We start from the raw sequence: 55,807 nt of genomic DNA, 5'->3' as shown, positions 1-55,807 counted from the left end.
AACGTCTATGTGGGCGGCACGGGCAAGACGCCGATGGTGATCGCCACGGTCCAGGGCCTGCGCGCCCGCGGCTACACGCCCGGCGTGGTCAGCCGGGGCTATGGCGTCAAGATCGACGGACACGCCCGTGTCGGGACCGGCGCCCTGGAAGCCGCCCGCTTCGGCGACGAACCGGCCCTGATCGCCCGCGCCACCGGCGCCCCCGTCTCGGTGCATCCCAAACGCGCCCTGGCGGCCCAGGCCCTGCTGCAAGCGCATCCCGAGGTGAATGTGATCGTCTCGGACGACGGTCTGCAGCACCTGGCGCTGGCCCGCGACATCGAAATCGTCGTGCAGGACGAACGCGGCATCGGCAACGGCCGCCTGCTGCCCGCCGGCCCCTTGCGTGAACCCGCCAGCCGCTTGCAAGATGTGGATGTGGTGGTGACCAATATCGGCACCGCCGACGGCCGCCCGGCGGCAACGGGCAATGCCCGTCCACGCCAGGTGCGGATGTGGTTGGAGCCGGGCGAAACCCGCCAGATCGAAGGTGGCGCCACCCGGCCGTTGTCCGCCTATGCGGGGCAGCCGCGCATCGCGGCCGCGGCCGGTATCGGCAACCCCGAACGGTTTTTCGCGACGCTGCGCGCCGCCGGTATCGCGCTGGATGCGACGCTGCCCCTGCCGGATCACCACGACTATGCGGAATCGCCCTTCCAGGCGATCACGGCGGAGACCATCCTCGTCACGTCCAAGGACGCGATCAAGTGCGCCGCCTTGCACGATGCACGGTTGTGGGAAGTGCCGGTGCAGGCCGCCTTCTCGGACCCGCAACTGTTCGATTGGCTGGCGCAGGCCCTGCGCCAGCCTGCCCGCGCCCGCGCCTAAAAAAACGCGGGCTTGGCAGCGCTGCGCTGCTGCGCATATTCCTGCAAGGCGCGCTGGCGTGCAGAGGAGGCCCGCATGCGGATCAGCGCGAGGGGCGCGTGCACCAGCACCAGCAAAGCCGCCAGCGCCAGCCACGCCATGCGGGCCGCGGCCGGCCATGGATCATCCAGGCTGCGCGAGGCATCCACGGTGATTTCCGGCGCGCCCGACGCATCGGCGCCCGCTCCCACCACCATGCCGGCAAGCTTGAACGGCATTGCGCCTTCGGGTGACATCACCGTCTTCTGCTGGCCCCAGGCCGCCAACAGGTCCTCGTTGTGCAGGTCCTTCAAGTCGGGCAACGTGGCATAAGGGCCTGGCAGCACGTTCAGAATCACGCCGCCCTTCTGGGTCGCTATCGCGCTGCGGGACGCGCGGTCCAGCGCGGCCTTGATCGCCGGCTCCATGCTGGATTGGGCAAGCTCACGCAGACGGCGCACGTCGCGCGACATCAGCACGCCGTCATCCCTGCGCCCATTGGCGTTGAACGCCCCGGCCTCCACCAGCCGGAACAGCTCCAGCCAATTCCCGGGCTCTTCCCTGGCCAGCAGCAGGCCATCGACAAACGCTTTCTTCAATTGGTCGCACGCGGCAATCGCAGCGCCGGTGGCGGACTCGCACGCCGACTCGATGGTCAGCACGGTCTTGCTCAGTCCGACCACGGTCTCGGCCGACAGGGAGCGGGCACCGTAGAGCGCCATCGGGTTGTCGCCCATCTGGCGCATGGCCTGGCTCCGGATCATCATGTCCATCATCGGGTTGGGCCGAGTCTTCAGGAAGTCGCCCGAATACAGCTGCAGGATGGGCGCATCCACCTCCAGCGCAGCCGCCTGCGGCGTCGCCCCGTCCCACCGCAAGCGATGGCAATCGAAAGCCGCCCGGTCGAACTCGTCGATGCGGCGCAACTCGCAGCGCCCGTGGCCCTGCAGCGACACCACCGTGCCGAAGCCCGGCGGGTCCTGGGTCAGGGCAGCCGCCGATTCATAGCTGCGAGCTGGCGTGCCGCGCAGCCAGGCGCTCGTCAACGCCGCATCGCCCTTCAGGTTGTCTGCCGTTGCCCACACCGCGATTCCGGCCAGCACCCCGACAAGCGCAAGCGTGGCATGGCGGCCCCAGTAGACACGCGGAAACCGGCGCTGCTCCTCATCCACCGAATAGTTGCTACCCAAGCGCAGGACGGCGTAGTCGTCCACCCGCACGTCCACGTCAACCCGACCGTCGTCAGGCAAGGTCAGCGTGCTGCGCCAATGGTCAGGCAACTTGATCGGCAGCTTGTCGCCCAGGAACAGCTGGGTGGACACGGCCTGCGTGTTCTCCGGATTGGTCAGCACGACGGCATTGAGCTCGCCGCGCGCCCGGTTCACCTTCTGCGGCGCATCCGGCGCCCGGCGTCGCCAGGTCAGCCACAGCGCCAGCACTGCCAGCGCCGCCGCTGCGCCCGCAAAGGCGACACCGCCGCCAGCCACGGTCGCGGCCAGGCCGGCAAAGACCAGCAGCCACACCATCGCAATCCAGAATCCGATCCCGGGGCGTTGGCGCTCGGCGATTTCAGCGGGCGTCTCATCGCGCTGGTTCAGGATCTCCACACGCAGGGCGTCTGCCAGCTCGCGCTCGTCTTCCCCGCTTTCCGCCGACGCGTCCACCGGCACCACGTCTTGCAGCGCCCCCACCTTGCCGCCTGACCACTGCTGGCCTTGCTTCTGCCGGCGCAGATCGCGGTCGCGGCCGCCGGCGATGTCGAATTGGCCGTTCAGCGCCACAACAATGGCGAATTTTTCCGTCATCGCCACTTCGGCCTGATTGTCCTCAAGCAGGTAATCGCGGGCGTCATAGGGCAACACCACGTCGACCCCGCCCAAGGTGTCATGCATGGTGGACCCGCCCTGGCCGGTCTGAAGCCCATGGCGCACGAAAGGCCCCTTTAGCGCGACGATGCCCTCATTGACGAGGCTGGCGGCCTTCTTGGGATTGGCGGGAGACACCAGGAAGGGTTGCACCAGCGCGCGTTCTTCGCTGGTCATGGGGCGCAGCGCCTCGCCCTGCTGCTTTAACTCGCGCAACGCCCCCTTGTTGTCGCTGCGCCGCACCATATAGGTGATCCAGCTGATGATTGACCAGACCAGAATGATCAGCATCAATCCGATCTTGAGGGTATTCGCATCCATTGCGTTGCTTTCCTTTACCGAGAAACGCGGCGGATGATAGCGACGAACCGTCCCCGAATTTGCAGCATTCAATGCAAAACATGACATGAATTAACAAATGAACGGAAACCAGTATTCCTTTGGTCTGCAAATGGGTGTCGCCCCGAGGAAAGCTACCCGCTGTCCACCCGCAAAACTGTTTTAGAATCGCGGTCATGGAATCCCGACTTCTCGACATCCTCGTCTGCCCCTTGTGCAAGGGCCGCCTCGAACACGACCGGCAGCAAGCCGAACTGGTTTGCCGCGCCGACCGCCTGGCCTTCCCGCTGCGTGACGGCATCCCCGTCATGCTGGAGTCGGAAGCCCGCGCGTTGGACGAAACGCCCGCCGCCAACTGAACGCCCCCATCGTGAGTTTCATTGCCCTGATCCCGGCGCGGACCGCCTCGACCCGCCTGCCTGATAAACCGCTTGCCGACATCGCCGGCAAGCCGATGGTCGTGCGCACGGCCGAACGGGCCGCCCTGTCGGGCGCATCGCAGTTGTACATCGCGACGGATGACGTCCGCGTCCAGGCTGCCGCCGACGCCCATGGCCTGACCGCGCTGATGACGCGCGGCGACCACCCCACGGGCACTGATCGCCTGGCCGAAGCCGTGGAGCAGCTGGGCCTGCCCGACGATGCTATCGTGGTGAACGTCCAGGGCGACGAACCGCTGATCGAACCCGAACTCATCGACGCCGTCGCAGCCAAGCTCCAGGCCCATCCGGAAGCCGATATCGCCACCTGCGCCTGCCCGCTGGCCGACGCGGACGCGCTCTTCAACCCGAATGTCGTCAAGCTGGTCTGTGCCGTCGACGGCCGCGCGCTGTATTTCTCGCGCGCCCCCATTCCCTGGGCGCGTGACGCATTGGCCGCTGGTGAACGCGTGCTGGCCGACGGGTTGCCCGCCTGGCATCACATCGGGCTGTACGCCTACCGCGTGTCCTTCCTGCGCCGCTTCCCGACCCTGCCGCAAGGCTTGCTGGAACGGTTCGAGTCGCTGGAACAGCTGCGCGCCATGGAACATGGCCACCACATCGTCGTCCACCGGGCCTCCAGCCCTCCTGCGGCAGGGGTAGATACCCCGGCGGATCTGGAGCGCGTCCGGTTGATCTACAGCAAACAGATATAAGGGTTATTTCCCATAGCGCGGCTCCGCATTGGCTGCTGCGTTGCGGCATAATCCCCCGGATCACAAAAAATAAACCCCATCAGGAGCACTCATGCGTCTTATCTTGCTCGGACCTCCCGGCGCCGGCAAAGGCACCCAGGCCGCGTTTCTCACCCAGCACTTCGGCATCCCTCAGATCTCCACCGGCGACATGCTGCGAGCCGCCGTGAAGGCAGGCACGCCGCTGGGTATTGAAGCCAAAAAGGTCATGGATGCCGGCGGTCTGGTTTCCGACGAGATCATCATCGGCCTGGTCCAGGACCGCCTGACGCAGCCCGACTGCGCGAACGGCTACCTGTTCGACGGCTTCCCCCGCACGATCCCGCAAGCCGACGCGCTGAAAAGCGCCGGCGTCAAGCTGGACTACGTCGTGGAAATCGAAGTCCCCGAAGAGGACATCATCGAACGCATGAGCGGACGCCGCGTGCACCAGCCCAGCGGCCGCAGCTACCACGTGCGCTTCAACCCGCCCAAAGTGGAAGGCCGCGACGACGTCACCGGCGAAGAACTGATCCAGCGCGACGATGATCGCGAAGAGACCGTTCGCCACCGCCTGTCCGTGTACCGCGAACAAACGCGCCCCCTCGTCGACTACTACTCGACCTGGGCACAGCAGAACGCCGCTGAAGCCCCCAAGTACCGCAAGATCTCGGGCGTGGGTGCCGTCGACGAAATCAAGTCGCGCCTCTTCGAGGCCGTCAACAGCTGATTGGCGCATTGATGGCCCACAGGCCTTCGGCGCCGGCCGAACGCGATGCGTTCCTGCCCCGGCCCGAAGGCCTTGTCACATTCGGCGCCCGCCGCGCCGCATTCATCCCCTTGAACTGATCTGGTGGTAGAGACATGGAAATCGCGAACAAGGTATTCATCGTTACGGGCGGCGCGTCCGGCCTGGGTGCAGGCACCGTGCGCATGCTGGTGGAAAACGGCGCCAAGGTCGTCATCGCCGACGTGCAGGACGAGCCCGGCCAGGCCCTGGCGAAGGAACTCGGCCAGCGCTACGTGCATTGCGACGTGACGCAGGAAGCCGACGGCAAGAGCGCCGTCGCCGCGGCGCTCGAACTGGGCGCCCTATTCGGCCTGGTGAACTGCGCGGGCGTCGCGCCCGCCGCCAAGATCGTGGGCAAGAACGGCGCGCATCCGCTGGACCTGTTCCAGAAGGTCGTGTCGATCAACCTGATCGGCAGCTTCAACATGATGCGCCTGGCCGCCGAGGCCATGAGCGCCAATACGCCCGAGCCCACCGGTGAACGCGGCGTGATGATCAACACGGCCTCGGTCGCCGCGTTCGACGGCCAGATCGGCCAGGCGGCCTATGCCGCATCGAAGGCCGGCGTGGCTGGCATGACCCTGCCGATCGCGCGCGATCTGGCCAAGACGGGCATCCGCTGCATGACCATCGCCCCGGGCATCTTCGGCACGCCGATGATTTTCGGCATGCCCCAGGAAGTGCAGGATTCGCTGGCCGCCAGCATCCCCTTCCCCGCGCGCCTGGGTCGTCCGGAAGACTATGCCAAGCTGGTCTACAGCATCGTCACGAACGATATGCTGAACGGCGAGACCATCCGCCTGGACGGCGCCATCCGCATGCCCCCGAAATAATGCCCCCACGCCGCGCATGCTTCGCACGCTTGCTGCCCCCGAGGGGGCGCTTTTTCCCTTGGGGCGGCCCGGCGGGAAAAAGGCATTCTTGTGTGAAGCAGCGTGTGGCGGAGCAGGGCCCCTTTCAACGGGCATTGTGTTTACGGGGCCAATCGGCCCCATTTTTACGTAGTCCCCATCCATGAGCCTGTTCCGTTCGGCGGCCACCGTCAGCAGCTTCACCCTGCTGTCCCGCATTTCCGGCCTGATCCGAGACATCCTGGTCGCCCGCGCCTTTGGTGCCGGCCCTATCACCGACGCCTTCTGGGTCGCCTTCCGTATTCCCAACCTGTTGCGGCGCCTGTTCGCCGAGGGCGCTTTCGCCCAGGCCTTCGTGCCCATCCTGGGCTCCGCGCGCAACAACCGGTCCGAAGAAGAGGTCCGCACCCTGCTTGACCGCGTGGCCCTGCTGTTGACGGCCGCGCTGATGCTGATCACGCTGATTGGCATCGTGGCCGCCCCGTGGGTAGTGTCCGCCATGGCCAGCGGCTTGCGCGGCGCGGCCCGCGATACCGAATTCGGCGCCGCCGTCTGGATGACGCGGATGATGTTCCCCTACATCTTCTGCATGTCGCTCATCGCCTTCGCCTCAGGCGTCTTGAACACCTGGCGCCGTTTCGCCGTCCCCGCGTTCACGCCGGTACTGCTGAACCTTTCCATGATCGCCGCCTGCATCTGGCTCGCACCCCGCATGGACATCCCCGTCTACGCGCTGGCCATCGGCGTCATGATCGGCGGGGTGGCCCAGTTGGCGGTGCAGTGGATCGCCCTGTCGCGGCTGGGCCTCACGCCGCGCTTCTCCCTGCGTTTCCGCGAAGCGTGGGCCGACCCCACCGTGCAGCGCATCCTCAAGCAGATGGCCCCCGCCACGCTGGGCGTCTCGGTGGCGCAGATCTCCCTGCTGATCAACACCAACATCGCCACCTGGCTGACGCCGGGCAGCGTGACGTGGCTGTCGTTTGCCGACCGCCTGATGGAATTTCCCACCGCGCTATTGGGCGTCGCCCTGGGCACGGTGCTGCTGCCCAGCCTGTCCGCCGCGCACGCTCGCGACGACCACGGCGGCTACAGCGCCCTGCTGGACTGGGGCCTGCGCCTGGTGCTGCTGCTGGGCCTGCCTGCCGCGGTGGGCATGGCGCTGCTGTCGGACGGCCTGGTCGCCACCCTGTTCCACTATGGGGCCTTCGCCGCCCAAGACGTGCTGCAGACCCGCCTGGCCGTCATTTCCTATTCGGTCGGCCTGATCGGCCTGCTGTCGGTGAAGATCCTGGCGCCGGGCTTCTACGCCAAGCAGGACATCCGCACACCGGTCAAGATCGCCATCGGCGTGCTGATCCTGACACAGCTGATGAACGTGGCGCTGGTGCCGCTGATGGCCCACGCCGGCCTGGCCTTGGCCATCGGATTGGGTGCGTGCCTGAATGCACTGGCGCTGCTGATCGGCCTGCGCCGCCGTGGCGTGTATCAGCCGGGCCCCGGCTGGGCGGTGTTCGCACTGCGCCTGATCCCCGCGCTGGCCGCGCTGTCTGCCCTGCTTTGGTATGCCGACGGGCGGATCGATTGGATGGGCCTGCAGGCCCATTCCGGCCTGCGCGCGGCTTGGCTGGGCGGCGTATTGGCCGCCAGCGGCCTGGTCTACTTCGGAATGTTGTTACTCTTTGGCTTCCGTCCTAGAGATTTTGGACGACGTCCCAGCCGGTAATTTCGGCCGTTAGGGTACCTTCCCCATCAAAAAGCCGGCTTCAGCCGGCTTTTTTGCTTTAGATTCGTCAAGAATTGACAATCGGGCCGTAATCTTTGGTAAAAAACCTTTATTATTTACAAATTGCCATCGAAAGGATCCCCGCCAGCACCGCATGCGGGAAGATGAAGTGAAGTACGCCCAAGGACAACCCATGGCGGACCAGGTGATCAATTGGTTGCTGCTGCTGCGCTCCGGCAAAGCGACCGCGCAGGACTACAACGACTTCCTGGCGTGGCGTGCGGCTGACCCTGTCCATGAGAATGCCTGGCAACAGCTGACAGGCTCGCTCTCAGGATCGACATTCGGCCGGCTCGGCGACGCTTACCCTGCCGGGTACGCCGCCGGATCGCCCGCGCAGCCGCTGATCCCTCCGCCTCCGGCCATCATGCCGGCCCGACGCCGCTTTCTGACCGGTGCGTTGGCGCTCGCCAGTACGGGCGCTTGCGCCGCCTATGTCGGCAACGCCTATTACCCGCTGAACAACATGGCCGCGGACGCTGCCACGGCCACCGGCGAACGGCGCCGGTACGTGCTGTCGGACGGCAGCCAATTGCTGCTGGACGCACGCAGCCGCGTCAATCTGGATTTCACGCCCGCCTACCGCCAGGTCCGCCTGCTGGATGGCGCCGTGACCGTATCCGTCGCCCCCGATGCGCGCCGCCCCTTCCTGGTGCAGACCGCCGAGGGCACCGTGCGCGCCCTGGGCACCCGTTACATGGTCCGCCAGCAGGCGCAACGCACCGTCGTCGTGGTGCACGAACATGAAGTGGAAGTGGAAACCATGTCGGGCGCCCACGGTTCCGTGCGCGCCGGCACCGGCGCCCGTTTCGACGCGTCCCGCATGGATACCCCCCGCGCCGAGCTCATGGCCGAGGCGGCCTGGGAATCCGGCTGGGTCGACGCCCGCGGCCGCCCGCTGGCCGAAGTGATTGCCGCGCTGCGGCCCTATCGCACCGGCACGCTGCGCCTGTCCATGGCGGCTGGCGGCTTGCCGGTGTCGGGCCATTTCCCGCTGGACGATACCAATGCCGCGCTGGCCACCCTTGAAGACATGATGCCGATCAGCGTCCGGCGCTTCACGCCCTGGTTCGTGTCGATCAACGTCGCCGCCTGACAACGCTGTGCCTCGGGCCTGTGCCTGCGGCCCGCTTCGTTGTATACTCAGTACCGTGTTTTTATCCAGTAGGCGCCGCGGGTTTTTCCTCAAGGCTTTTTGAGGACCATCCGCCAGGGTTGTCCAGCTAAGAGTGCTCAAGTTTGGGAATTGTCTTTCCAGCTACGGGTTCTCCAGCCCAGGAACCTTTCCCTTAGCGCCCCCCGCCCGGTTGACGGGCGCTCCATCGGTAGATCAAACATTAAAAGCTTGCAATCCCGCAGGGACTTGCTACAATGTTCGACTTTGCCGAATTCAACTTATATAGCAACATGGCCAATACCGCCCAAGCCCGCAAGCGCGCTCGCCAATCCGTTGAGCGCAACAAGCACAATTCCAGCCTGCGCTCGATGCTGCGCACCGCCATCAAGCGCGTTCGCCAATCCATCGCCGCTGGCGACAAGGCTTCGGCTGGCGAAGTGTTCCAGAAGGCCTCGAGCGTGATCGATCGCGTGGCTGACAAGAACATCATCCACAAGAACAAGGCCGCTCGCCACAAGAGCCGCCTGGCTGCCGCTATCAAGGCGCTGGCCTAAGATTCTGCCGCCCCTGCTTTTTGGGGCGTCATGAATACGGCAAATGAAGAAGGATGCCCCAGGGCATCCTTTTTTGTTGCCTGCTCGAAACGCCACGCGCGCCGCTATTCCTACTACGCCCCGCCCTGCGCCATGCGTGACGCCAACTGGCGCTTGATGGCGTCGGCCGCGGCGGCTAGCGACGCCATGAACGCGTCCACCAGCGGATTTGCCGGACGATGTTCGGGAAACACCACGTTGACGCGAAACGGGAACGAGCGGCGCATCGGACGGATGTGCAGTCCGCGCCCCGCGAAATCCAGCGCCGTCAGCGGGTTCACGATGGCCAGGCCCAGCCCCTGGCGCACGAACGTGCACACGGACACCGCCGTGGGCGTCTCCACGATGGACCGCCGCAGCACCCCCGCCTCGGCGAAGGCTTCGTCGATCTGGATCCGGTAAGGGTCGCTGGACGACAGACTGACGAAGGCGTGCCCTTCGAAATCAGGCAGATCGATCGCCGGCTTTGCCAGCAACGCGTGCCCGTCGGGCAGCACACACACCTCGTCCACTTGCAATAACAGCTGCACACGCGTGCCGGCGGGCGCCGCGTCGTGTTCTGTCAGCCCCAAGTCGTACCGCTGCGCCGTCAGCCATTCTTCCAGGAACGGCGACTCCTGCGCCTCGAGCGCCAGGCTGACGCCGGGATGCAGATCATGAAAGCGCCGGAACGCGTCGGGCAGGATCGAATGCGAGAACGCCGGCAAGGCGATCACCGACAACTGGCCGCCCCGGAAGGCGCGCAAGCGGGCAGCGGCGGACGCCACGCGCTCCAACCCTGCGTAGGACTGCCGGATCTCGTCGTAGAGCGCCAGCGCCGGCATGGTAGGCCGCAGACGCCCGTGCACGCGCTCGAACAGCGCGAAACCGATGCTGTGCTCCATGCGCGCCAGTTCGCGGCTGACCGTGGGTTGCGACGAGCTAAGCAGCTCGGCCGCCCGCGTAACGCTGCCGGCAATCATCACCGCCCGGAACACTTCGATATGCCGATGGGTCAGCATGGGCCACCCCATATCAAGAATGAATGGATCTTTGAAATATAAGCATTTTACTGGATGCCTTTGAACAGGCATCATGCCGCCTGGTTTCAATTCCCAATCAAGGTCCGCCCGCCATGGCATTCGATCCGCGCCAACTCACCCAACTCGCCACCCAGCACGGCACGCCGCTGTGGGTGTACGACGCCGCCGTCATCCGCGAGCGCATCGCGCAACTGCGCCGCTTCGACACCATCCGCTACGCGCAGAAAGCCTGCTCCAACCTGCACATCCTGCGCCTGATGCGTGAGGAAGGCGCGGTCGTCGACGCCGTATCGCTGGGCGAGATCGAACGTAGCCTGGCCGCGGGCTTCGACCCCAAGGGTGAACCGGAAGGCATGGTCTTCACCGCCGACCTGATCGACCACGCCACGCTGGCCACCGTGCTCCGCCACGGCATCACCGTCAACGCGGGTTCGCTGGACATGCTGGAGCGCGTGGGCCAGGCTTCGCGCGGTCACCGCGTCTGGCTGCGTATCAACCCCGGCTTCGGCCATGGCCACAGCAACAAGACCAATACCGGCGGCCCGCAAAGCAAGCACGGTATCTGGATCGATGACGTCGCCGAAGCCGTGTCGATCGTGCGCCGCTACGGCTTGAAGCTGGTCGGCGTCCACATGCACATCGGCTCGGGCGTCGACTACGGCCACCTGTCCAGCGTCTGCGACGCCATGGTCGACGTGGTGCGCTCGCTGGACCACGACCTGGAAGCCATCTCGGCGGGCGGCGGCCTGTCCATCCCCTATCGCGACGGCGAACCGCGCATCGATTGCGACCACTATTTCGAGCAGTGGGACGCGGCCCGCAAGCGCATCGAACAATTCCTGGGCCACCCGGTCCGGCTGGAAATCGAACCCGGCCGCTTCCTGGTTGCCGAAGCCGGCGTGCTGGTGTCGGAAGTGCATTCGGTCAACCGCCGGCCCGAGCGCGATTTCGCGCTGGTGGACGCGGGTTTCAATGATCTGATGCGCCCGGCCATGTACGGCAGCTATCACCGCATCTCGGTGCATGCGCCCGACGGCTCGGCCCCGCAGGGCGTGGCCGAAACGCGCATCGCGGTTGCCGGCCCCCTGTGCGAATCAGGCGACGTGTTCACGCAGGATGAAGGCGGCGTCATGTCCGACCAGTTGCTGCCGCAGCCGCGCATCGGCGACTTCATGGTCTTCCACAACGCGGGCGCCTACGGCTCGTCGATGTCGTCCAACTACAACAGCCGGCCGCTCGCGCCGGAAGTGCTGCTCGACAACGGCAACGCCCGCCTGATCCGGCGCCGCCAGACCGTCAGCGAATTGCTGGCGCTGGAGGAATAAACGGAAAGCCCAATCTGCAGAAGAACAGCCGCCCCACCGCCGGGCCGCCCCAAGGCGGGGCAGCCCTGCCCTTTTCAGGTCGGGAAGGCGTCGCGCAGCGCGAACGTCGCCTGCTTGAACACTCCCAGGTCCGTGCCCACCGCGACGAAGTGCATGCCCATGTCCAGGTAGCGGCGCGCGTCTGCATGGACCGGCGCCAGGATGCCCACGGCCTTGCCCTGCGCGGTGACGCGCTGATGCAGGTGGCGAATCGCCTCTTGCACTTCGGGATGGCCTGGGTTGCCGATATGACCCAGTGCCGCGGCCAGGTCCGACGGGCCGATGAACACGCCATCCACCCCTTCCACCGACGCGATCTCGTCGACGGCATCGATGCCCGGACGGCTTTCGATCTGCAGCAGCACGCAGATGTTGTCGTTGATGGTCTGCAGATAGTCGGGGACCGTGCCATAACGGTTGCTGCGCTGCGCGCCAGCAACGCCGCGGATGCCTTGCGGCGGATAGCGCGTGGCGGCCACGGCCAGCCGCGCGTCGGCCTCGGATTCGATGAACGGAATCAGCAGGTTGTAGAACCCGATATCCAGCAGGCGCTTGATCTGCACCGGATCGTTCCACGACGGCCGCCCTACCGCGGCGCTGGCGCTGCCCTGCAGGGCTTGCAGCTGCTGCAGGAACATCGGCACTTCATTGGGCGAATGCTCGCCGTCCAGAAGTAGCCAATCGAAGTCCGCCAGCCCGACAAGTTCGGCCGTGATGTGGCTGGACATGCACATCCAGAATCCGATGAGTCGTTCGCGGGCCAGGATGCGTTGCCGGAAACGATTGGGTAAGGGTGAGTTCATTGCCGCCTTCGTTTTTTGCAGAAAAGAGAATACGGAGTGTGCCGGGCCGCAGCCCGGCGGTACAACAGTCAGGGCCTGTTAACGCTACATGAAGCCTTGCAGAGGCCCTAGTCCATGCGGGCGCCGGAGGCCTTCGCGGCCTTGCCCCACTTCGTGATTTCGTTGTCGACGAACGCCGAGAACGACTTCGGATCGTCGCCCACCACCACAAAGCCCACGCTCTCGAGCTTCTGCCGGATCTCAGGCGAAGCCAGCGCCTTGACGGTGGCCTGATTCAAACGCTGGATCACGGCGGGCGGCGTCTTGGCCGGCGCCGACAACCCGAACCAGGATTCCGCCGAAAAGCCCGGATAACCCGATTCCGCCACAGTCGGCGTATCGGGATAAGCGGGATTGCGCTTCGCGCTGGCCACCGCCAGCGCGCGCAGCTTGCCGGAGGTGACTTGCGGCAGCAGCGTGTCCTGGTTCAGGAACATCACCGAGACCCGTCCGCCGATCATGTCGGTAATGGCGGCCGCGCCGCCTTTGTACGGCACATGCACCAGGTCGATCTTGGCATCCTGCTTCAGCATTTCCATGGCGAGGTGGCCCGACGAGCCGCTGCCCGAACTGGCGTGCGTGTACTTGCCCGGGTTCTCGCGCGCCAGCCGGATGAAGTCCGCAAACGTCTTGCCGGGGAACTCCATGTTGGCGACCAGGACGTTGGGGCCCGTCGCCAGCAGCGAGATATGCGCGAAGTCGCTGTTGCGGTAGGGCATGTTCTGGTAGACGGCGTAGCTGATAGCGTTCGATCCCACGCCGGACAGCAGCAAGGTGTAGCCGTCCGGCTCGGCCTTGGCCACCACGTCGGAGCCGATGTTGCCATTGGCGCCACCCTTGTTTTCGACGATGACGCTTTGGCCCAACTCCTTGGAAAGTTCGGCCGCCAGCAAGCGGCCCACGGAGTCCGTGCTGCCGCCGGCCGGGAACGGCACGACCAGCTTGACGGGCTTGGCAGGCCAGGCGCCGGTCTGCGCCATCGCTGCCGCCGGCAGCAGGGTCAGCAAGCCGGCCGACGCCGCGGCCAGGATGGCAAGGCGTCTGTGCGCCACGGGTTTGTTCTGTTGCATGGTTGTCTCCTCATGGTTGTTGTAGGTATATCGCCCGGTGTCCGGGTCTGTTCCTATCGTCTGTGCCTAGCGTTTGATGCGTTACGGCCGCATCAGCCGATGCAAATGTCCTCCAGCAGATACGTCGTGCCGGCGCGCTCGCAGATGCCGCGCAACCGATCGGCCAGCGCGGCCGATATCGGAATGCCCTGGCGCAGCCTGCGCTCGCGTTCCGCCGCCTCGGGCTCGCCGGCCACCAGCACGGGCTCGTCCGGCTGGGCGGGCGGCGTGTCGTGCAACGCGTCGATCATGTCATCCATATCGGATTCAAACGACCCAGCGGCGCGGAACGCGTCGGGATTCAAGGCCAGGAAGAAATGCCCCACGTCGTCCGGTTCGCCCGGACGGCGGGTGGGCGCACGCCGAGCGGCAAAGGCGCTGCCGCTGAGCGTGCCGCCCAGGATCTGCGCCATCATCGCCAGGCCGTAGCCCTTGTGGCTGCTCATGGCCGACGTGCCGCCCAGCGGCGTCAGGCCGCCCTCGGGGCGCTTGAAGATGAACTGCATTGCGGCGTCGGCGTCGGTGACCGCCCCACCCTGCCCGTCGACCGCCCAGCCCGGCGGCAGCGGCTTGTCCAGAAAGTCGTAGACCTTGACCTTGTTGGCGGCGACTGTGGTGGTCGCCATGTCCAACAAGAAGGGTTCGTTGTGGGCCGCAGGCGCGCCGAACGCGATGGGGTTGGTGCCCAGCATGGGCATGGCGCCCCGCGTGGGTACCATGATGATGCCGTTGGCGCTGCTGGTGACCAGGCCGACCACGCCGCGCTGCACCGCGATGCGCGCATACACGCCGGCCGCGCCGAAGTGATGCGAATTGCAGACCGACACCGCGCCCACACCATGCGTAAGCGCCTTGTCGACCGCCAGGTGCATGGCCTGTGAGGCCACGGGGTAACCCAGGCCGCCCATGCCGTCGATCAAGGCGCTGGCCCCGCCATCGCGCACGATCCGTGCACGGGCATCCAGCTTCAAGGAACCCGCGCGCCACTTTTCCTCGTAAGCGGGCAACATCGAAATGCCATGCGAATCGATGCCTAGCAGATCCGTCTGCGCCATGAGGCCGGCCGTGGTGTGCGCCAGATCTTCGTCCATGCCCCAGGCTTGCAGCACCTGCAGGATCTGTTCGCGGACCTGCTCGACCGGCACGTTCTTCGCTATTGCTCCATTGCCTTGCACTCGTTGTCTCCGTTGGTCGTTGATGTCAGTCGCGCTCGCGGTCAACCAGTCGGTGTCGCGCCTGCCCCAGATGGAACTGCATGGCCACGCGGGCGCGCTCGCTGTCCTGTTCGCGGATGGCGTCCAGGATGGTCGCGTGTTCGTCCACGACGCGTTGCGCGCGTTGCCGGGAACCGGTGCGCGTCAGGCTCAAGGTCAGCCGCATGAAGCCGTTGATGGATTCGTGGATGCTTTCCAGCACCCCCAGATAAAAGTCGTTGCCGCTGGCTTCGGCGATGCTGGCGTGAAACGCCAGATCGGCCTCGGGCGACACCTGGCCGTGCGTCAGGCTGTCGGCGAACGCCGCGTGGGCGTCGGCAATCTTCTTCAACTGTTCGTCCGTGCGGCGCAATGCGGCCAGGCGGGCCGCGTCGCCTTCCAACGCCACGCGCACCTCTTGCGCGCGCAGGTAGGCGCTGACGTTCTGCACGTCGTTGAAGGTCTTCAGGCGCGGCGCGGGCTGATGGCTGACAAACGTGCCCAAGCCCTGATGCGCCGTGATCAGGCCATCCGCGCGCAAGCGCAACAGGGCCTCGCGCACGACCGGGCGCGATACGCCGAAGCGTTCCGAGATCTCGTTTTCGGAGGGCAGCTTGTCGCCCACGTTCAGTCCGCCGGACACGATCTGCTCGAAAATCTGCCCGTAGACCTGATCCGCCAGCCGCACCCGGTGCCCGCGTTCGAGCAGGGGCGAACCCGACGCGTCGGACTCGACGGGCGCCTGCGGCTCGGATGAAGTTGATGCTTTGGATCGGGCCACGAAACCTCCTGGATACTTAGACCTGTTCACCTTTGCGGGAACAGCGCCCATCGTACCGCCAACAGGCGGTGCGACGGGAGGTGCGGAGCCGCCGCGTTCACGGTCAGGCCGCCACGGCTTCCTTGTCCCAGGCGGCCAGCGCGCGCGCGACAGGCGCCACGCGTTCGCGCTCGGCGTCGGAGATGCCGGTCAACAGCGGCAGCATCGGCCCCATGTCCGCCACGCCCGACAAGGTCACGGCGTCGTGCAGCACGCGGATCGGGCTGATGCCGTCGCGGCAGTCTTCCAGGCCCAGGTAATGTTCGCGCACCGCTTCGGCCTCGTCGTAGCGGCCTTCCTGCAGCAAGTGCAGCAAGCGCATCGAGCCGCGCGGGGCCACGCAGACCGAACCCGACGTGAAGCTCTTCAGGCCGAAGTCGCGGTAGTGGACGATGGCCGGGCGTTCGCCGATGCCGCTGACGATCCAGCGCGCATCCACGGCTTGCAGCAAGGACGACAGGTACGGATCCTTTGCCGGGTTGTCGCGCACCACGGCGTACTTGAACGCGACGATGCGGCCTTCCTCGATCAGGCGCGCAGCGGTGGCCGGGGCCAGGTAGTCAGCCGACTTGATGTAGACCACGGCAGGTTTTCCCAGCGCATCGGTAAAGCGCCGCACGCCATCGGCCAGCCCGGCGTCCGTGTACGGAAACGACATGGGCAGCAGCATCGCCGTCGGGAACGGACGCGAACGCAGGATTGCCGCCTGGTCCATCATCTTGCCGTAGTCGGGCCCGACCGACGGCAGGATCCACGTATCGGACCCCGCCAGCCCGGCCAGCATGTCCACGATGCGCGCGTATTCGCTGACGGCCACGTTGTAGAAGTTGGCGTTGCCGCCGTACATCACGTTGCGCACGCCACCGGCTTCCAGGTGACCCAGCAGCGCCTTGTTGGCGGCTTCGTTCAGGGAAAGATCGTCGTGGCGGGCCAACGGCGGCACGGCAATGACCGAACGCTGCAAGTCCTGGGCGGACACCGGGGAAGTTTTCATGGACGGGGCTCCTGGCTGATCCAGTTGTCAGATAAGTAAGGTGAAAAAAGTATACTTGGTTGACAAGCATAACCTCAATACCTATATTTGTTTGACAAGTAGAACGGCAACAAAACGCAGGGTGCCGCATGCGCCTTGCGGCTTGCCGCCTCGGGCCATGCCAGGGGCGGAATTTCCCACAAACGATGCGCGGCCACGCGCACACCAAGGAGACACGTTCCATGCAAGCAGCCCCCCTGCGCCGCCGGTTGCTCACCGCCGCCCTGTTGACGGCTACCGCCTTCCTGCTGCCTGCGGCACCCGCCCTGGCCGACTACCCGGAACGCGATGTCAGGATCATCGTCCCCTTCCCCGCAGGCGGCACGGCGGACATCGCCGCGCGCGTCGTGGCGGCCGAACTGGGCAAGAGCTGGAACAAGTCGGTCGTGGTGGACAACAAGGCGGGCGCGGGCGGCAACGTCGGTTCGGCCGAAGCCGCGCGCGCCGCCGCGGACGGCTACACGCTGCTGATGGGCACCGTCAGCACGCATGCGATCAACCAGTCCGTCTACGCCAAGCTGCCTTACGACCCGGTCAAGGATTTCGTGCCCGTCACGCTGGTGATTCCGGTGCCGAACATACTTGAACTGAATCCCAAGTTCGCCGACAAGCACGGCATCCGCACCGTGGCCGACCTGATCAAATACCTGAAGGCCAATCCGGACACCGTCAACATGGCGTCCACCGGCAACGGCACCTCCACGCACCTGTCGGGCGAACTGTTCCAGAGCATGACGGGCACCCGCATGACGCACGTACCCTACAAAGGCAGCAGCCCCGCGCTGACCGATGTGATGGGCGGCTCCGCCGACCTGATCTTCGACAACCTGCCCTCTTCCATGGGCTACATCAAGGGCGGCAAGCTGCGGCCGCTGGCAGTCACCACGGCCGCGCGCTCGCCCGCCTTGCCGGACGTGCCGACGCTGGCCGAAGCGGGCGTGAAGGGATACGAGGCATCCAGCTGGTTCGGGCTGCTGGCCCCCGCCGGCACGCCGCCCGCCATCGTCGACAAGATCCAGCGCGACGTGGCGGCCGCGTTGCAGCAAGAGCCCGTGCGCGCGCAATTGCAGGCCCAGGGCGCCACGCCCTCGGGCAACACGCCGGCGCAGTTCAAGCAGTTCATGGCGCAAGAGACCGTGAAGTGGGCAGAAGTCGTGAAAACATCCGGCGCCAAGGTCGACTGACCTGACGCAGATCCAGGCCCGCACGCAACGCGTGAGCGGCGGGCTTCTCATCATCACGCGAACCAGGAGACAACATGAATAAACTGATCTGCGCTTTCGCGGCGGGCGCCGTCATGCTTGGCGGGCCGGCGGTCCAGGCCGCCGGCTACCCCGAAAAACCCGTCACCATGATCGTGCCCTTCGTGCCGGGCGGCTCGTCCGACATCACCGCGCGCTCGGTTACGCCAGCGCTATCGAAGCTGCTGGGACAGACCTTCGTGGTCGAGAACAAGCCCGGCGCCAACAGCGCCATCGGCGCGCAGGCCCTGGCACGCAGCACGCCCGACGGCTACACCATGATGGTCGGCTCGATCGGCACCTTCGCCATCAACGAAGCGCTCTACAAAAACCTCTCGTACAACCCCAGCAAGGACTTCGAATACCTGACCCAGGCCGTGCGCAATCCCAACGTGCTGGTCGCCGCCACCTCCTTTCCCGCCGGCAGCGTCGCCGAACTGGTCGACTATGCGAAGAAGCACCCCGGCAGCGTCTCCTACGCGTCGTCGGGCACGGGCTCTTCGGACCACCTGTCCGCCGTGCTGTTTCGCCAGCGTACGGACAGCACGGGCGTGGACGTGCCCTACAAGGGCGGCGGGGCCGCGATCGCGGACCTGATCGGCGGTCAGGTCAATGTGTCGTTCCAGAACCTGGGCGCCGTGCAGAACCATATCAAGGCAGGCAAGCTGAAGGCCCTGGCCATCACGGGCGATGCGCGCACGCCCGAACTGCCCGACGTGCCCACGCTGACCGAGGCCGGCATCAAGGACATGGTGGTGTATTCGTGGCAAGGCTTCGCCGTGCCCAAGGGGACCCCGCCCGCGGTGGTGCAGCAATTGTCCAAGGCCCTGCAGACCGCATTGCGCGACCCGAAGACGGAACAGACGCTGCAAGGCCTGGGCTTTGAAGTCGTGGCTAATACGCCGCAGCAGTTCACCGCGTTCCAGCAAGGCGAGGTCAAGCGGTGGAAGGACGTCATCCAGAAGGCCAACATCCACCTGGAATAGCCGGCGGGGCACGCACCAGGGGATGCCCGCGGGCATCCCCTCAGCCGATTTCAAGGCCGAATCAAGTAGCATGACCGTTTTCGCCACCCACCCGTACGACAACATGACCACTAAGCATCGCATCATCCAGGTCGGCTCGCTGGCCGGCTCCCCCTCCGCCAACAAGAACCTAGCCGACCGGTACGACGTGGTAGAGCTGTGGAAATTCCCCGACCGCAAGGCCGCACTGGCCGAACACGGCAAGGGCATCACCGCGGTCGTCACGTCCGCCAACTTCGGCGCCAATGCCGAACTCATCAACGCGCTGCCCGACCTGAAGGCGATCTGCAGCTGGGGCGTGGGCTACGAGACCATCGACGTCGAGGCGGCGCACAAGCGTGGCGTGCAGGTCAGCAATACGCCCGACGTGTTGACGGACTGCGTGGCGGACCTGGCCTGGGGCCTCTTGATCGCCGGCGCCCGCCGCATGGGCCAGGGTGAACGGTTCGTGCGCGCCGGCCAATGGGGCCAGGTGCACGGCAGCATCCCGCTGGGCCTGCGCGTCAGCGGCAAGAAGCTGGGCATCGTGGGCCTGGGCCGGATCGGCGAGGCCATCGCCAAGCGCGGCACCGGGTTCGACATGGAGGTGCGCTATCACAACCGCCGCAAACGCGATGACATCGACTACGGCTACGAGGTCTCACTGGTAGACCTGGCCAAATGGGCCGATTTCCTGATCGTGGCCACCGTGGGCGGCCCCAGCACGCGCCATCTGGTCAACCAGCCGGTCCTGGAAGCGCTGGGCCCCAAGGGCATCATCGTCAACATCGCGCGCGGTCCGGTCATTGATGAAACCGCGCTGGTCGCCGCGTTGGAAGCCGGCAAGCTGGGCTGCGCCGCGCTGGACGTGTTCGAACACGAACCCAAGGTGCCGGAAGCCCTGACCAAGAGCGACAACGCCGTCGTCCTGCCGCACATCGGCAGCGCCACGCTGGAGACGCGCCTGGCCATGGAGAACCTGATGCTGGAGAACCTGCAGGCCTACTTCGACACAGGCCGCGTGATCACGCCGGTGGAATAAGCGCACCCTGCGCCGCGTCGGCGCAGAAATCGGAGAGGTCAGATAACCTGACCGCCCGAGACTTCGATGCGCTGACCGGTGATCCAGCGGTTGTCCGGTCCCAGCAGGCTGGCGATCATCGGACCGATGTCATCGGGCACACCCACCCGTCCCAGCGCGGTCATGTCGGCGAACTGCTTGTTGAGTTCGGGCATATCGCGCACCGCACCGCCCAGGAAATCGGTTTCGATCGCGCCAGGGGCCACGGTATTAACGGTGATGCCGCGGCTGCCAAGTTCCTTGGCCATGCACACGCTGAGAATCTCGACTGCACCTTTGGCCGTGGCATAGGCCGAGAAACCGGGGTAGGTCACGCGGGTCAGTCCCGTGGACAGGTTGACGATGCGGCCACCATCCGCGAGCAAGGGCAGCAGCGCTTGGGTGAGGAAGAAGACGCCTTTGACGTGAACGTTGATCAGCGCATCGAACTGCGCCACGGTCGTCTCGGCAAAGGCCGCCATCTCGCCGTGGCCGGCGTTGTTGACCAAGTGGTCGAACGTATCGCACCCCCAGACGTCTTTCAGCGCAGCGGCGACGTTTTGGGTGAAGCGTGCGAACGTCGATACGTCGTTGGCGTCCAACTGCAGGGCGACGGCCTTGCGTCCCAAGGCTTCGATCTGGCTGACGACCTTGCGGGCATCGGCTTCGCCGCTGCGGTAGGTCAGAATGACGTCGCCGCCGTGGCTGGCGATGCTCAATGCGGTATTGCGACCGAGGCCACGGCTGGCGCCGGTGACTAACGAAATAGTGGACATATAGTGCTCCGGTAAGGTGGTGTCGATATGACAGGAACAGTATCTGGCCGAGTCCTCCTCGGTGGTTGCTGGTTCCTCCGGCCTTGTTGCCTATTCCTCTGGACCAAATAAGGCCCAATTTGCGCCCGAAACAATCACCACCACGCTCGGCGGAATGGCGCGCTCAATGCCGAAAGCCCTGATACCCCGAGCGGTCTATCTGGATAGGTACCGAGAGTTGCCGAAACCTCGGAGATTATTGCCTGATCCTCTGTCATCCGATTGCGCATCCGCCCGACCAGGGCTACGCTCCATGAATGGCTGAAACTCTGCTCACCGCCGTCCGCCGCTATGCGGACTTCCACACCAACGCGCAAGGCATCGCGAGCACTCCAATCACGGGGTTAACGACGATTCGCGCCGATACGCCCAGCGAACTGCAATACGCCATCTCACGCCCGCTGATCGCGCTCGTAGTGCAAGGCAGCAAGCGCGTGATGATGGGCAACCGCACGTTTGATTTCGGCGCAGGCGACTCCCTGCTCATCACCGCGGATGTGCCCACGGTCAGCCAGATCACACGGGGCAACGCGAGCGAGCCGTACTACTCGCTGGTTTTTGATTTAGACCCTGCCGTGATCGAGGAACTTGCGCTTGAGATGGATATTGCACAGGAGGAAACTGGCGCTCCGGTACGGGTCGAACCCACCGAAGCTGAGGTTGCCGACGCCGCACTACGCTTGATGCGCCTGCTCGACCGCCCGGTGGCGATGCCGCTCCTGAAGGCGCAAGTGATCCGGGAAATGCACTTCTGGCTTCTTGCCGGCCGCCATGGCCCAGCGATCCGCAATCTGGGCATCGTTGAAGGCAGCGCCCAGCGTGTCGCTCGTGCCGTAGCTATCATTCGGTCCGAGTACGCGCAGCAGCTGCGCGTCGAGCGCCTGGCCGAGGCGGCGGGCATGAGTCCATCTACGTTTCACCAGCACTTCCGCGCCGTCACCACGCTGTCGCCCCTACAGTTCCAGAAGCAACTGCGGCTGATCGAAGCACGACGGATGATGTCGTCAGAGGGCGCGTCGGCCAGCATGGCTGCTTATGCCGTGGGCTACCAGAGCGTGCCGCAGTTCACACGCGAGTATGGTCGTATGTTCGGAGCTTCGCCGGTGCGCGATATCAAGGTCTCCAAGACAAAGGTCTACGCTTCGGCATGAACTTGAGCATGAGGCGGTAAGTGCCGCGGCGGCGCGCGTTCAAGCAGTGCGCGCGGCGATGAGCGACCGGATGCGCTCGGCGTCCGCCTCCGTTGTGGGGTTATAGACAACCATACCGAGCTCCGGACGGCCATCGACAGCAAAGGCGGAGAATTCCAGTTCCAGCAGGCCGAGGTCCGGGTGTCGCAGGCGCTTCAGTCCTTCGCCATGCGCCACCACGTCATTGTCCCGCCACATCCTCTCGAAATCTGGGCTGATCTGCGACAGCTCATCGACAAGGCGCGTGATCTCTTCACTGGCGCCCGCCCGTGCCGCGTCGGCTCTGAAGGCGCCGACAACAAAACGCGCGACGCTCTCCCAATCGTCCTGAACTGATCGCACGTGTGCGCTTCCGAACATGAGCCGAAGGATGTTGCGTTGTTCGCGCGGCAGCTCGGAATAGTCCTTCAGCACCGCCGCCGCAGCGCGGTTCCAGGCGATGACATCCCACGTGGCGGTCTTGATGAACGCAGGACTGACTTCGAGCGCATCGAGGACCCGCTGGAGCCTGGGCGTTACACCGTCGACCACCTTATAGCGGACCTCGGGTGGGTGGCCAAGCCCGAGCATAAACAGATGCTCGCGCTCAGGCTCGGTCAACATCATGCCGGTGGCAATCCGATCCAGCACGGCTGCCGAGGGAGCGCCGCCGCGGCCCTGCTCGAGCCACGTGTACCAGGTCGTACTGATATTGGCTCGCTGCGCGACCTCCTCCCGGCGCAATCCCGGGGTACGCCGGCGACCGGCGGGGATCCCAAAGCTAGCCGGATCAAGCCGGGTGCGGCGATCGCGAAGATACGTTCCCAGCGAATTCGCAGAAGCGACTGGCATGGTTATTCTGTTGATATTTATACTACGATAAGATCACTACTTTAACAGTTTAATTTTGCGCGCAAGACTACGGGCTGAACCACTCGGAGGTATTTCATGCGCGTATTTCTGACCGGTGCAACCGGCTTCATCGGCTCCCGAATCGTTGGAGAACTCATCGGGGCTGGCCATCAGGTGCTCGGCCTCACCCGTTCGGATGCGGGCGCGCACTGGCTGAAGAAGGCCGGCGCGGATGTCCATTACGGCGATCTGGAGCATCCCGACAGTATCGCGACGGGCGCCTCCCAGGCCGACGCCGTGATCCACACCGCCTTCGACCACGACTTCTCCCGCTTCGTCGCAAACGTCGAGAAAGATCGCCGGGTCATCCAGGCGATAGGCGCTGTGCTCATTGGCTCTGACCGGCCCTTTCTCATCACATCGGGCACCGGCATGGGCAACCGCGGCCCCGGCCTGCCCGCGCTCGAGAACAGCTTCGACCGCGACAACCCGAACCCGCGCAAGATGTCCGAACTGACTGGGGAGGAATGGGCGAAGCAAGGCGTCAGCGTGGCGGCAGTCCGGCTCCCCCAAGTGCATGACACGGAAAAGCAGGGCCTCGTCTCGCCACTCATCCAGATCGCCAAGGCCAAGGGCATCTCGGCCTACGTCGGCGACGGCGCCAATCGCTGGCCGGCCGGCCACGTGACTGACGTGGCGCGGCTTTATCGCCTGGCGCTGGAGCAGCACCGGTCGGGAGCGCGATGGCATGCCGTCGCCGAGGAAGGCATCACGATGCGGAAGATCGCAGAAATGATCGGCGCCGGACTCGGCGTCCCCGTCGTGTCGATCACGTCGGCAGAGGCTGCTGGACATTTCGGTCCGTTTGGCCACTTCGTCGGGATCGACATGCCTGCCTCAAGCACTCTTACGCGCGAACAACTCGGCTGGGAGCCAACCGGGCCCGGGTTGATCGAAGACCTGCAGAATATGGGTCCAATTTCGGTACTAACGTCAGGGTGAAACAAAAAAGCCTCTCGGTGCCCATACCGAGAGGCTTTCGACTTTCCGGTCCCGCGGGATCGGCAGTCTTCCTGCAAAGGAACTACTTTCGGGCTTTACAGCCCCCTGCTTACTTCGCCGGCGTCGTGGCGCCGGAATGGTCCATCTTCGATGCTGTGCCCGATTTGGCGGCCGCCGGTTTGGCGGACGTCTTGTCAGACTTGTGATGCTTGTGCTGCGCCTGGGTCTTGGTTTCGCCCGCCTTGGCAGAAGCGTCGGCGCCTGCCGCGAACGCCGAAGGCGCAGCAGCAAGACCGAGGCATAACGCCGAGGTGGACAAGAACGCAGCGATACGGGAGTGAGTCGTCATTTCATGAACTCCTGAATGTAAGGGCCGAAGCCCTTTCCGACACGGGGCGGCAACATCGCCGCTTACCCCGTACTCCGTTTGAAGGCCGGCCCTGCAGAAGGTTCACCGCGGAACCACAAAATTTCGGACGCTAACGTTTGCTAATACGCACCGTAAGCGCCGCACTCACGCCTCGAATGCCAGCAGCCCGACCGTGGCGAACAGCATCAGTGCAAAGCAGATTCTCAGCTTGCGTTCAGGAAGCCGGTACGCAAGCTTCACGCCGACAGGCACGAAGAGCAGGCTGCCGACGGCTAGCGGCAAACCGACCATCCAATCCGCCTGGCCCGCCCACGCGTACGTGATCAGTGCGATGGTTGAACCGGGGATCACCATGCTCAACGCCAAGGCCTGTGCGGTGGTTTGCGGCAAACGGAAAACCGATGTGATGATCGGCACGGCCAACACCGCGCCGCCCACGCCGAAGAAGCCGCCCAACGTCCCGCACAGGATACCCAGCGCAATGGCGCGGCGCGGGGTAAAGGTGGGCGCCGGGCCCTTGTCGGCCCGCTGACGCCGGGTCGCGGGGCGTGCGGCGCGCCAAGTCTGCCAGACGTAGAACAAGGCGATGAAAAACAGGAACACCGCAAAGCTCTGGCGCAGGATGCTGGAGTCGATGCCCAGCGCCAGCCGCGCACCCACCCAGGTGAAGACCACGGCGCCTGCGGCCCCTGCGGCGGCCACGCGCTTGTCGATGCGGGTTTGCTGGTTGTACTTGCGCACGGCCATCGTGATGGCGGGCAACACCATGATCAGCGCCGTGCCTTGGGCCAGTTGCTGCGACATTCCCATCAGCAGCACCAGCGCGGGAATGGCGATGAGTCCGCCCCCGATGCCCAGCACGCCGCCCATGAAACCGATCAGGCCACCCGCGGCCAGGCACGCGGCGATAACAAACAGACTCACGTCTTGCTCCAGCAGACCCGGCCTTGTCCAGGATGGGCGATTCAATAAAAGGAAGTTCAACAGGCCCCGGTCCGGCACCCGCCGGCCCAAGGCATCAACGCAACTTGTCCAGCGCGGCGTCCAACCGGTCCACCGCCCAGATCTCCAGTCCTTCGATGGGCTGGCGGGGCGCGTTAGCCTTGGGGATCAACGCAATGGAAAAGCCCAGCTTGGCCGCTTCGCGCAAACGCTCCTGGCCACGCGGCGCAGGCCGGATTTCGCCCGCCAGGCCCACTTCACCGAACGCGATGAGGCCGCGCGGCAGCGGCTTGTCGCGAAGTGACGACATGATGGCCAGCAGCACGGGCAAGTCGGCCGCCGGCTCGGTAATGCGCACGCCGCCCACCGCATTGACGAACACGTCCTGGTCGAAGGTCGTGACGCCGGCATGCCGGTGCAGTACCGCCAGCAGCATGGCCAGGCGGTTGCCCTCCAGGCCGACCGTCAGCCGGCGCGGGTTGGGCGCGTGGGAACTGTCGACCAGTGCCTGGATCTCGACCAGCAGCGGCCGCGTGCCCTCTTGCGTGGCCATCACGCAAGAACCCGCGACCTGCTGCTCGTGCTGCGACAGGAACAGCGCCGATGGATTGGCCACGCCGCGCAAGCCGCGATCGGTCATCGCGAACACGCCCAGTTCGTTGACCGCGCCGAAGCGGTTCTTGAACGCCCGCACCAGCCGGAACGACGAATGCGTGTCGCCCTCGAAATACAGCACCGTGTCCACGATGTGCTCCAGCACGCGCGGGCCCGCCAGCGCGCCGTCCTTCGTGACGTGGCCGATCATGACGATGGCGATGCCCGTCTGTTTGGCCAGCCGCGTCAATTGGGCCGCGCATTCGCGCACCTGCGACACCGAGCCCGGCGCCGCGCTGAGTTCGCCGCTATACAGGGTCTGGATCGAATCGATCACGGCGACCGTCGGCTTCTGCTCGGATACGGCAGCCTGGATGGCCTCCAGCCGGATCTCGGCCAGGAGGTTGACGTTGCCCGTCTGCAAGTCCAGCCGGCGGGCGCGCAGCGCGACCTGTTCGGCGGACTCCTCGCCGGTAACGTACAGCACGCTCGTGGTCTGCGACATCGACGCCAACGCCTGCAGCAGCAGCGTGGACTTGCCGATGCCCGGATCGCCGCCGATCAGCACCACGGCGCCAGCCACCAGGCCGCCGCCCAGCACACGATCGAATTCGTCCAGCCCGGTGGGCTGGCGCGGTGTTTCGCGGGCTTCGATTTCAGACAGGCTGCGCACGGGGCTGGCCGAGGCCAGCGGCGCGTAGCGGTGCGCCGACGCGGCGGGCGACGACGATTCCACTGTTTCTTCCAGCGTGTTCCAGGCGTTGCAATGCGGGCATTTGCCCTGCCACTTCGGGGTGGTGCCGCCGCAGTCGGCGCACACGTATACGGTTCGGGATTTGGCCATGCGCGAAAGTGTACCGGCAACCTGTCGTTCCAGCGCGCGGGCCGCACATCAAAACGCCCCTCTTGCCGAGCCCTTTGCGCCGTCCCGGTGCGTGAATCTGTCATTTCGCTTTCACTAACAGGGACAGTCTCAAGTTACATCATGCAAATAGAAGAAATTCCCTGCCGGAATTCCACAAATCGCGCATAATCAACGGGTGCAGCGCATTGTCGAACCGTCCCGTCAGGACGGCATACCCGGCGCCAAACGCCCTACACGGGCGCAGCAACGGGAATCGCGGCGCAATCGCCCTGCGGTCTTTGCCTAGGCCGCATAAACCGGAACAAGACCCTAGCCACGACGAGACCGCCGGACCACCGGCGCGGCGCCCAGCAAAGGTCAAACGCGGATACGTCCAGCCACCGGGCGTAGGCGCGAGGAGTACGCGCATGAGCATTACCTATCGCCCCCCTTTCGATGAAGACGATGAACGGGATCTGCGCGCCCTGTACCGTAAGCCCAGACCCGGGACCAGTCCCGAACTTGACGCGGCGGTGCGCCGTACCTGGCATCCTGGCCACAGCTGGCATCCCGGCTGGGCCGCGGCCGCTTGCGCCGCCATGGTGGCCGGGCTATTCGCCTGGACCGACATGCGCGAAAGCGCCGACATGCAGGAAGTGACCGCGCAACTGGCGGCTCCCCACGAAGTCGGCACCAGCGCCGAACGCTCGCCGGCACCGGCCCCTGCTGCGCTGGCCGAAGCCCTGACCGGCAAGCAAGCTGCACCCGTCACCACCCAGCGCGTGGTGGCATCCCCGACCGACACGGCCGCAAGCCAACCTCAGGCGGCCCCCGCGGCCCCGGAAACCGCTGCTGCCGAAACGGCGCAGCAAGGCGACGCCACGGCCACGGAAGTCGTGGCGTTCAGCGAACAGGACGTCGAGGCCCGCGTGGCTCACATTCGCGCATTGGTCCAGGACGACCAGCAGGACGAAGCCGTCGCGGCGCTGCGTGAATTGCAGCAAGGCGCGCCTGACCTGACCCTGCCGGACGACCTGCAAGAACTGGCGCAGCAAAACCCGGCCTGACCCCCAGCCCTGTCCCCGACATCGGCCCCGCCCCACGCGGCGCCGATGGCGGTGTGGCGCGCACGACGCACGCAAATATTTGGTCAAAAAATGGATGGCTTCTTGCTAACATAGCCGCCATGAGTCCGAGCTTCCACCACCGCAATCTCCCCCATCTGCTGCTTTACGCGCGCGAAACCCTGATGGCGCATTTCCGTCCCGTGCTGCATGCGGCGGGCGTCACCGAACAACAATGGCGGGTGCTGCGTACCTTGAGTGAAGTCGGCTCGATGGAACCCAATCAGATCGCCCGCAGTTGCCAGATCCTCAGCCCCAGCCTGACCCGCATGCTGGCCGGCATGGAAGAACAAGGCCTGATCAAGCGCGTGCGCTCCAGCGCCGACCAGCGGCGCCAGGAAATATCTCTGACCCCCAAAAGCAACAAGCTGATCGACCGCATGCGCCCGCAGGTGGATGCGAAGTACCAAGAGATCGAAAGCAAGATCGGCAAGGAACTGCTGGACCGCCTGTACCGCGACGTCGACGCCATGGTCGACCTGATCAAGCGTGACGCGCCGGCATCGCGCGACGCCGACGAAGCGTGACTCAGGCCGGCACCGGGAAGATCGCGTTGATCTGCCCCGTGCCGGAACTGGTGAAGTAATCGGTGACGATCTCCACCGGCTTGTCGTAACTGTCCCACCCCAATAGTCCCAGCAGCATGGCCGTGTCGTGCATGCCGCCTTCGCCGACGCAGTGCTCGGCGTAGTCGGGCAGCATCGCGCAGAACGTTTTCCAATCCCCTTGGCGCCATAGCTCGACCACCCGCAAGTCCACCTGGCGGTGGAACTCGCGGCTGATCTGGTGCATGGCGGCCTCAGGGCTGCCGTTGTCGTTGAAGCGATGCGACAGCGATCCGCTGGCCAGCACGGCGACGCGGCTGTCGCTGGCCTCGATGGCCTGGCGCAGCGCCGCGCCGAATCGACGGCTTTCGTCCAGCGCATGCCATGCGCACCAGGCGGCCACCGACACTACGTTGAAGCGGCCGTCGCCATTCATGTACCGCATCGGCACCAATGTGCCGTATTCCAGCTCCAGGCTGTCGATCTCGTGCGAACGCGTGCCCACGCCCGCCGCATTGGCGCATTCGGCGATGCGCCGCCCCAGTTCGGGATTGCCGCGGTAGGCGTAATCCATGTCCTTGATGAAATGCGGCAGCTCGTTGCTGGTATAGCGCCCCTTGAAACGCCCGTTGGCGTTCACGTGATAACCCGCATTGACCAGCCAATGCACGTCCAGCACCACGATCGTGTCCACATCCAGGTCGCGGCACCGCTTGCCGATGATGCGATGCCCTTCAATGGCGGCCTCGCGGCAACCGTGGTGCTTGCCGGGAAGTTCCGACAGATACATCGACGGCACATGCGTCACCTTGGCCGCCAGCGCGAGCTTACCCATGATGGTTGTCTCCTGATTCCCGAGGCTTAAACGCCCCATTTGGGGATGTGGTGGCCGCCCAGCGACACGCACACGTTCTTGATTTCGGCGAATACCTCGTAGCTGTATTCGCCGCCTTCCCGCCCCGTGCCCGATTCCTTCGTGCCCCCGAACGGCTGGCGCAAGTCGCGTACGTTCTGGCTGTTGATGAACACCATGCCTGCTTCGATACCGCGCGCCAAACGGTGCGCGCGGCCGATGTCGCTCGTCCAGATATAGGACGCCAGCCCGTATTTCACGTCGTTCGCCAGCGCCAGGCCCTCCGCCTCGTCCTTGAACGGGATCAGGCAGGCGACCGGGCCGAAGATCTCTTCCTGCGCGCAACGCATGCGGTTGTCGACGTCGGCCAGCACGGTCGGACGCACGAAATTTCCCTGTGCCAGGTGCGCGGGCAAACCGGCGGGCTTGCCTGCGCCGCCCGCCAGGATGCGGGCGCCTTCCCGTTCGGCCAGATCAATGTAGCCTGTCACCTTTTCCCAGTGCTGTCGCGTGATCATCGCACCCACATGCGTAGCGTCGTCGCCCGGGTCGCCAACCACCAGCCGTTCGGCGCGCGCCGCGAACTTGCGCACGAAATCGTCGTAGATGCTTTGCTGCACGAAGATGCGAGAGCCCGCGGTGCATCGTTCGCCATTCAACGAAAAAATGGTGAACAGTGCGGCATCCAGTGCACGCTCCACGTCGGCATCGTCGAAGATCAGGACGGGCGACTTGCCGCCCAGTTCCATCGAGTATTTCTTGATGCCGCCGGCGCCAGCCAGGATCTTTTTGCCCGTGACGGTGCCGCCCGTGAACGAGATCGCGCGCACGCCGGGGTGCCGCACCAGCGCGTCGCCCGCCGTGGCGCCGTAACCCTGCACCACGTTCAGCACGCCCGCCGGGATGCCAGCCTCCAGGGCCAGCCTGCCCAACTGGTCGGCCGTCAATGGCGACAGTTCCGACATCTTCAGCACGGCGGTATTGCCCAGCGCCAGGCACGGCGCTGTCTTCCAGGTGGCGGTCATGAACGGCACGTTCCAGGGCGACACCAGTGCGCACACGCCGACCGGCTGGTACAGCGTGTAGTTCAGCATCTGATCGTCCACCGGGTACGTGTGGCCATTCATCCGCGTGCAGACTTCCGCGAAGAACGTGAAGTTCTCGGAAGCGCGCGGAATCAGTTGCTTGCGCGTCTGCGAGATCGGCAGACCGGTATCGCGCGTCTCCAGGTCGGCCAGCATCGGCACGTTCTGGTCGATCAGTTCGCCCAGGCGGCGCATCAGGCGGGCACGTTCCTTGGCAGGCGTGTTCGCCCATTTGGGGAAAGCATCGGCCGCGGCGGACACGGCGGCATCGATCTCGGCCTGGCCGCCCGCGGCGACCTCGTCTATCGCATCGCCAGTGGCCGGGTTATAGGTGACGAAGCGGTCTGCGCTGTCGACCTGCCCGCCATTGATCCAATGTTTGATGCTCACGTGCGCTCCTCCTGCATGGGGGCGGCTCAATCTCGCCCGCGTTTTTAATTAACACGTTAACATTATGCCGGCCGCCGGGCGCTGTCAACGCCGGGAAATCCCGATCCGACCTGTCTGGCCAGACACGTTCCGGGCGTTGCCGGCCCTGACCTTTTTTACTATGATACTTAACATGATAACGATATGGTGAGCGAGACAACATGCCCCACATCTGGATTGAGTACTCCGGCAACCTGGACCTGGACACGCGCACGCTGATGCGCACCGTGCAGGACGCCGCCGTTGGCGACGGCACTCTGTTCCCGCTGGCGGGCGCCCGGACGCGAGCGCTGCGCGTGGACGACTGCCTGATCGTCGATGGCCATCCGGACAACGCCTTTGTCCACGTGGTGCTTCGCATCGGGCACGGACGTAGTGACGTGCAGAAGGCCGCGCTGGGTGAGCGGGTGTTCCAGGTCCTGTCCGCCGCGTTGGCGCCGCTCATGGCCGCCCGCCCGCTGGGCATCTCGATGCAGATCGAAGAGGCCGACCCCGTGCTGAACTACAAGGTGAACAACTACCGCGATTACCTGGCCGCACGCGCCGCCGAAGCCGCCGCCGCATTGGCGGCCCCGCCCCGCACGGTAGTGGGCGCCGCGCTGAACACGCGCCAGGCGTTGCAGGCGTTGGGGGACACCATGGACTCCCCGCCGTACAAGGCCGCGCCCAAGGCGCCGGTGCTCTACATCAAGCCCGCCAACACGTATGCGCAAGACGGCGACGTCATCACGCTGCCGGCCGACGTCGACGAGGTCGAAGTGGGCGCCTGCCTGGGCGTGGTGTTCTCGCGCCGCGCCACCCAGGTAAGCGAGGCGGAAGCGTTGGCCTACGTGGCGGGCTATCGCGTCGTGGCCGACCTTTCCGTCCCGCACGCCAGCTACTTCCGGCCTGCCCTCAAGCAGAAATGCCGCGACGGCTTCTGCCCCATCGGCCGCGATCTTGCGCCCGCGGCATCCGTGCCCGACCCCGACGCGCTGGAAATCGAAGTCCATGTGGACGGCGTCCTGGCGCAGCGCGCCAGCACCGCAGATCTGGTCCGCCCGGTGGCGCGGCTAATCGCCGACGTCACGCAATTCATGAGCTTTGACGCCGGCGACATGCTGCTGGTCGGCGCCCCTTACGAAGCCCCGCGCGTCAGGGCCGGGCAGCGCTACGACATCCGCATCTTGCACGTCGGCACGCTGGGCAACCGGCTGGCCGCCGCCACCGCCTGAGGATTCACCATGAAACACGCACGCATTGTTTACGAAGGTGCCATCCACGCGGCGACCGAGGCGGGTCCGGGCCAGGTCCGTCTGGCCGACGGCCGCGTCCTGGCCGAAGAAGCCGTGTCCTGGCTACCCCCCATCGAACCCCGCACCACGTTCACGCTGGCCATCAACTATGCGGACCATGCCAAGGAACTGGCGTTCAAGGCGCCGGAGGAACCGCTGGGCTTCCTGAAGGCCGCCAACACCTTCGTCGGGCACCGTGCGCGAACCCTGCGCCCCGCTGACGTCGCCTACATGCACTATGAATGCGAGTTGGCGGTGGTCATCGGCAAGACGGCCCGCGGCGTCACGCGGGGCGAGGCCTACGACTATGTGGCCGGCTATACGGTGGCCAACGACTACGCGCTGCGCGACTACCTGGAGAATTGGTACCGCCCCAACCTGCGCGTCAAAAGCCGCGACACCTGCACGCCACTGGGCCCTTGGCTGGTCGACCGTGACGACGTCCCCAACCCCATGAACCTGAACCTGCGCACCACCGTCAACGGCGTCGAGACCCAGCGCGGCAACACGCGCGACATGGTGTTCGACGTGCCCGCGTTGATCGAATACTTCAGCGGCTTCATGACCCTGTCGCCCGGCGACCTGATCCTGACGGGCACCCCCGACGGCATCGTCAATGTCATGCCCGGCGACGAGGTCGTGACCGAAATCGACGGCGTTGGACGACTCGTCAACACGCTGGCTCCCTTCCCTTCCTGATCCCTTCGGACACCCGATGCTAGACACCCAAACCGTGCGCGCCATTGCCGCTCGCCTGCACGACGCTGAACGCACCCGTACGCAGATCCGCCAGATCTCCCTGGAACATCCCGGCATCGGCATTGCCGACGCCTACGCCATCCAGCGCGCGTGGATGGACATCAAGCTGGCTGAAGGCCGCGTCAAACGCGGCCACAAGATCGGCCTGACCTCACGCGCTATGCAGCAGGCGTCTCAGATCGACGAGCCCGATTTCGGCATGCTGCTGGACGACATGTTCTTCGAGGACGGCAGCAATATCCCGGCCGACCGATTCATCCTGCCCCGCCTGGAAGTCGAACTGGCCTTCGTGCTGGGCAAGCGCCTCGAAGGGCCGAACGTGACGCTGTTCCAGGTGTATGACGCCGTCGACTACGTGATTCCCGCGCTGGAGATCATCGACGCGCGTTCGCACGGCATCGACCCCGACACCAAGCGCCCGCGCAAGGTGTTCGACACCATCGCCGACAACGCCGCCAACGCAGGCGTCGTCATGGGCGGACGGCCCGTGAAGATCGGCGACATGGACCTGCGCTGGATCGGCGCCATCCTCTCGCGCAACGCCGTCATCGAGGAAACCGGCGTGGCCGCCGGCGTCTTGAATCACCCCGCCAATGGCGTAGTATGGCTGGCTAACAAACTGGCCGCCCACGACGTCGCGCTTGCGGCCGGAGAGATCATCCTGTCGGGGTCGTTTACCCGGCCGGTAGCCGCCCGGCCCGGCGACACGTTCAGTGTCGATTACGGCGTGCTGGGTTCCGTCAACTGTCATTTCATCTAACACGGCATGCAGTCCATGGACATCCTCACCAACACCTTCAAGCAAGCCTTGCGCGACCGTAAACCCCAGATCGGCCTGTGGGCCGGCCTGGCCAGCGCCTATACCTCCGAGATCGTCGCCGGCGCCGGTTTCGACTGGCTGTTGATCGACGGCGAACACGCCCCCAACACCTTGCAGACGACGCTGTCGCAGCTGCAATCGGTGGCCGCGTACCCGGTGGCGCCGGTCGTGCGCCCGGCCTGGAACGACTCGGTGCAGATCAAGCAGATCCTGGACACGGGCGCACAGACCTTGCTTGTTCCGATGATCCAGTCCGCCGAGGAAGCCGCGGCGGCTGTGGCTGCGGTGCGCTACCCGCCCGCCGGCATCCGCGGCGTGGGCAGCGCGCTGGCGCGTTCCTCGCGCTGGAACCGTATCCCCAACTACCTGGAACGCGCCAACGACCAGATGTGCGTGCTGGTGCAGATCGAAACGCCGGCCGGCATTGACGCGCTGGACGAGATCCTGGCGGTAGACGGCGTGGACGGCGCCTTCATCGGCCCGGCCGACCTCTCGGCTGGCATGGGTTATCTGGGCCAGCCGGAACACCCCGAGGTCCTGAAGACGATCGACGAGGCCATCACCCGCATCGTGCGCTCCGGCAAAGCCGCCGGCATCCTGCACAGCGGCGTGGCGCAGGCCAAGCACTACCTGGCCCTGGGCGCGACCTTCGTGGCCGTGGGCGTGGACGCCGTGCTGCTGGCCCGCGCGGCCGAAAAGCTGGCGGGTGAATTCAAGGACGCAAAACCGGTGCAAACCGGCACGGGCCCCTACTAAGCCCGCGTGTCGACCTGGCGCCTGAGCCCCCCCTCAGGCGCCTTCCCCATCCCCCAGAAGCGCATTGCGCTTCGCGAAATCGGCAAGCTCCAGCACCGACGTCATGCCCAGCTTTTGCTGCAAACGCGTCTTGTAGGTGCTGACCGTCTTGTTGCTCAGCAGCAGCAAATCGCCGATCTCCTTGTTCGACCGCCCCTGCGCAAGATATTGCAGCACGGTCATCTCGCGGTCCGACAAGCTCTTGATCATCGCCCCTTCGGACAGTTGCCCATGTTCGGGGGCTACCGCCGTTGACGGGAACACGCTGTACCCCGCCATCACGGCCTTGATCGCGCTGACCAGTTTGTTCAGATCTTCGTCTTTGCAGACGAACCCCTTGGCGCCCGCCTGCATGCACCGATGGCAAAACGCTTCGGACGACAGCGAGGTGAGCACCAGGATATGGCTACGCGGATCGATGCCACGCATCCGGGCGATCACGCTCAGGCCATCCAGCTTCGGAATGCCGATGTCCAGGATCACCACATCAGGCGACTGGTCCCGAAACATCTGTACGGCATCAATACCATTGCCGACCTCGCCAACTACCCGAAAGCCATTCGTCTCCAACAGCATGCGCACGGCAAGGCGTAGCACCGGATGGTCGTCAACGATTAAGACTGTGTTCATGTCGGGATGGGCCTATCTCAAGAAGAAACCTCCGGCAATCGGCAAAACCGAACGCGTCGCACGCAGCGGTGCATCTGAGGACGAGGAATTTTAGTGCAAAGAAGACGGCGCAAGCCGCAGGGCCGGCCGCAAAAGGGGGCGGATTATTTCAATGTTTGCGTTTCCGCGCATGACTCGACATGCCAACGGCCGCTTAGGAAATTTCCTACATAACGCTGCTACGCATCCTATTTCTCACGAACGTCCCAATTCCTACACTGCTTTCAGCTTCAACACGAGGTGATTCCAACAAACGCTCGCCGCCCTTTGTGGCTCCCCGGGGCGGCGAACTCGGAACACCCGGCTCGAAAGCTGCAACCACTATCCAAGGACATTGTGATGAAAAAAAATCAGTTGGCTCGCCTGATCGCATCGATTGCATTCGGCACGGCTTGCACCGCCGCCTTCGCCGCAGACAAACCTAACGGTGAAATTCGTTTTGAAGGCTCGATCGTCGAAGCGCCTTGCTCGATCGCCAGCGACTCCGTCAATCAAACCGTCCGTATGGACCAAATCGCCAGTGCCGAACTCAAGGGTGGCAAAAAGTCCACGCCCAAGTCGTTCAAGATCAACCTGCTTGGTTGCGACCTGACAGACGTCAAGAACAGCGTCACCGCAACGTTCCAGACCAGCACACCGTCCGACGCCTATGACGGTCTGGTCGCCATCCAGGGCGCAGCCCGGGGCGCCAGCCTGGGCATCGCTGACGGCCGCGGCGAACTGATCAAATTGGGCCACGAATCGTCCGCCACGAAGATCTCCACCGCCACGCCTTCGATGGAATTCCAGGCGTTCCTGCAAGGCGAGCAGGAAGATGACGGCCAGCAAGGCAAGAAGGACGCCACCCTCGTTCCGGGCGAATTCTACGCCGCGGTGAACTTCACGCTGACCTACAAGTAACCCGCAAGCAGCAGAACCTGGAGCTGTGCCGAAGGCCGGCTCCAGCCTTCATTAGGAGGCGGCGAGAGCATCGTCCGAAAGGCCTTCCGGATCTACATCGAGGACTGCGCCCGCACCCAGACCGCTGGCAGTGGTGCGAAAGGCTCCCCGTCATTCGCCATCACTTTCGAAGGAGACAGCGAGAGCCATCTCTTTCTGGCAAAAGGCACAGCGAGGCATCGCCATGCGTCTGCATGACAGCAACGGCACTGTGATTTTGCCGGGCGCGTCACGCCGCGAATACCTGTCGCCGTCCGGTGACACGACGTTGAGCTATTTGCTCAGCCTGCAAGGCACCGGTCAAGCACTGAAGGCCGGCAACTATCAAATAACCGTCCGGCTGAGGATGCACTATTTCTGAGCCATTTGGATCGGATTCTTCAAGATACCTCCAGAGGCCAAAGAAGTGATTTATCGCAAGGGTTTGATGAGCACCGCCCTATGCCTGGCGGCCACCCTCTCGCAGGCCTCCGACGAGGTCCAGTTCAACATGGATGTGCTGGATCTGAAAGACCGGCAGAACATCGACCTGAGCCTGTTCTCCCGCGCGAACTACATCATGCCTGGCGCCTACAACCTGACGTTGCATCTAAACCAGCAGCGGCTATCCGACACCCTCATCCATTTCCTCGCCCCGCCCGATGATCCGCGCGGCAGCTTTGCATGCCTGGCGCCCGAACACGTCGCCGAACTCGGCTTGCGCCAGGGCACGATCGACAAGCTGGCGTGGTGGAACGACGGCGCCTGCCTGGATACCGGCAGCATACCCGGCATGCAGGTCAACACCAGCCTGGGCCAGGCGGCGATCTATGTGACCCTGCCGCAAGCCGATCTGGAATACACCGCGCCTAACTGGGACCCGCCTTCCCGATGGGACGACGGCATTGCGGGCGCCGTGCTGGACTACAACCTGAACGCGCAAACCACTCGGCGCTCCCGTGAAGGCGACCGCAGCACCTATCTCAGCGGCAACGGCACGACAGGCTTGAACATCGGAGCCTGGCGTCTGCGCGCGGATTGGCAGGCCGAGGCCGAACGCGGCTCGGGCCGGCCATCAAAGCAGCGGTTCGACTGGAGCCGCTTTTATGCCATGCGCGCCATTCCCGGGTGGAAATCCAGCCTGATCGTCGGGGAAGACTATCTGAACTCCAACCTGTTCGGGGGCTTTCGCTATACGGGCGCCAGCCTCTCCACCAACGACAGCATGCTGCCGCCGAACCTGCGCGGCTACGCGCCTGAAATCACGGGCGTGGCGCGCAGCAACGCCCGCGTGGTGGTACGGCAACAAGGCCGTGTCCTGTACGAGACCCAGGTGCCTCCGGGTCCGTTCCGCATCCAGGACCTCAATGACGCCGTCAGCGGCAACCTGGATGTCAGCGTTGAAGAGCAAGATGGCAGCCATCAGAATTTCCGGGTCGCAACTGCCAGCATCCCTTACCTGTCGCGGCCAGGAAGCGTGCGCTTCAATCTGGCGACCGGCAAGCCTTCCGAATGGAACCACCGCTTGCAAGGCCCCGTATTCGGAACGGGGGAGTTCTCCTGGGGCATAAGCAACGGCTGGTCGCTCTTTGGCGGTGCCCTCGGCGCGAAGGATTATGGCGCCGTCGCCCTTGGCGTGGGCCGCGACCTGCTGGCATTCGGCGCCGTGTCATTTGACGTCACGCAATCGCGCGCCGTGGTCGGCGGCGAACGCCGGGTACTGATGGGGAAGTCCTATCGGGTCAGTTACTCGAAGCGGTTTGACGAATACGACAGCCAGGTCACCTTTGCGGGCTACCGGTTTTCGCAGAAGAACTTCACCAGCCTGAATGACGTGCTCAATGCCCGATACGAGGGCAACCCGCTCAACCGCAGCAAAGAGATGTACACGATCTCGTTCAGCAAGCAATTCCGCGACCTGGGCACCAACGTGTACCTCAACTACAGCCATCAAAACTATTGGAATGGTCCGGTGAACAAGCGCTACAGCCTGTCTGCCTCGCGCTATTTCGACATTGGACGCTTGAAGAACCTGAGTGTTTCGGTGACGGGCTACAGCAATAAGGCCTACCACACGTTGGATAACGGCATGTACCTGTCGCTCAGCATTCCCTTCGGTGAAAAAGGTTCGCTCAGCTATAGCGCGTCGTCAAACCGCAGCGGCTCCACGCATGACGTGGGCTACTACAGCAGGCTTGACGATCGCAGCAACTACATGATCAGCGCAGGCCATGGCAACGGTGGCAATACCGCGCAAGGCTACCTGTCATACGACGGATCCTGGGCACGAACCGTGGTCAGCGCCAGCCATCAGGCAGGCGCCTACAGCTCAATGGGCTTGTCATTGGAGGGCGGCGCGACAGTGACCCCACGCGGCGCCGCCCTGCATCGCAGCGTCTCGCCCGGCGGAACCCGCCTGATGGTCGACACCCATGGCGTTGGCGGCGTTCCCGTGCGCGACAACGGCGTGGGCACCGAAACGAACTGGTTCGGTAAGGCCGTGATCACGGATGTCAACAGCTACTACCGCAACCAGGCCTCCATCGACCTGGACCACCTGCCCGACAACGTCGAAGCCTTGCGTTCGGTCACACAGGCCACGCTGACGGAAGGCGCCATCGGTTACCGCAGCCTGGAGGTCATCTCCGGTGAAAAGGGGATGATCGCCCTGCGGCTATCCGACGGCACGCCTGCGCCCTTCGGCGTCAGCGTGAAAAATCGCCGCGGCCAGGAAACCGGCATCGTCGGCGACGACGGGCAGGTCTACCTGAGCGGCATGCAAGCCGGCGAAGTCATGACCGTTGAGTGGGGCGGCAACAAGCCCTGCCTGTTCACCATTGCGGCCGAAGCGGATTCTCCTGCCCTGCGCCAAGCCTACGAGTGCGAGCCCTAGGCGCGCCCCGCTCGCTGGCACGCACCCACCCTGACAACCCTATCAACAAGCCCTGCCCTTCAACATGAAAACCAAGTTCATTTCCTCTCTCGCCCTGCTCTCATTGGTCACGCTGTTCACCGCGCAACACGCCACCGCCGCAGTTTCCCTGGATCGCACCCGCGTCGTATTCAATGGCCAGGACAAATCCGTCAGCTTGAGCATCAGCAACCAGAACGAACAGTTGCCGTACCTGGCGCAAGCCTGGATCGAAAACGAGCGCGACGAGAAGATCAGCTCACCCCTGGTGGTGGTGCCCCCTATCCAGCGCCTTGAGCCGGGCGGCAAGAGCCAGGTGAAGATTCAAGGGTTGCCGGAGCTGGCGCAATTGCCGCAAGACCGCGAATCGATCTTCTATTTCAATCTGCGGGAGGTTCCTCCGCGCAGCGACAAGGCAAACACCCTGCAAATCGCGCTGCAAACGCGCGTCAAACTCTTTTATCGGCCGGCGGCGCTCAGCAAGGCACCGATCGCCTCATCCACGCCGTGGCAAGAGCGCCTGACCTTGACGCGTCAAGGTGACAACTACGTCGTAAACAATCCCACGCCCTTCTACATCACGCTTATCGATGCCGCGGATCGCGTCAACGGCAAAACCCCGGACGCATTTGAACCCCTGATGCTCGCCCCTCAATCGCAAGCGCCTTTGAGTGTCGGCGTCAAGGTGCTGGGCGAAAAACCCGTCCTGACCTATGTCAATGACTACGGCGGACGGCCGCAGCTGCAGTTCCATTGCACGGGCGGCGAATGCGCGGCCAAGCCGGTAGAGGGGCGCCGCTGAACTCGCAGCCACACCCGCAGGGAAGGAACCATGAATCAGAAGCCAAGCAAGCGCAATGCAGCGCCCGCCATCCTGGTCGGCCTGTTGTTGGCGGCGAACCCAATCGTTGGGGGGACTGCAGACAACCTATATCTGACCTATGACTGACGTGACCGCCGCCCCTCGCATCCCGCATTCGGAGCGCCTTGGCAGCCCGCAGCGCGCAGGTCTGGCCTTGATCCTGATATTGGCCGCCCCCTCGCTGTCGTTGGCCCAAACCGCTATCGCCAAGAATCAAGTCCGCATTGAAATCTCCGGGACGATCCGAGCAAAAATACCCTGCATCATCAACAACAATAAGCCCATCGACATCCCGTTTGGCGATGTGCAGATTTCCAGAATCGACGGCAAGCAATACAAGATCACGCAGATCCGCTATACGCTCGACTGCCGGCGCGCCCTGTCCTACCCCCTCAATATGAAGATCTCTGGCGAGGGCGCCGGCTTCAACCCCAAACTGCTCGGCATTCCGGGCCAAAGCAGTCTAGGCATCGCCCTGAAGCGGAACACGACCAATCTCGCGCTGAACGATTGGTTTTCTTTGACTCCCGCCTCGCCTCCGAAACTGGAAGCCGTTCTGGTCGCGCATAGCGAAGGAACGATTACGGGTGGCGAGTTCAGTGCCTCGGCCACCCTGGTAGTGGACTATCAATGACATATCGTTTCCGACAACTGGCCCGAGCCCCCCTCGCCGGCGCGCTGTTGGCCGTCCTTGCGTCCGCAGGCAGCCATGCTGAACAGCCGAACATGAGATTCAGCGGCTACCTGGTGGCTCCCCCTCCCTGCACCGTCAGCGACAACGGCAGACGTATCGAGGTTGCATTCAAGCAGAACATCAATACCAGCAAGATCGACGGCGACAACTACAAACAGATCGTTCCCTACGAAATCGATTGCCCAGGCATGAATCGGCCGGGCATGACGTGGCGAATGAAGCTGACGGTCAGGGGCGCGGCCACAGAATTCGAAAAAGCCGCGGTGCAGTCTTCGGTGCCCGATCTCGGCATCAAGCTGATCCTGAACAACTACCCGGATTTTGTCTTGAATGTTGCTCAGGAAATCAAACTGGACGCCTCGCAATCCCCACCGACGCTGGAAGCCGTTCCCGTAAAGCTGGCCGGCTCGCGCCTGCCACTCAAAGAATTCACGGCATCGGCCCTGCTGATTGCCGAACTGTATTAGGAGACCACCATGCGCATGAAAAAGCAGGTCACCCGCAGCTTGAGCCTGCTGGCCGCAACCCTCTCCTGCATCGCCCCCGCGACCGGGGCTCAGCCTGCTGGCGACAATATGACCTTCTCGGGACGATTGGTTGCGGAAGCCTGCACGCTCAGCCCGGAAAGCGAAAAAGTGCGGCTGAACTTTCTGTCGGTACCCGACAGTGCCCTTTACGTGAATGGCCGGACTCCCGGGCGGCCCATCACGCTGCGTTTGCTGAACTGCGACATCTCGCAAGGCAACAACAGCTTGAGCATTCACTTCGAAGGACCGGAAAGCCCTAAGCAGCCAGGCTTTCTGGCGTTGGACAGCGACGGCATCGCCGGGGTTGCCATCGGCCTGGAGACGCCGCAAGGCAATCGCCTGCCCTTGAAAACGAAAAACGCCATTGGTCAGGTCACGGCAGGAACGAACAACATCGAGTTCATGGCTTATCTGCAGGGCGAAAAAGAAGCGCTTGAAAGTCATCAGATAGGCCGCGGCGAAATCAAGAATGCCACTCTGACCTTCACGCTCACCTATGACTGAGATGGACGCGATGATTTCGGAAGTTTCCTACTTTCTGCCCGGAATCTGCCCCTAGCCCCGACCCGCCGCCGTACTTAGCATGAGCGACCTTGTTCACGTTTACGTCGGCGTCAAATGAAGAACCTTAACGTCCTGGTCTTGCACGACCACCCCTTTTCGCGCATGGTCATCGTGACGGCGTTAAGAACGATGGTCGATGGCCGCATCTATGAAGCCTCAGAGGGCGCCACGGCCATCACCTTGTTGAAGGCTTGCGGAGGCATCGATGTCGCCATCTGCAAACTGCATCACGAAGGCCAGGATGGTCTGGCCTTCCTGCGTGAAGCCAGCAGACTTTCCTTGATCCATTCCGTAATCGCGAGCGGCGTGCCAGAAACCGCGCTGCGCGACAGCACCGCGGCGGCGATTGAATGCCTGAACCTGGAGTATCTGGGAGATCTGGGGGTGGCGTTGCAGCCGGCTCGACTGGCATCGCTGATGGCCAAGTTCCGACGAGGCAACCAGCGCCATGCGCCAGGCCACTATGCCCTGGCCTCGCAAGAAGACGTGCGACAAGGGTTGAAGAACGGCGAATTCAAGGCGTACTACCAGCCCATCGTGGATATCGACGGAAAAATCCTGCTGGCAGCCGAAGTACTGGCGCGTTGGCATCATCGTTCGCACGGCCTGCTCTCGCCCGCACATTTTTTGGCGACAATCGTGTCCAGTGGCTTGATTGACGATCTTTTCCAGACAATGTTCGAACAAGGTCTGGCGATGCAGGCGGACCTGCGCCGGCAAGGCGTGTCCACCATGCTTGCATTCAACTTGCACCCCATTCAACTGACGTCGTCCGCCCTTAGTGAGCGTATCGGGAAAATGCTTGCGCGGTATCAGGCGCCCGCCCAGGACATCATGTTGGAAATCACGGAAGACGCGATGGTCAGCACACCCGCCCATATTCTGGACAACTTTTTGAAGCTGCGCGACATGGGTTGCGGATTGTCCATGGATGACTTTGGCGCCGGGCACGCTTCGCTGGACCGTCTTTGCGCCCTGCCGTTCAATCAGATCAAACTGGACGCGACGTTCACGCGCAGCTTGAAGACCCAACCGCGCGCCGCGACGATCATCCGCAGCGTCGTCGAGATGTCCAAAGCGCTGCACGTGCCATTGGTGGTGGAAGGCGTTGAAACGTTAGCGCAGCAAACCCGATTGCGTGAACTCGGCTGCACGGTTGCGCAAGGGTATCTCTATGCGCGGCCCATGCCGACGGACCATTTCGTGGAATTCTGCAGGACGCACGTCGGGGATACGACGCCTCAAGGCGCAGCTAGTACGGCTCTACCATCAGCACGGCGCTACCCGTGAATTTCCCCAGCGTGACATCGGCAGGGATCTCCAGCTTGTCGCTCAGCTTCACGGTATTGATGCCATCTTGCAGGCGCAGTTGGCTGGAGATAGGGTTGTCATTGACGAACAGGCGGCTTTTCCCCCCATTACTTAACCTCACCACATCCTCGTCACCTGCACCACGACCTGAGACCAGACGCATCCGCACATACGTGGTGCCATAGCAACGAATCTTCAGCTGGGTGCTGGCGCTATGGCCATCCGCATCGGTATCGAAGATCTCGCCATGAATCAGCTCTGCAGGGCCCTGCATATCCATGATGCAGTTCGAATACACATAGCCGCAGCTTCCGTCGAAATTAGGACCGACGTAGAAAGGGCTGGTCACCACCCCTTGGTGGCGACTGGTGCGAATGATCACGCCCGAACAAACCTTGGAGCCTGCTGCGTTCGGGATCAGGACTTCACTGTTCCAGACAAAATACCGCCATCGGTCAGCCAAACTGGCGATTGTTTCGTTTTCCTCCGCCACCAGGCAAAACCAGGTGCAGTTAAGTGCAGGCACCTCAGCGTAGATGAGTGAAGGATCGCTGGCGAGCCAATGCGCGGGCTGCATGATGGAGTTGAAGGGCACTTTCCGATTGCCATCCTCGCCAACGATCTCTCGCTTGCCGATACTCGTCTTGATGTGCAACTTGCCTGATCCCGTTTCAATGAAGGATTCGGTGATTGCGACGGGGTAAAGGAATGCGTAAGCGTGGAAGGAGAGGCCTGCGCCGATCAGCGCAGCGAAGACCCGGATCAGCAAATTGCGAAAAAAAACGGACATGGTGGGGGTGGCAGGCGGTGGGTTGCGGATCCCCTAGATGCTACGCACCGGACGGGAGATAACCATCGGCAGCGATTGAACATCGTGTAGGAATTTTCCTAAGCTCCGCGCCACAGCGAGTATCGCCAGCAGGCTGGCATACCCCCCGCAGACTCCTACCGCTTCCCGCGCTGCGAGAGCAGGCCTAGTTCCAGGGCCAGAACGGCTTGCGCCAATGCCTGGATCGACGATGCCAGTGCCGGTGCCTCTGCCTCCCCCACTTGATGGCAGAGGCGCTCGACCTCCGCACACGCCTGCACCAGGCTGGTCGCCTTCAATATGCTGGCGGCCCCTTGAATGCGGTGCGCAAGCTCTGCGACCTGCATCAGGTTGCCCTGCTCCGCACGGGCCTGAACCTTGGCGATGTCCTCGCGATTGGTGCGTATCAGTTCCTCAAGCAACGCCCAATGCCGGCCATCATCGCCGCCGGCGATCTCAAGCAAAGGGGCCAGATCGAACAAGGGTGCATCCGCAAGGATGCCGCCCCGGGCCGGCTCAGGCTGCGCCATGACGGACAGGTGGTGCGCCAGCCGTGCGCCCAGCGTGTCCAGACCAACGGGCTTGACCAGGCACTCGTCCATGCCGCCCTGCACGTAGCGTTCGATCTCTTCCGGTTGCGCGTCGGCCGTGACGCCGATGATGAGGGTCCTGTCTGCGTTGCGTTGCGCTTCTTCCTGCCGGATCGCCCCCGCCAGGGCAGCGCCATCCATGCCGGGCATGCGGCAATCCGTGATCACGGCATCGAACGGGTGCATCCGCCACTTTTCAAGGGCCGCGACGCCATCTGGCGCGTCTTCCACTTCATGCCCCAAAAAGCGCAATTGCTGCGCCAATATCTGGCGGCTGACCGAATGGTCGTCGACCACCAGAATCTGCAGCACGCGAGGCGACATCGGCTGCTGCCGCGACGGCAGGTCCGCCGCGGGCACGGCTGGCAGCGTCTGCAATCGAAGCGATACCCTGACGGTGGTTCCAACGCCTGGCGCGCTTTCAAGCGTCAGCCGGCCCCCCATCATTTCGCAGAGCGACCTGCTGATGACCAGCCCCAAGCCCGTGCCGCCCGTCGCGCCCGCCTCGCGTCCCACTTGGGCGAACGGTTTGAACAGGCGCTGCTGGTCGGCTTCCGATATGCCGATACCGGTGTCCTCGACCGCGATGTCGACCTGAAGCAAAGACGACTCGACGGCGTGGCCTTCCACATGGATCCGGACATGGCCGCCATGCGTATAGTGAATCGCGTTGCCCACGAGATTGGACAGCACTTGCTTGAATCGCAACGCGTCAATCAGCACGTCCGTCTGGATGCTCGCATCCATTTCCAACAGCAGGCGCAACCCCTTCTGACGCGCAAGGCCATCGAACACGCGAGCGACGGACTCGACCTGTTCGCGCAACCCGGCGCGCGCCGGGGTCAGGCTCAGGCGCCCTGACTCGATACGGGCAATGTCCAGGATATCGCCGATCAACGTCAGCAAGCCTTGGGCCGAGGCGTACGCGATTTCGATGCTGTTGCGGTCAATGGGTGCGTCGTCCGCGCGTTTCAAGGCCAACTCAAGCACGCCGATGATCGCATTCATTGGCGTGCGGATTTCGTGGCTCATCGTCGCCAGGAACGTCGTTTTGGCCCGGCTGGCCGCATCCGCCAGATCTTTCGCAGCCGCGAACTCCTGCACCAGATTGTGATGCTCGGTGATGTCCAGCCACCCGCAGATCACGCCGCTGGGCACGCCTGCGGCATTTTCGAACGGCTGCGCCCAATGATCGACCCAGGTCTCCACGCCGCGTATCCGCACCCGATGCACGCCCGAGATCATCTCTCCCTTGCGCATCGCCTGCATGTAAGTATCGTGGAAGTCCGCTGCCGCCTCGAACTCGGCTGGCGGCAACTCCAATGCGGTCTTGTCCAATACGTCGGCCGCCTGCAGCCCCATCGCCTTGAGGTAGCTGCGATTGCAGACCAGCATGCGCCCTTGGCCATCGCGCACATAGATGGGCGGCGGCATGCTGTCGATCAGGGTCTTGACGAACTGCAATTGCTCGTTCAGCGCCTGTTTGGCCAACCCCTTGGCACGGACCTGGCGACGAAGCATCGCGACCCAGGCCAGCACGCCCAGCAACAACAGGACCGCGGCGCCCACGACCTGGGCGATGATGACGCCATAGTCGCGCCAGGTCTCCCCGCTCATGCCGGGTTCCGCTTTCCACCGGTTGGCGAACGCGCTCATCTGATAGGGCGTCAAAATCGCCAGCGTCTTGTTCAGGATGGATTGCAGTTCAGGATCGTTGCGCCGCACAGCGAAGCTGAGCGCCACGGGCGGGGAATCCAGCACGTCGCTGATCGCGAGTTCATCCTTGAACAGGCGACCGATGTAGTAGCGCGCGGCCGGCAAGGCCAGGACTGCGCCGTCCGCCTGTCCGGCATGGACCCGGTTCATGGCATCCAGGCTCGAGCTTGCCTCCACGAGCGTGGCGGTCGGAAAGCGCGGCGGGGCCAATTCGGCAGCGGTATGACCCCCCGCGATCGCCAGCGTACGCACAGGCTGCCCCTGCCCGGCCACGCCTCGCCGGGTGACAAGCACCAGGGGGTCGACGGAAAAAGGTTGGCTGAACCGCAGCACCTGCTCGCGCTCGACGGTCGGAGTCATCATGGCAATATCCGCCTCGCCGTCGGAGACCGCCCTGATCTGGTCGGGGAAGCTGCCTTTGCGGCTGAAGGCGTCGAACTGGATCCCGGTCTGGAAAGTGACCATTTCCAGCAGATCGGAGGCGAGCCCCGAAAATGCCTTGTTCGAATTGAAGAAGGCGGCGGGCGCAAGGTCGTCGTTCAACACCACCCGCAGCTTGGGATGCGCCTCGATCCAGCGCAACTCGTCGGGGGTGAAGGAAATGTTCCGGCTTCCGGGAATGAAGCCGCTGCCCGCCCAACTGCGCGCGATCTCGGGCAGCGTCTGTCCGATTGCGACGATGGCCTGGTCCACCAATCCGCGGAGCCGGTCATTGTCCAACGCCAGCGCATAGCTGTACCGCGTCGCAATCTCCGTGTAGCGGCCGAACTTGACGTAGTCGAAAAAAGACCGGTTGATGCTGTGATACGCCGCCAGTGCCCCGTCCACATACACATCCGCGCGGCCGAATGCCAACGCGCCGAGCCCCTCGTCCGTGGAGGCATAGCGGACGATCTTCGCCTTGGGATAACGCGTCGCCACCTCGGCGGCCAACGCGCCGTCCGCGCCAACGGCGACTTCCAGGCCGTCCAGGCCGGGTGGGAGGTCCCGGGTGTCGGCGGCGCGTTTGAAAATCGCCACCTGATCAACGATGTAGGGCGAACTGAACGCCGCCACCTTGCGATCGTCGGGGTGCGCCTCGCCGCCGACCATGTCCACGGTTTTCTGATCGAGCGCCTTCAGCGCGGCTTCCCGCGTCGGATAGGACAACAAGCGCAGGTTCAGGCCCAGCAGTTGGGCCGTCAGCGTACTCACGTCCGCCGTGATGCCCTTATAGGTGCCGTCCCGGTAGACGATTTCGAATGGCGCCCGGTCCTCTTGCACAACCCCCAGCACCAGTTCCTGCTTTTGACGCAACCATCGCCAATCGTCGTCCGAGATCGCCGGGACGGCCCGTTGAAGATGGACCTGGCTTTGCACCGTGAGCAGCAGCGGTTGCTGCGTCTGGCCGACCGCCGGCGTTGCGGCGCCGAGCAGCCAGAACAATGTAAAGAAAAATAATCGCCGTACGATCATTCCCTTGCGCGTTAGGAACGCCCGCCCAGACTGCCCCCGCCATCCACGCCCAGCACCTGGCCCGTGATGAAGCCCGCATCGTCGGACAACAGGAACGCAATGGCGGCGGCGACCTCGGCCGGCGTGCCCAGGCGCTTCATGGGTACCGAGGCCAGCGCGCGCTTTTCACCGTCGCTGCCTGCCGGACGCGTGGCCCGGAACATTTCGGTTTCGATCGGGCCGGGCGCGACCGCGTTGGCCGTGACGCCGTATTCGGCCAATTCCAGCGCCCAGGTGCGGGTGCAACCGACCAGCGCGTTTTTGGCGGCCGAGTAAGCCGTGCGGTCCAGGCCGCCGTAGATGGCGCGGCTGACCACGTTGACGATGCGGCCGGCGCGGCGCACTTTCATGGATTCGACGAACGCCTGGGTCACCTGCACCGCGACGCGCACGTTCAAGTCCAGCACGTTGTACAGCGTGGCCAGGTCGATCTCGCCCAGCGGCTGCGGGGACGCGATGCCCACGTTGTTGACCACAGCGTCGACGGGAAACTTGTCGCGGATTTCCCGCAGGACTTCTTCCGTGCGCCCGGCGTCGGCCAGGTCACAGGCGTACAGATAACCGGGAAAATCGACGTCCGTGGTGTTGCGCGCAATGCCGACCACGTGACAGCCCATGTCGGACAGGCGTTGCGTAAGCGCCCAGCCTATGCCTTTGGTGGCGCCCGTAATGAGCACGCATTTGTCCTTCATGGGTGGAAACCTCGCAGTCTGTTTTCTGTGTCAAAAACGGGCGCTTGAGCGCCCGGTGTTCCAAGTAGACACCATCCGGCGTCGGCTGTCTTGTAAATTGCGTAGCAATTCTTGCCCTCCGGACACCCCTGGACGACAGTGGCCGCAGGCGACCGCGCCAGGGGAAAAGCAGGCCGTTCAGGCGTCCCGGGTGACGGGGACGCGCGGGGCCAAGGCGCAGAGCAGCTCGTAGCCGATGGTGCCGGCGGCCTGGGCGACCTCGTCCACGGAGGGACCGTCTTCGCCCCAGAGGGTCACGGGTGCACCCACGCCGGCGGCCGGGATGGGATCCAGATCGACGATCAGCATGTCCATGGAGACGCGGCCGACCAATTGGGTACGGATGCCGGCGACGACGACCGGGGTGCCGGTGGTGGCGTGGCGCGGATAGCCGTCGGCGTAGCCGCAGGCGACGATGCCGATGCGCATGGCGCGTTCGGCACGGAAGATGGCGCCATACCCGACCGATTCGCCGGCCTTGAGCTCTTGCACTGCGATGATCTCGGAGCTGAGCGACATGGCCGGCTTCAAGCCGAAGGACGCGGCTTCGGCGTCGGCGAACGGGGACGCGCCATACAGGCAGATGCCGGGGCGCACCCAATGCGTCTGGGTGGGCGAACCGACCGCGATGTCGGCAAACCGCAGCGTGGCAGCGGAGTTGCAGACACTGATCGCCCCCGGCAGTCTATGCGTCACCGAATTAAAGACGGCCAATTGCTCGTTCACGCCCTGGGGGCCGTCGGCGCAGGCGAAATGGGTCATTTTGCCGATCGAACCCACCGTGCCCTGCTGTTGCAGCAGCACGGCGCGTTCATGGGCGGCGGGATAGGCGCCCGGGCTGAAACCCAAGCGGTTCATGCCGCTGTTCAACTTCAGCATGATGTCCACGCGGCGGGCAAAACGCGCGCGGGCCAGCATGTCCAGCTGTTCGCGGTTGTGCACCGTGGTGCTCAGGTGGTAGCGGTCGACGAGATCCAGGTCCGCCGGGTTGAAGAACCCCTCAAGCAGCAGGATCGGCCCCCCCCACCCTGCCTCGCGGCAGCGGACGGCTTCGTCCAGGTCCAGCATCGCCAGGCCCTGCGCCTTGGAAAAGCCCGTTACCGCTTGTTCGATGCCGTGCCCGTAGGCGTTGGCCTTGATGACCGCCCAAATGGACGGCGGCAGGCCGGAGGCCGCGGCGGCAGTCTGTTCAAGGTGGCGGCGCACGGTGGCAAGATTGTGCGCAAGGGCAGAAACGGAGACAGTGGCGGAAATTGGGCGCGGCATGGTGTGGGATCCTGTGGCGCTTTAGTCTAACTGATCGCCGCCCCCGCCGGGCGTCATCGTGCCCTGATGAAACGACTACTCTAAAATGATGTCGACAGGGTCCCCGGGGACCCGACCCGAGCTGCTAATCATGTCTATCGATCACTACGAGAACTTCCCCGTCGCCTCGCTGCTCTTGCCGCGCAGGCTGCGCGGCGCCGTGACCGATATCTACCGGTTTGCCCGCGCCGCGGACGACATCGCCGATGAGGGCAGCGCCACTGACGACGAGCGCCTGGCCCAATTGGCGGCGTTCCGCACCGAGCTGCATCGGATCGGCGCCGAACCCGGCACAACGCCCCCGCCCGGCCTGCCGCCGCTGGCCGACATCTTCACCCCGCTGGCCAAGACCATCGCCCAGCATCAGTTGCCCATCACGCCGTTCTACGACCTGTTGTCCGCCTTCGAGCAGGACATCATCGTCAAGCGCTATGAGGACTACACCGCGCTGGCCGACTACTGCACGCGCTCGGCCAACCCCGTCGGGCGCCTGATGCTGCACCTGTTCGAGGCGACCAGTCCGCAGGACATCGCCGAAAGCGACGCCATCTGCTCGGGTTTGCAGCTGGTGAACTTCTGGCAGGATGTGCGGGTGGACTGGCACAAGCACCGGGTGTACATCCCGCAGGAAGACCTGCGCCGCCACGGCGTCACCGAAGACGACCTGGCCGCCTGCCGCCTGACGCCCGCCTGGCGCGAACTGATGGCTTTCCAGGTGGAACGCACGCGGGCGCTGCTACACTTCGGCGCTCCGCTGGCGCGCCGCCTGCCGGGCCGCATCGGCCTGGAGCTGCGCCTGGTGGTGCAAGGCGGGCTGCGCGTGCTGGAGCGTATCGAGGCGAGCGGCTACGATGTATTCATGAATCGCCCCGAATTGGGCGCCAAAGACTGGGCCATCATGCTGTGGCGCTCTATCAAGTAACAGGCCCTGCCTAATCTATGACCCCTGACGAATACTGCCAGGAGAAAGCCGCCAAGAGCGGTTCCAGCTTCTACTACTCTTTCCTGTTCCTGCCGCCTGAACGCCGCCGCGCGATCACCGCGCTGTATGCGTATTGCCGCGAAGTGGACGACGTGGTCGACGAATGCACCGACCCGTCGCTGGCCCGCGTCAAGCTGGCCTGGTGGCGCACGCAGATCGACCAAATGTTCGACGGCAAGCCGGACCACCCGGTGACCCGGGCGCTGCAACCGCATCTGCAAAGCTGTTCGATCACCCGCGAGCGCCTGCTGGCCGTGGTCGATGGCATGGAGATGGACCTGGACCAGACCCGCTACCTGGATTGGCCGGGCCTGCGCAAATACTGCTGGCATGCCGCCGGCGTCGTGGGCGAGCTGTCCGCCGGCGTCTTCGGCTACAGCGATCCCAAGACGCTGGTCTACGCCGAAAAGCTGGGCCTGGCGTTCCAGATGACCAACATCATCCGGGACGTCGGCGACGACGCCCGCCGCGGCCGCATCTACATCCCCGTCAACGACATGCAGCAATTCGAGGTCAAGGCATCGGACATCCTGAATGGCGAGTATTCGGACCGCTTCAACGCCCTGATGAAGTTCCAGGCCGACCGTGCCCGCGAGCTTTACCGCGAAGCGATGCGCAACCTGCCCGAAGCCGACCGCCGGTCGCAGCGGCCCGGGCTGATGATGGCCGCCATCTATCACGCGCTGCTTGACGAGATCGAACGCGATAACTGGCAGGTGCTGCACCAGCGCATTTCGCTGACCCCGTTGCGCAAGCTGTGGCTGGCGTGGAAAACCTGGGTGGGCGGCGGACGCGGACTGGTCCGCCGGTTGGCGCGGTGAAGGCGGCGGTTATCGGCGCAGGCTGGGCGGGACTCGCGGCAAGCGTCGCCCTGCGCGAAGCCGGCGCCAAGGTCACCGTGTTCGAAGCCGGCCACACGCCTGGCGGGCGCGCCCGCCGCGTGTTCCATGGCGATTTCGACGCCCCGCTGGACAATGGCCAGCATCTGCTGTCGGGCGCCTATAAGCACACGCTGGCGCTGATGCGCCGCGTGGGCCGCAATCCCGATGCCCTGCTGATGCGCCGGCCCTTGCGCCTGGCGTCCCTGGATGGCCGCTTCCATCTGTCCGCCCCGCGCCTGCCCGCCCCGCTGCACATGGCGATTGCCATCCTGCGCGCACGCGGCCTGTCGTGGGCCGACCGCTTTGCCTCCCTGCGCCTGATGCGCGGCCTGAAGGCCATGTCGTGGATGCCGCCGCGCGACTGGACGGTGCAGCAACTGCTGCATTACCACGCGCAATCCGACGCGCTGATCCGCCAGGTCTGGGAACCCCTTTGCCTGGCCGCGTTGAACACACCTGCCGCCACGGCCAGCGCGACGCTGTTTGCGCGCGTGCTGCGCGACAGCCTGGCCGGCACGCGCGCAGACAGCGACTTGCTGCTGCCCTGCACGGACCTGTCCGCCTTGTGGCCGGACGCCGCAGCGCGCCAGGTCACGATGCGCTACGGCAGCACCGTGCGCCAACTGGAGCCGTCGGACAACGGCATCGTCGTCAATCAGGAACGGTTTGACGCCGCCGTGCTGGCGGTGCCGCCCGCCTTCGCGGCCCGCTTGCTGGATGCGCCCTTGCGGCAAGCCGGCGCCACGGGCCTGCTGGATGCATTGAAAGCGTTCACCTATCTGCCCATCGCAACCCTGAACCTGCGGCTGGCCGAACCCTGGCGCCTGCCAGAACCCATGATGATGCTGCGCGAAGAAGCGGCGCGCGGCCACGTCGGGCAATGGCTGTTCGACCGCGCGCAATTGGCCGGCGACACCAAGGCGGGCGAACTGGCCGTCGTGGCCAGCGCCGCCACCAGCATCGCGGAACGCAATCGCCATCAGGTGATCGAGGCCTTGATCGACCAGGTGGCAGAACAAGCTGCGCGCCATCCCGCGCGCCTGCCGGCCATGCCGGAAGTGTCGGCGGCTGAGCTTCTGATTGAAAAACGCGCCACCTTCGCCGCGGTGCCGGGCCTGACGCGGCCGTTGAATTCCACGCCCTGGCCCACGTTGGCGCTGGCCGGCGACTGGACCGACACGGGCTACCCCGGCGTATTGGAAGGCGCGGTGCAAAGCGGGCTGCAGGCCGCCCGCGTCCTGAATCCTCGCGCGGATTGACGGCGGGTGGGTCCGGTGGCGATGCGGCGTAACCGTTGCGCCGCCCGCCAGCCAGGGGCCGGCAAGCCTTCCTAGCGCAGCAGATGCGCCGTGGCGATGCCCGCGGCCGTCAACACCAAGGATCCCGCCAGGCTGATCCCTGCATAGCCCAGCGCGCTGCCGTAGGCGCCGCGCTCCAGCATGGCCACGGTTTCGGCCGAGAACGTGGAAAAGGTGGTCAGGCCGCCCATGAAGCCGGTGATGGCACCCAGGCGCACCCATGCCGGCCATTCGGGATGTCCCGCCACCAGCGCCAGCACCAGCCCCACCAGATACCCCCCCGCCAGGTTCACGACGAACGTGCCCCACGGCCAGGATTCGACGTTCAGCCACAGGCTGACCAGCCAACGGGTCCAGGCGCCCAGGATGGCGCCCAGGCCCACGGCCAGGAAGTTCAGGGGGATCAGGGTCTGGTAGGCGGTCATGGACGTCAGGGGGCCCGGTGCTGCTTGAGCCGCAGGGAGAAAATCAGCAGCAGTATGCCAAAAAACACGGCGTAGATGCCGATGACCCACACCAGCGCCAGCGCGCCCGCACCGGGCTGCACGATGAGCATGGCGCCAAACAGAATGGACACGACGCCCGACAGGCCCAGCAGCCATTCGTTGCGGATTTCCTTGCGGAAGCGGATGGCCGCGATGACCTGGAATACGCCGGCCGCCAGCGCCCAGAAGGCGATGATGTACAGCAGCACCAGCGCGGTCAGCCCGGGCCACAGGAAGGTCACGATGCCCGCCGCCACGCCCAGCAGGCCGACGATGATCAACGCCCACAGCGGTTTGCCGTTATCGCGGATGCGTATACCGGCGATCAGCGCAAGCACGCCGTCGACCAGCGCAAACGCGCCCCAAACCAGCACCAATGCCGACAAGGTGATGGCCGGCATGAACAGCGCCATCAATCCGAACAGGATGGCGATGACGCCGCGCAAGGCGACCCACCCCCAATGACGACCGATATGATCCACCAATTGCGGTTCCAGCATGACGCCCTCCGGTGTTGGTAACGGGTGGCCTATCTTATCCCCGCAGCGCGGCAGCCGCCACGTCACAGGCCTTCAGCGGCGGTGCGGCGCTTCGAAACGGATTGAAATTTCCATCTGCGCTTAGCACCGTGTTTTATAAGAGTAATTCTCATTAAATGTTAGAATCCGCGCCTTCAATCCGAATCCCGCATGGACAGTCAACCCACCCCCCGGCGCAGGGCCTATTGGCTCAAAACGCTGCATCAATGGCACTGGATCAGCTCGGCGCTTTGCCTGCTGGGGATGCTGCTGTTTGCCGTCACCGGCCTGACGCTGAACAACGCCTCGCACATCGAATCGAAGGCCGTCGTGACCAGCCGGCAGGCGCAACTGCCCGAGGCCGTGCTGAAGCAATTGTCGGCGCCCTCCGGGCAGAAGAAGGCCCCCTTGCCCGCCCCCGTGGCGCAGTGGCTGGATGAGGCGCTGGACGCCGCCACCACCGGCAAGACGGCCGAATGGTCTGCCGACGAGGTGTACTTGTCGCTGCCGCGCGCCGGCGGCGATGCCTGGCTGTCCATCGACCTGGCCAGCGGCGACGTCGAATACGAACGCACGGACCGCGGCTGGATTTCCTACCTGAACGACTTGCACAAGGGCCGCAATACGGGCCTGGCCTGGAGCTGGTTCCTGGATATTTTCGCCGTCGCCTGTCTGGTCTTTTCGCTGACCGGGCTGGTACTGCTGAAAATGCACGCCGGCAACCGCAGCGCGACCTGGCCCATGGTGGGGCTGGGCGTGGTGATCCCCGTGGTCCTGGCCCTGCTCTTCATCCACTGATTCCATCGATCCGCCCCTGGAGAACTCCATGCGCAAATTGCTCTTGTCGGCCCTCCTGGCCGGCCTGATCGCCCGAACGGCCCAAGCGGCCGATATCGGCCTGAACATCGAGGTGCCGCGCCTGGACGTGGCCGAGTACCACCGCCCCTACGTGGCGATCTGGATCGAAAACCCCGACCAGAGCGTGGCGGCCGACCTGGCCGTCTGGTACGACGTGGCCAAGAAGAACAACGAAGGCACCGAGTGGCTGAAGGACATGCGCCAGTGGTGGCGCCGCAGCGGCCGCAACCAGCAGTTCCCGGTGGACGGCGTGAGCGGCGCGACCAAGCCTGTCGGCAAGCATGCCCTGAGCTTCGACGCCGCCAGCAAGCCCTTGTCGGGCCTCAAGCCCGGCCAGTACGCCGTGGTGGTGGAAGCTGCCCGCGAGGTGGGCGGCCGCGAACTGCTGCGCATCCCCTTCCAATGGCCGCCGCAAAAGGCCGAGCAATTGACCGCCCGCGGCGAACACGAATTGGGCGCCATCGCGCTCGACCTCAAACCCTGATCCCATTGAACCGCCTTCAAGGAGCGCAACCATGAAATCCGCCGCCAAACTGGCCGCCGCCCTGGCGCTGTGCCTGCCCTTTGCCTCGCAGGCGCATGACGTCTGGATCGTGCCGTCCTCCACCGTGCTGTCAGGCACCGACAGCTGGATCACGGTCGACGCGGCCGTGGGCAACGACAAGTTCTATTTCAACCACGCGCCGCTGCGCCTGGACGGCCTGACCGTCATCGCACCGGACGGCAATGCCGCCGAAGCCGAGAACCTGAACCGCGGCAAGCTGCGCAGCACCTTCGACCTGCAGCTCAAGCAAAGCGGCACCTATCGCGTGGCGGTCGTCAACGACGGCGTATTCGCGCGCTGGAAGGAAGACGGCAAGAACAAGCGCTACTTCGGCAAGGTGGAAGGCATGGCCCAGGCCGTGCCCGCCAACGCGCAGGAACTGGAAGTGTCGCAAAGCCTGGGCCGCGTCGAAACCTTCGTCACGGCGGGCAAGCCCACCGCCGTCAAGCCGGTGGGCCGCGGCCTGGAACTGGCGCCCGTCACGCATCCCAATGACCTGTTCACGGGCGAGGAAGCCGCCTTCCAGATGCTGCTGGATGGCAAGCCCGCCGCGGAACTGGAAGTGAACGTGGTGCCCGGCGGCAGCCGCTATCGAGACAAGGTCGGCGAAATCAAGCTGAAAACGGACAAGGATGGCAAGTTCTCGGTGAAGTGGGCGCAGCCGGGCTTGTACTGGATTGAAGCCGGCATGGAAGACGCCAAGGTCACCGTGCCGCAAGCCAAGAAGCGCCGCCTGTCTTACGCCGGCACCGTCGAAGTGCTGCAGCCCTAAGCGGCAGCAGGCGCGTGGCGACCTCTCCTTCCT

General features: G+C 64.5%; 55 protein-coding genes (1 of these 55 cut by a window edge). 34 read left to right on the top strand and 21 right to left on the bottom strand.

Annotated features, from left to right (window positions below):
• Positions 1 to 867: the 3' portion of a tetraacyldisaccharide 4'-kinase gene (gene lpxK / locus AC27VE_RS22660; RefSeq protein WP_488705031.1), read on the top strand. Its footprint begins 183 nt before the window's first position; the window shows 867 of its 1,050 coding nt (coding positions 184–1,050); its start codon lies off the left edge, out of view; its stop codon occupies positions 865 to 867.
• Here the strand turns inward: lpxK and AC27VE_RS22655 are convergent.
• A complete protein-coding gene (locus AC27VE_RS22655) occupies positions 864 to 3,071 on the bottom strand; it encodes an IgaA/UmoB family intracellular growth attenuator (RefSeq protein WP_488705030.1) in 2,208 nt (735 codons plus the stop codon). The two genes, lpxK and AC27VE_RS22655, sit on opposite strands and share 4 nt — an antisense overlap.
• A 194-nt stretch (positions 3,072 to 3,265) precedes the next feature.
• On the opposite strand from AC27VE_RS22655, the gene AC27VE_RS22650 reads away from it, so the two are divergent.
• From AC27VE_RS22650 to rpsT, 7 genes are all read left to right on the top strand, one after another.
• Positions 3,266 to 3,448, top strand: a complete 183-nt coding sequence (locus tag AC27VE_RS22650; RefSeq protein ID WP_006225458.1) for a Trm112 family protein — start codon at positions 3,266 to 3,268, stop codon at positions 3,446 to 3,448.
• An 11-nt stretch (positions 3,449 to 3,459) separates the two neighbouring features.
• Positions 3,460 to 4,224 (top strand): 3-deoxy-manno-octulosonate cytidylyltransferase, encoded by a 765-nt coding sequence (gene kdsB, locus AC27VE_RS22645; RefSeq protein WP_488705029.1) that lies wholly within the window; start codon positions 3,460 to 3,462, stop codon positions 4,222 to 4,224.
• Positions 4,225 to 4,315: 91 nt separating this feature from the next.
• Positions 4,316 to 4,972, top strand: coding sequence for an adenylate kinase (gene adk / locus AC27VE_RS22640; RefSeq protein WP_315139388.1), 657 nt, complete (start codon positions 4,316 to 4,318; stop codon positions 4,970 to 4,972).
• A 134-nt stretch (positions 4,973 to 5,106) separates the two neighbouring features.
• On the top strand, positions 5,107 to 5,865 hold the full coding sequence (locus AC27VE_RS22635; RefSeq protein WP_006220294.1) for a 3-hydroxyacyl-CoA dehydrogenase: 759 nt from the start codon (positions 5,107 to 5,109) through the stop codon (positions 5,863 to 5,865).
• A 181-nt stretch (positions 5,866 to 6,046) separates the two neighbouring features.
• Positions 6,047 to 7,606, top strand: a complete 1,560-nt coding sequence (gene murJ, locus AC27VE_RS22630) for a murein biosynthesis integral membrane protein MurJ (protein ID WP_488705028.1) — start codon at positions 6,047 to 6,049, stop codon at positions 7,604 to 7,606.
• A gap of 193 nt (positions 7,607 to 7,799) precedes the next feature.
• Positions 7,800 to 8,762: a FecR domain-containing protein gene (locus AC27VE_RS22625; RefSeq protein ID WP_427958022.1), complete on the top strand. Its 963-nt coding sequence runs from the start codon at positions 7,800 to 7,802 to the stop codon at positions 8,760 to 8,762.
• Positions 8,763 to 9,073: 311 nt separating this feature from the next.
• Positions 9,074 to 9,337 carry a 30S ribosomal protein S20 gene (gene rpsT, locus AC27VE_RS22620; RefSeq protein WP_006225453.1) on the top strand — a complete coding sequence of 88 codons (264 nt, stop codon included), beginning with the start codon at positions 9,074 to 9,076 and terminating at the stop codon, positions 9,335 to 9,337.
• Between the two features lie 113 nt (positions 9,338 to 9,450).
• Here rpsT and AC27VE_RS22615 read toward each other — a convergent pair whose 3' ends face one another.
• Positions 9,451 to 10,377, bottom strand: a complete 927-nt coding sequence (locus AC27VE_RS22615; protein WP_488705027.1) for a LysR family transcriptional regulator — start codon at positions 10,375 to 10,377, stop codon at positions 9,451 to 9,453.
• 113 nt (positions 10,378 to 10,490) lie between these two features.
• Here AC27VE_RS22615 and lysA point away from each other — a divergent pair, with 113 nt between their 5' ends.
• Positions 10,491 to 11,723 carry a diaminopimelate decarboxylase gene (gene lysA, locus AC27VE_RS22610; protein ID WP_488705026.1) on the top strand — a complete coding sequence of 411 codons (1,233 nt, stop codon included), beginning with the start codon at positions 10,491 to 10,493 and terminating at the stop codon, positions 11,721 to 11,723.
• Positions 11,724 to 11,797: 74 nt separating this feature from the next.
• Here the strand turns inward: lysA and garL are convergent, their stop codons facing one another.
• The 5 genes from garL to AC27VE_RS22585 form a co-directional block, all read right to left on the bottom strand.
• Positions 11,798 to 12,565 carry a 2-dehydro-3-deoxyglucarate aldolase gene (gene garL, locus AC27VE_RS22605; RefSeq protein WP_035213403.1) on the bottom strand — a complete coding sequence of 256 codons (768 nt, stop codon included), beginning with the start codon at positions 12,563 to 12,565 and terminating at the stop codon, positions 11,798 to 11,800.
• Positions 12,566 to 12,672: 107 nt separating this feature from the next.
• A complete protein-coding gene (locus tag AC27VE_RS22600; protein WP_088589999.1) occupies positions 12,673 to 13,674 on the bottom strand; it encodes a Bug family tripartite tricarboxylate transporter substrate binding protein in 1,002 nt (333 codons plus the stop codon).
• Between the two features lie 92 nt (positions 13,675 to 13,766).
• On the bottom strand, positions 13,767 to 14,888 hold the full coding sequence (locus AC27VE_RS22595) for an Ldh family oxidoreductase (protein ID WP_088589998.1): 1,122 nt from the start codon (positions 14,886 to 14,888) through the stop codon (positions 13,767 to 13,769).
• Positions 14,889 to 14,913: 25 nt separating this feature from the next.
• Complete coding sequence (locus AC27VE_RS22590; RefSeq protein ID WP_488705025.1) at positions 14,914 to 15,738, bottom strand: FadR/GntR family transcriptional regulator; 825 nt, start codon at positions 15,736 to 15,738, stop codon at positions 14,914 to 14,916.
• Between the two features lie 52 nt (positions 15,739 to 15,790).
• Entirely contained in the window at positions 15,791 to 16,720 is a 930-nt protein-coding gene (locus AC27VE_RS22585) for a dihydrodipicolinate synthase family protein (RefSeq protein WP_006225445.1), read from the bottom strand.
• A 221-nt stretch (positions 16,721 to 16,941) separates the two neighbouring features.
• Here AC27VE_RS22585 and AC27VE_RS22580 point away from each other — a divergent pair, with 221 nt between their 5' ends.
• From AC27VE_RS22580 to AC27VE_RS22570, 3 genes are all read left to right on the top strand, one after another.
• Positions 16,942 to 17,943 carry a Bug family tripartite tricarboxylate transporter substrate binding protein gene (locus AC27VE_RS22580; RefSeq protein ID WP_006225444.1) on the top strand — a complete coding sequence of 334 codons (1,002 nt, stop codon included), beginning with the start codon at positions 16,942 to 16,944 and terminating at the stop codon, positions 17,941 to 17,943.
• Positions 17,944 to 18,017: 74 nt separating this feature from the next.
• A complete protein-coding gene (locus tag AC27VE_RS22575) occupies positions 18,018 to 18,986 on the top strand; it encodes a Bug family tripartite tricarboxylate transporter substrate binding protein (RefSeq protein WP_488705024.1) in 969 nt (322 codons plus the stop codon).
• 103 nt (positions 18,987 to 19,089) lie between these two features.
• Complete coding sequence (locus AC27VE_RS22570) at positions 19,090 to 20,046, top strand: 2-hydroxyacid dehydrogenase (protein ID WP_488705033.1); 957 nt, start codon at positions 19,090 to 19,092, stop codon at positions 20,044 to 20,046.
• A gap of 38 nt (positions 20,047 to 20,084) precedes the next feature.
• On the opposite strand, the gene AC27VE_RS22565 is transcribed toward AC27VE_RS22570, so the two are convergent.
• Entirely contained in the window at positions 20,085 to 20,840 is a 756-nt protein-coding gene (locus AC27VE_RS22565; protein WP_280028704.1) for an SDR family NAD(P)-dependent oxidoreductase, read from the bottom strand.
• A gap of 296 nt (positions 20,841 to 21,136) precedes the next feature.
• Between AC27VE_RS22565 and AC27VE_RS22560 the strand changes: the two genes are divergently transcribed.
• Complete coding sequence (locus tag AC27VE_RS22560; protein WP_488705023.1) at positions 21,137 to 22,030, top strand: AraC family transcriptional regulator; 894 nt, start codon at positions 21,137 to 21,139, stop codon at positions 22,028 to 22,030.
• A gap of 39 nt (positions 22,031 to 22,069) precedes the next feature.
• Here the strand turns inward: AC27VE_RS22560 and AC27VE_RS22555 are convergent, their stop codons facing one another.
• Complete coding sequence (locus tag AC27VE_RS22555) at positions 22,070 to 22,900, bottom strand: helix-turn-helix transcriptional regulator (protein WP_280028700.1); 831 nt, start codon at positions 22,898 to 22,900, stop codon at positions 22,070 to 22,072.
• 96 nt (positions 22,901 to 22,996) lie between these two features.
• Here AC27VE_RS22555 and AC27VE_RS22550 point away from each other — a divergent pair, with 96 nt between their 5' ends.
• A complete protein-coding gene (locus tag AC27VE_RS22550) occupies positions 22,997 to 23,902 on the top strand; it encodes an SDR family oxidoreductase (RefSeq protein ID WP_488705022.1) in 906 nt (301 codons plus the stop codon).
• Between the two features lie 109 nt (positions 23,903 to 24,011).
• Here AC27VE_RS22550 and AC27VE_RS22545 read toward each other — a convergent pair whose 3' ends face one another.
• The 3 genes from AC27VE_RS22545 to radA form a co-directional block, all read right to left on the bottom strand.
• Complete coding sequence (locus AC27VE_RS22545) at positions 24,012 to 24,251, bottom strand: hypothetical protein (protein ID WP_006225441.1); 240 nt, start codon at positions 24,249 to 24,251, stop codon at positions 24,012 to 24,014.
• A 165-nt stretch (positions 24,252 to 24,416) separates the two neighbouring features.
• Positions 24,417 to 25,196 (bottom strand): sulfite exporter TauE/SafE family protein, encoded by a 780-nt coding sequence (locus AC27VE_RS22540; protein ID WP_488705021.1) that lies wholly within the window; start codon positions 25,194 to 25,196, stop codon positions 24,417 to 24,419.
• A 94-nt stretch (positions 25,197 to 25,290) separates the two neighbouring features.
• On the bottom strand, positions 25,291 to 26,652 hold the full coding sequence (gene radA / locus AC27VE_RS22535) for a DNA repair protein RadA (RefSeq protein WP_088589994.1): 1,362 nt from the start codon (positions 26,650 to 26,652) through the stop codon (positions 25,291 to 25,293).
• 428 nt (positions 26,653 to 27,080) lie between these two features.
• Between radA and AC27VE_RS22530 the strand changes: the two genes are divergently transcribed.
• A complete protein-coding gene (locus AC27VE_RS22530; RefSeq protein WP_280028694.1) occupies positions 27,081 to 27,719 on the top strand; it encodes a hypothetical protein in 639 nt (212 codons plus the stop codon).
• A 119-nt stretch (positions 27,720 to 27,838) separates the two neighbouring features.
• A complete protein-coding gene (gene hpaR / locus AC27VE_RS22525) occupies positions 27,839 to 28,303 on the top strand; it encodes a homoprotocatechuate degradation operon regulator HpaR (protein ID WP_088589992.1) in 465 nt (154 codons plus the stop codon).
• Position 28,304: 1 nt separating this feature from the next.
• Here hpaR and hpaD read toward each other — a convergent pair whose 3' ends face one another.
• Together hpaD and hpaE are read right to left on the bottom strand one after the other, a co-directional pair.
• On the bottom strand, positions 28,305 to 29,156 hold the full coding sequence (hpaD, locus tag AC27VE_RS22520) for a 3,4-dihydroxyphenylacetate 2,3-dioxygenase (RefSeq protein ID WP_488705020.1): 852 nt from the start codon (positions 29,154 to 29,156) through the stop codon (positions 28,305 to 28,307).
• A gap of 26 nt (positions 29,157 to 29,182) precedes the next feature.
• A complete protein-coding gene (gene hpaE, locus AC27VE_RS22515) occupies positions 29,183 to 30,649 on the bottom strand; it encodes a 5-carboxymethyl-2-hydroxymuconate semialdehyde dehydrogenase (protein WP_488705019.1) in 1,467 nt (488 codons plus the stop codon).
• 200 nt (positions 30,650 to 30,849) lie between these two features.
• Here hpaE and AC27VE_RS22510 point away from each other — a divergent pair, with 200 nt between their 5' ends.
• Genes AC27VE_RS22510 through hpaI form a run of 4 tightly spaced genes read left to right on the top strand, consistent with a single transcriptional unit; the run spans position 30,850 to position 34,297 of the window.
• Positions 30,850 to 31,902, top strand: a complete 1,053-nt coding sequence (locus tag AC27VE_RS22510) for a fumarylacetoacetate hydrolase family protein (protein WP_488705018.1) — start codon at positions 30,850 to 30,852, stop codon at positions 31,900 to 31,902.
• Positions 31,903 to 31,911: 9 nt separating this feature from the next.
• A complete protein-coding gene (locus tag AC27VE_RS22505; RefSeq protein ID WP_488705017.1) occupies positions 31,912 to 32,661 on the top strand; it encodes a fumarylacetoacetate hydrolase family protein in 750 nt (249 codons plus the stop codon).
• 16 nt (positions 32,662 to 32,677) lie between these two features.
• On the top strand, positions 32,678 to 33,481 hold the full coding sequence (gene hpaH, locus AC27VE_RS22500; RefSeq protein ID WP_315139373.1) for a 2-oxo-hept-4-ene-1,7-dioate hydratase: 804 nt from the start codon (positions 32,678 to 32,680) through the stop codon (positions 33,479 to 33,481).
• A 15-nt stretch (positions 33,482 to 33,496) separates the two neighbouring features.
• A complete protein-coding gene (gene hpaI, locus AC27VE_RS22495) occupies positions 33,497 to 34,297 on the top strand; it encodes a 4-hydroxy-2-oxoheptanedioate aldolase (protein WP_280028687.1) in 801 nt (266 codons plus the stop codon).
• A 33-nt stretch (positions 34,298 to 34,330) separates the two neighbouring features.
• Here the strand turns inward: hpaI and AC27VE_RS22490 are convergent, their stop codons facing one another.
• Positions 34,331 to 34,966, bottom strand: a complete 636-nt coding sequence (locus AC27VE_RS22490; RefSeq protein WP_006225429.1) for a response regulator transcription factor — start codon at positions 34,964 to 34,966, stop codon at positions 34,331 to 34,333.
• A gap of 378 nt (positions 34,967 to 35,344) precedes the next feature.
• Here AC27VE_RS22490 and AC27VE_RS22485 point away from each other — a divergent pair, with 378 nt between their 5' ends.
• The 8 genes from AC27VE_RS22485 to AC27VE_RS22450 all read left to right on the top strand — a co-directional run bounded on the left by AC27VE_RS22485 (position 35,345) and on the right by AC27VE_RS22450 (position 42,771).
• The gene (locus tag AC27VE_RS22485; RefSeq protein ID WP_427960981.1) at positions 35,345 to 35,905 is read left to right on the top strand and encodes a fimbrial protein; all 561 of its coding nucleotides are present in this window, start codon (positions 35,345 to 35,347) and stop codon (positions 35,903 to 35,905) included.
• Positions 35,906 to 36,128: 223 nt separating this feature from the next.
• Positions 36,129 to 36,305, top strand: a complete 177-nt coding sequence (locus AC27VE_RS22480) for a hypothetical protein (protein ID WP_427960978.1) — start codon at positions 36,129 to 36,131, stop codon at positions 36,303 to 36,305.
• 66 nt (positions 36,306 to 36,371) lie between these two features.
• On the top strand, positions 36,372 to 38,816 hold the full coding sequence (locus tag AC27VE_RS22475; protein WP_488705016.1) for an outer membrane usher protein: 2,445 nt from the start codon (positions 36,372 to 36,374) through the stop codon (positions 38,814 to 38,816).
• Between the two features lie 64 nt (positions 38,817 to 38,880).
• Positions 38,881 to 39,636 (top strand): fimbria/pilus periplasmic chaperone, encoded by a 756-nt coding sequence (locus AC27VE_RS22470; protein WP_488705015.1) that lies wholly within the window; start codon positions 38,881 to 38,883, stop codon positions 39,634 to 39,636.
• A 139-nt stretch (positions 39,637 to 39,775) separates the two neighbouring features.
• Positions 39,776 to 40,330: a fimbrial protein gene (locus tag AC27VE_RS22465; protein WP_427961354.1), complete on the top strand. Its 555-nt coding sequence runs from the start codon at positions 39,776 to 39,778 to the stop codon at positions 40,328 to 40,330.
• Positions 40,327 to 40,857 (top strand): fimbrial protein, encoded by a 531-nt coding sequence (locus tag AC27VE_RS22460; protein WP_488705014.1) that lies wholly within the window; start codon positions 40,327 to 40,329, stop codon positions 40,855 to 40,857. Before AC27VE_RS22465 ends, AC27VE_RS22460 begins: the two co-directional genes overlap by 4 nt.
• A gap of 9 nt (positions 40,858 to 40,866) precedes the next feature.
• Positions 40,867 to 41,421, top strand: coding sequence for a fimbrial protein (locus tag AC27VE_RS22455; protein WP_488705013.1), 555 nt, complete (start codon positions 40,867 to 40,869; stop codon positions 41,419 to 41,421).
• A gap of 114 nt (positions 41,422 to 41,535) precedes the next feature.
• On the top strand, positions 41,536 to 42,771 hold the full coding sequence (locus AC27VE_RS22450; protein WP_488705012.1) for an EAL domain-containing response regulator: 1,236 nt from the start codon (positions 41,536 to 41,538) through the stop codon (positions 42,769 to 42,771).
• Here AC27VE_RS22450 and AC27VE_RS22445 read toward each other — a convergent pair.
• From AC27VE_RS22445 to alr, 4 genes are all read right to left on the bottom strand, one after another.
• A complete protein-coding gene (locus AC27VE_RS22445) occupies positions 42,734 to 43,582 on the bottom strand; it encodes an MrpH family fimbial adhesin (RefSeq protein WP_488705011.1) in 849 nt (282 codons plus the stop codon). The two genes, AC27VE_RS22450 and AC27VE_RS22445, sit on opposite strands and share 38 nt — an antisense overlap.
• Before the next feature lie 155 nt (positions 43,583 to 43,737).
• Positions 43,738 to 47,331: an ATP-binding protein gene (locus tag AC27VE_RS22440; RefSeq protein WP_488705010.1), complete on the bottom strand. Its 3,594-nt coding sequence runs from the start codon at positions 47,329 to 47,331 to the stop codon at positions 43,738 to 43,740.
• A gap of 41 nt (positions 47,332 to 47,372) precedes the next feature.
• Entirely contained in the window at positions 47,373 to 48,092 is a 720-nt protein-coding gene (locus AC27VE_RS22435; RefSeq protein WP_006225417.1) for an SDR family oxidoreductase, read from the bottom strand.
• Positions 48,093 to 48,269: 177 nt separating this feature from the next.
• Positions 48,270 to 49,397 (bottom strand): alanine racemase, encoded by a 1,128-nt coding sequence (gene alr, locus AC27VE_RS22430; protein ID WP_488705009.1) that lies wholly within the window; start codon positions 49,395 to 49,397, stop codon positions 48,270 to 48,272.
• A 130-nt stretch (positions 49,398 to 49,527) separates the two neighbouring features.
• On the opposite strand from alr, the gene hpnC reads away from it, so the two are divergent.
• From hpnC to hpnE, 3 genes are read left to right on the top strand one after another with little or no spacing between them, the layout of a single operon-like run.
• Positions 49,528 to 50,358, top strand: a complete 831-nt coding sequence (hpnC, locus tag AC27VE_RS22425; protein WP_488705008.1) for a squalene synthase HpnC — start codon at positions 49,528 to 49,530, stop codon at positions 50,356 to 50,358.
• Positions 50,359 to 50,375: 17 nt separating this feature from the next.
• Positions 50,376 to 51,239, top strand: a complete 864-nt coding sequence (hpnD, locus tag AC27VE_RS22420; RefSeq protein ID WP_088589973.1) for a presqualene diphosphate synthase HpnD — start codon at positions 50,376 to 50,378, stop codon at positions 51,237 to 51,239.
• Positions 51,236 to 52,558 (top strand): hydroxysqualene dehydroxylase HpnE, encoded by a 1,323-nt coding sequence (gene hpnE, locus AC27VE_RS22415; protein ID WP_006225413.1) that lies wholly within the window; start codon positions 51,236 to 51,238, stop codon positions 52,556 to 52,558. Before hpnD ends, hpnE begins: the two co-directional genes overlap by 4 nt.
• 71 nt (positions 52,559 to 52,629) lie before the next feature.
• Here hpnE and AC27VE_RS22410 read toward each other — a convergent pair whose 3' ends face one another.
• Positions 52,630 to 53,022 (bottom strand): fluoride efflux transporter CrcB, encoded by a 393-nt coding sequence (locus tag AC27VE_RS22410; protein ID WP_488705007.1) that lies wholly within the window; start codon positions 53,020 to 53,022, stop codon positions 52,630 to 52,632.
• Positions 53,023 to 53,027: 5 nt separating this feature from the next.
• Positions 53,028 to 53,582, bottom strand: a complete 555-nt coding sequence (locus tag AC27VE_RS22405) for an HdeD family acid-resistance protein (RefSeq protein WP_006225411.1) — start codon at positions 53,580 to 53,582, stop codon at positions 53,028 to 53,030.
• A 189-nt stretch (positions 53,583 to 53,771) separates the two neighbouring features.
• Between AC27VE_RS22405 and AC27VE_RS22400 the strand changes: the two genes are divergently transcribed.
• The 3 genes from AC27VE_RS22400 to AC27VE_RS22390 are packed head-to-tail and all read left to right on the top strand — an operon-like array spanning position 53,772 to position 55,774.
• Positions 53,772 to 54,398: a PepSY-associated TM helix domain-containing protein gene (locus AC27VE_RS22400; protein ID WP_315139359.1), complete on the top strand. Its 627-nt coding sequence runs from the start codon at positions 53,772 to 53,774 to the stop codon at positions 54,396 to 54,398.
• A 28-nt stretch (positions 54,399 to 54,426) separates the two neighbouring features.
• Positions 54,427 to 54,942: a DUF2271 domain-containing protein gene (locus tag AC27VE_RS22395; protein ID WP_006225409.1), complete on the top strand. Its 516-nt coding sequence runs from the start codon at positions 54,427 to 54,429 to the stop codon at positions 54,940 to 54,942.
• A gap of 31 nt (positions 54,943 to 54,973) precedes the next feature.
• Positions 54,974 to 55,774, top strand: coding sequence for a DUF4198 domain-containing protein (locus AC27VE_RS22390; protein ID WP_488705006.1), 801 nt, complete (start codon positions 54,974 to 54,976; stop codon positions 55,772 to 55,774).
• Positions 55,775 to 55,807: the final 33 nt, after the last annotated feature.

Source organism: Achromobacter sp. 18P8.1.1 (genome assembly GCF_057799415.1).
The sequence above is the reverse complement of the archived record's forward strand: the minus strand, read 5'-3'. Positions and strand labels throughout refer to the sequence as shown.

Bases quoted from the DNA above. Each gene is read 5' to 3' on its own strand.
- hpaH (WP_315139373.1), top strand. From the start codon at position 32,678: ATGCTAGACACCCAAACCGTGCGCGCCATTGCCGCTCGCCTGCACGAC.
- AC27VE_RS22405 (WP_006225411.1), bottom strand. From the start codon at position 53,582: ATGCTGGAACCGCAATTGGTGGATCATATCGGTCGTCATTGGGGGTGG.
- AC27VE_RS22480 (WP_427960978.1), top strand. From the start codon at position 36,129: ATGCGTCTGCATGACAGCAACGGCACTGTGATTTTGCCGGGCGCGTCA.
- AC27VE_RS22575 (WP_488705024.1), top strand. From the start codon at position 18,018: ATGAATAAACTGATCTGCGCTTTCGCGGCGGGCGCCGTCATGCTTGGC.
- AC27VE_RS22510 (WP_488705018.1), top strand. From the start codon at position 30,850: ATGCCCCACATCTGGATTGAGTACTCCGGCAACCTGGACCTGGACACG.
- AC27VE_RS22490 (WP_006225429.1), bottom strand. From the start codon at position 34,966: ATGAACACAGTCTTAATCGTTGACGACCATCCGGTGCTACGCCTTGCC.
- radA (WP_088589994.1), bottom strand. From the start codon at position 26,652: ATGGCCAAATCCCGAACCGTATACGTGTGCGCCGACTGCGGCGGCACC.
- AC27VE_RS22410 (WP_488705007.1), bottom strand. From the start codon at position 53,022: ATGACCGCCTACCAGACCCTGATCCCCCTGAACTTCCTGGCCGTGGGC.
- AC27VE_RS22505 (WP_488705017.1), top strand. From the start codon at position 31,912: ATGAAACACGCACGCATTGTTTACGAAGGTGCCATCCACGCGGCGACC.
- AC27VE_RS22550 (WP_488705022.1), top strand. From the start codon at position 22,997: ATGCGCGTATTTCTGACCGGTGCAACCGGCTTCATCGGCTCCCGAATC.
- AC27VE_RS22460 (WP_488705014.1), top strand. From the start codon at position 40,327: ATGACATATCGTTTCCGACAACTGGCCCGAGCCCCCCTCGCCGGCGCG.
- hpnC (WP_488705008.1), top strand. From the start codon at position 49,528: ATGTCTATCGATCACTACGAGAACTTCCCCGTCGCCTCGCTGCTCTTG.
- AC27VE_RS22635 (WP_006220294.1), top strand. From the start codon at position 5,107: ATGGAAATCGCGAACAAGGTATTCATCGTTACGGGCGGCGCGTCCGGC.
- AC27VE_RS22615 (WP_488705027.1), bottom strand. From the start codon at position 10,377: ATGCTGACCCATCGGCATATCGAAGTGTTCCGGGCGGTGATGATTGCC.
- AC27VE_RS22585 (WP_006225445.1), bottom strand. From the start codon at position 16,720: ATGAAAACTTCCCCGGTGTCCGCCCAGGACTTGCAGCGTTCGGTCATT.
- AC27VE_RS22485 (WP_427960981.1), top strand. From the start codon at position 35,345: ATGAAAAAAAATCAGTTGGCTCGCCTGATCGCATCGATTGCATTCGGC.
- AC27VE_RS22580 (WP_006225444.1), top strand. From the start codon at position 16,942: ATGCAAGCAGCCCCCCTGCGCCGCCGGTTGCTCACCGCCGCCCTGTTG.
- hpaD (WP_488705020.1), bottom strand. From the start codon at position 29,156: ATGGGTAAGCTCGCGCTGGCGGCCAAGGTGACGCATGTGCCGTCGATG.
- AC27VE_RS22570 (WP_488705033.1), top strand. From the start codon at position 19,090: ATGACCACTAAGCATCGCATCATCCAGGTCGGCTCGCTGGCCGGCTCC.
- AC27VE_RS22530 (WP_280028694.1), top strand. From the start codon at position 27,081: ATGAGCATTACCTATCGCCCCCCTTTCGATGAAGACGATGAACGGGAT.
- AC27VE_RS22590 (WP_488705025.1), bottom strand. From the start codon at position 15,738: ATGGGCGCTGTTCCCGCAAAGGTGAACAGGTCTAAGTATCCAGGAGGT.
- AC27VE_RS22560 (WP_488705023.1), top strand. From the start codon at position 21,137: ATGGCTGAAACTCTGCTCACCGCCGTCCGCCGCTATGCGGACTTCCAC.
- garL (WP_035213403.1), bottom strand. From the start codon at position 12,565: ATGAACTCACCCTTACCCAATCGTTTCCGGCAACGCATCCTGGCCCGC.
- rpsT (WP_006225453.1), top strand. From the start codon at position 9,074: ATGGCCAATACCGCCCAAGCCCGCAAGCGCGCTCGCCAATCCGTTGAG.
- lysA (WP_488705026.1), top strand. From the start codon at position 10,491: ATGGCATTCGATCCGCGCCAACTCACCCAACTCGCCACCCAGCACGGC.
- hpaR (WP_088589992.1), top strand. From the start codon at position 27,839: ATGAGTCCGAGCTTCCACCACCGCAATCTCCCCCATCTGCTGCTTTAC.
- AC27VE_RS22445 (WP_488705011.1), bottom strand. From the start codon at position 43,582: ATGTCCGTTTTTTTTCGCAATTTGCTGATCCGGGTCTTCGCTGCGCTG.
- AC27VE_RS22470 (WP_488705015.1), top strand. From the start codon at position 38,881: ATGAAAACCAAGTTCATTTCCTCTCTCGCCCTGCTCTCATTGGTCACG.
- AC27VE_RS22600 (WP_088589999.1), bottom strand. From the start codon at position 13,674: ATGCAACAGAACAAACCCGTGGCGCACAGACGCCTTGCCATCCTGGCC.
- AC27VE_RS22565 (WP_280028704.1), bottom strand. From the start codon at position 20,840: ATGTCCACTATTTCGTTAGTCACCGGCGCCAGCCGTGGCCTCGGTCGC.
- murJ (WP_488705028.1), top strand. From the start codon at position 6,047: ATGAGCCTGTTCCGTTCGGCGGCCACCGTCAGCAGCTTCACCCTGCTG.
- hpaI (WP_280028687.1), top strand. From the start codon at position 33,497: ATGGACATCCTCACCAACACCTTCAAGCAAGCCTTGCGCGACCGTAAA.
- AC27VE_RS22655 (WP_488705030.1), bottom strand. From the start codon at position 3,071: ATGGATGCGAATACCCTCAAGATCGGATTGATGCTGATCATTCTGGTC.
- AC27VE_RS22450 (WP_488705012.1), top strand. From the start codon at position 41,536: ATGAAGAACCTTAACGTCCTGGTCTTGCACGACCACCCCTTTTCGCGC.
- hpnD (WP_088589973.1), top strand. From the start codon at position 50,376: ATGACCCCTGACGAATACTGCCAGGAGAAAGCCGCCAAGAGCGGTTCC.
- AC27VE_RS22395 (WP_006225409.1), top strand. From the start codon at position 54,427: ATGCGCAAATTGCTCTTGTCGGCCCTCCTGGCCGGCCTGATCGCCCGA.
- adk (WP_315139388.1), top strand. From the start codon at position 4,316: ATGCGTCTTATCTTGCTCGGACCTCCCGGCGCCGGCAAAGGCACCCAG.
- AC27VE_RS22475 (WP_488705016.1), top strand. From the start codon at position 36,372: ATGAGCACCGCCCTATGCCTGGCGGCCACCCTCTCGCAGGCCTCCGAC.
- AC27VE_RS22625 (WP_427958022.1), top strand. From the start codon at position 7,800: ATGGCGGACCAGGTGATCAATTGGTTGCTGCTGCTGCGCTCCGGCAAA.
- AC27VE_RS22400 (WP_315139359.1), top strand. From the start codon at position 53,772: ATGGACAGTCAACCCACCCCCCGGCGCAGGGCCTATTGGCTCAAAACG.
- alr (WP_488705009.1), bottom strand. From the start codon at position 49,397: ATGCCGCGCCCAATTTCCGCCACTGTCTCCGTTTCTGCCCTTGCGCAC.
- AC27VE_RS22650 (WP_006225458.1), top strand. From the start codon at position 3,266: ATGGAATCCCGACTTCTCGACATCCTCGTCTGCCCCTTGTGCAAGGGC.
- AC27VE_RS22545 (WP_006225441.1), bottom strand. From the start codon at position 24,251: ATGACGACTCACTCCCGTATCGCTGCGTTCTTGTCCACCTCGGCGTTA.
- AC27VE_RS22555 (WP_280028700.1), bottom strand. From the start codon at position 22,900: ATGCCAGTCGCTTCTGCGAATTCGCTGGGAACGTATCTTCGCGATCGC.
- AC27VE_RS22390 (WP_488705006.1), top strand. From the start codon at position 54,974: ATGAAATCCGCCGCCAAACTGGCCGCCGCCCTGGCGCTGTGCCTGCCC.
- AC27VE_RS22465 (WP_427961354.1), top strand. From the start codon at position 39,776: ATGACTGACGTGACCGCCGCCCCTCGCATCCCGCATTCGGAGCGCCTT.
- AC27VE_RS22455 (WP_488705013.1), top strand. From the start codon at position 40,867: ATGCGCATGAAAAAGCAGGTCACCCGCAGCTTGAGCCTGCTGGCCGCA.
- AC27VE_RS22435 (WP_006225417.1), bottom strand. From the start codon at position 48,092: ATGAAGGACAAATGCGTGCTCATTACGGGCGCCACCAAAGGCATAGGC.